Annotated in this window: 51 protein-coding genes (2 of these 51 cut by a window edge); 24 read left to right on the plus strand and 27 right to left on the minus strand. The window is 49.8% G+C overall.

The window, feature by feature from the left end; genetic code table 11:
- Together atpG and atpA are read right to left on the minus strand one after the other, a co-directional pair.
- Positions 1–481, minus strand: partial view of an ATP synthase F1 subunit gamma gene (gene atpG, locus BLQ88_RS23965; protein WP_090155224.1) — the 5' portion only. 404 nt of this gene lie to the left of the window's left edge; only the first 481 of its 885 coding nucleotides appear in the window; the start codon lies at positions 479–481; its stop codon lies beyond the left edge, outside the window.
- A gap of 90 nt (positions 482–571) precedes the next feature.
- Positions 572–2,149 (minus strand): F0F1 ATP synthase subunit alpha, encoded by a 1,578-nt coding sequence (atpA, locus tag BLQ88_RS23970; RefSeq protein WP_090155226.1) that lies wholly within the window; start codon positions 2,147–2,149, stop codon positions 572–574.
- A 289-nt stretch (positions 2,150–2,438) separates the two neighbouring features.
- Between atpA and bamJ the strand changes: the two genes are divergently transcribed.
- Together bamJ and BLQ88_RS23980 are read left to right on the plus strand one after the other, a co-directional pair.
- Positions 2,439–3,197, plus strand: coding sequence for a BamJ family beta-barrel-assembly machinery protein (bamJ, locus tag BLQ88_RS23975; protein WP_090155228.1), 759 nt, complete (start codon positions 2,439–2,441; stop codon positions 3,195–3,197).
- An 11-nt stretch (positions 3,198–3,208) separates the two neighbouring features.
- Positions 3,209–5,338, plus strand: a complete 2,130-nt coding sequence (locus BLQ88_RS23980) for a carboxy terminal-processing peptidase (protein WP_090155230.1) — start codon at positions 3,209–3,211, stop codon at positions 5,336–5,338.
- A gap of 59 nt (positions 5,339–5,397) precedes the next feature.
- Here BLQ88_RS23980 and BLQ88_RS23985 read toward each other — a convergent pair whose 3' ends face one another.
- Both BLQ88_RS23985 and BLQ88_RS36815 read right to left on the minus strand, forming a co-directional pair.
- Complete coding sequence (locus tag BLQ88_RS23985; RefSeq protein ID WP_090155233.1) at positions 5,398–5,784, minus strand: hypothetical protein; 387 nt, start codon at positions 5,782–5,784, stop codon at positions 5,398–5,400.
- Between the two features lie 94 nt (positions 5,785–5,878).
- Complete coding sequence (locus BLQ88_RS36815) at positions 5,879–6,127, minus strand: helix-turn-helix domain-containing protein (RefSeq protein ID WP_176885080.1); 249 nt, start codon at positions 6,125–6,127, stop codon at positions 5,879–5,881.
- A gap of 163 nt (positions 6,128–6,290) precedes the next feature.
- On the opposite strand from BLQ88_RS36815, the gene BLQ88_RS23995 reads away from it, so the two are divergent.
- On the plus strand, positions 6,291–7,244 hold the full coding sequence (locus BLQ88_RS23995; protein ID WP_143016916.1) for a hypothetical protein: 954 nt from the start codon (positions 6,291–6,293) through the stop codon (positions 7,242–7,244).
- A gap of 74 nt (positions 7,245–7,318) precedes the next feature.
- Positions 7,319–8,263 carry a DsbA family protein gene (locus tag BLQ88_RS24000; RefSeq protein WP_176885081.1) on the plus strand — a complete coding sequence of 315 codons (945 nt, stop codon included), beginning with the start codon at positions 7,319–7,321 and terminating at the stop codon, positions 8,261–8,263.
- A 44-nt stretch (positions 8,264–8,307) separates the two neighbouring features.
- Here the strand turns inward: BLQ88_RS24000 and BLQ88_RS24005 are convergent, their stop codons facing one another.
- The 4 genes from BLQ88_RS24005 to BLQ88_RS24020 form a co-directional block, all read right to left on the minus strand.
- Positions 8,308–9,753 carry an efflux transporter outer membrane subunit gene (locus BLQ88_RS24005; protein ID WP_090155240.1) on the minus strand — a complete coding sequence of 482 codons (1,446 nt, stop codon included), beginning with the start codon at positions 9,751–9,753 and terminating at the stop codon, positions 8,308–8,310.
- 63 nt (positions 9,754–9,816) lie between these two features.
- A complete protein-coding gene (locus tag BLQ88_RS24010) occupies positions 9,817–12,975 on the minus strand; it encodes an efflux RND transporter permease subunit (RefSeq protein ID WP_090155242.1) in 3,159 nt (1,052 codons plus the stop codon).
- A gap of 29 nt (positions 12,976–13,004) precedes the next feature.
- A complete protein-coding gene (locus BLQ88_RS24015) occupies positions 13,005–14,150 on the minus strand; it encodes an efflux RND transporter periplasmic adaptor subunit (protein WP_090155460.1) in 1,146 nt (381 codons plus the stop codon).
- Between the two features lie 191 nt (positions 14,151–14,341).
- Positions 14,342–14,761, minus strand: coding sequence for a hypothetical protein (locus BLQ88_RS24020; RefSeq protein ID WP_090155244.1), 420 nt, complete (start codon positions 14,759–14,761; stop codon positions 14,342–14,344).
- A gap of 373 nt (positions 14,762–15,134) precedes the next feature.
- Here BLQ88_RS24020 and BLQ88_RS24025 point away from each other — a divergent pair, with 373 nt between their 5' ends.
- Positions 15,135–16,178: a GNAT family N-acetyltransferase gene (locus BLQ88_RS24025; RefSeq protein ID WP_090155246.1), complete on the plus strand. Its 1,044-nt coding sequence runs from the start codon at positions 15,135–15,137 to the stop codon at positions 16,176–16,178.
- Positions 16,175–16,792: a YdeI/OmpD-associated family protein gene (locus tag BLQ88_RS24030; RefSeq protein WP_090155248.1), complete on the plus strand. Its 618-nt coding sequence runs from the start codon at positions 16,175–16,177 to the stop codon at positions 16,790–16,792. Before BLQ88_RS24025 ends, BLQ88_RS24030 begins: the two co-directional genes overlap by 4 nt.
- 49 nt (positions 16,793–16,841) lie before the next feature.
- Here the strand turns inward: BLQ88_RS24030 and BLQ88_RS24035 are convergent, their stop codons facing one another.
- From BLQ88_RS24035 to BLQ88_RS24065, 7 genes are all read right to left on the minus strand, one after another.
- Positions 16,842–17,426: an HmuY family protein gene (locus BLQ88_RS24035; protein WP_090155250.1), complete on the minus strand. Its 585-nt coding sequence runs from the start codon at positions 17,424–17,426 to the stop codon at positions 16,842–16,844.
- 70 nt (positions 17,427–17,496) lie between these two features.
- Positions 17,497–18,891: an HmuY family protein gene (locus tag BLQ88_RS24040; protein WP_090155251.1), complete on the minus strand. Its 1,395-nt coding sequence runs from the start codon at positions 18,889–18,891 to the stop codon at positions 17,497–17,499.
- A gap of 35 nt (positions 18,892–18,926) precedes the next feature.
- Positions 18,927–21,197 (minus strand): TonB-dependent receptor, encoded by a 2,271-nt coding sequence (locus BLQ88_RS24045; protein ID WP_176885082.1) that lies wholly within the window; start codon positions 21,195–21,197, stop codon positions 18,927–18,929.
- A gap of 118 nt (positions 21,198–21,315) precedes the next feature.
- Entirely contained in the window at positions 21,316–21,846 is a 531-nt protein-coding gene (locus BLQ88_RS24050) for a YceI family protein (protein WP_090155253.1), read from the minus strand.
- A gap of 23 nt (positions 21,847–21,869) precedes the next feature.
- Positions 21,870–22,208: an avidin-fold protein gene (locus BLQ88_RS24055; RefSeq protein ID WP_090155255.1), complete on the minus strand. Its 339-nt coding sequence runs from the start codon at positions 22,206–22,208 to the stop codon at positions 21,870–21,872.
- Positions 22,209–22,260: 52 nt separating this feature from the next.
- A complete protein-coding gene (locus BLQ88_RS24060) occupies positions 22,261–22,647 on the minus strand; it encodes a VOC family protein (RefSeq protein ID WP_090155256.1) in 387 nt (128 codons plus the stop codon).
- Between the two features lie 66 nt (positions 22,648–22,713).
- Positions 22,714–23,523, minus strand: coding sequence for a helix-turn-helix transcriptional regulator (locus tag BLQ88_RS24065; RefSeq protein WP_090155257.1), 810 nt, complete (start codon positions 23,521–23,523; stop codon positions 22,714–22,716).
- A gap of 195 nt (positions 23,524–23,718) precedes the next feature.
- Between BLQ88_RS24065 and BLQ88_RS24070 the strand changes: the two genes are divergently transcribed.
- Both BLQ88_RS24070 and uvrB read left to right on the plus strand, forming a co-directional pair.
- Positions 23,719–24,573: a cupin-like domain-containing protein gene (locus BLQ88_RS24070; RefSeq protein WP_090155259.1), complete on the plus strand. Its 855-nt coding sequence runs from the start codon at positions 23,719–23,721 to the stop codon at positions 24,571–24,573.
- Positions 24,574–24,671: 98 nt separating this feature from the next.
- Entirely contained in the window at positions 24,672–26,693 is a 2,022-nt protein-coding gene (gene uvrB / locus BLQ88_RS24075) for an excinuclease ABC subunit UvrB (protein WP_090155261.1), read from the plus strand.
- Here the strand turns inward: uvrB and BLQ88_RS24080 are convergent.
- Both BLQ88_RS24080 and BLQ88_RS24085 read right to left on the minus strand, forming a co-directional pair.
- Positions 26,690–26,902 carry an addiction module protein gene (locus tag BLQ88_RS24080; RefSeq protein WP_143016917.1) on the minus strand — a complete coding sequence of 71 codons (213 nt, stop codon included), beginning with the start codon at positions 26,900–26,902 and terminating at the stop codon, positions 26,690–26,692. The genes uvrB and BLQ88_RS24080 overlap by 4 nt on opposite strands.
- Positions 26,903–26,992: 90 nt before the next feature.
- Positions 26,993–27,526, minus strand: a complete 534-nt coding sequence (locus BLQ88_RS24085; protein WP_090155265.1) for a 5' nucleotidase, NT5C type — start codon at positions 27,524–27,526, stop codon at positions 26,993–26,995.
- 116 nt (positions 27,527–27,642) lie between these two features.
- Between BLQ88_RS24085 and BLQ88_RS24090 the strand changes: the two genes are divergently transcribed.
- On the plus strand, positions 27,643–28,392 hold the full coding sequence (locus BLQ88_RS24090; RefSeq protein WP_229212831.1) for a DeoR/GlpR family DNA-binding transcription regulator: 750 nt from the start codon (positions 27,643–27,645) through the stop codon (positions 28,390–28,392).
- Between the two features lie 260 nt (positions 28,393–28,652).
- Here the strand turns inward: BLQ88_RS24090 and BLQ88_RS36495 are convergent, their stop codons facing one another.
- From BLQ88_RS36495 to ileS, 5 genes are read right to left on the minus strand one after another with little or no spacing between them, the layout of a single operon-like run.
- Entirely contained in the window at positions 28,653–29,021 is a 369-nt protein-coding gene (locus tag BLQ88_RS36495) for a hypothetical protein (RefSeq protein ID WP_143016918.1), read from the minus strand.
- 15 nt (positions 29,022–29,036) lie between these two features.
- On the minus strand, positions 29,037–29,816 hold the full coding sequence (locus BLQ88_RS24100) for a 3-hydroxyacyl-CoA dehydrogenase (RefSeq protein ID WP_090155270.1): 780 nt from the start codon (positions 29,814–29,816) through the stop codon (positions 29,037–29,039).
- A 6-nt stretch (positions 29,817–29,822) separates the two neighbouring features.
- The gene (locus BLQ88_RS36820) at positions 29,823–29,981 is read right to left on the minus strand and encodes a hypothetical protein (protein WP_176885083.1); all 159 of its coding nucleotides are present in this window, start codon (positions 29,979–29,981) and stop codon (positions 29,823–29,825) included.
- Between the two features lie 25 nt (positions 29,982–30,006).
- Positions 30,007–30,450 carry a DUF6934 family protein gene (locus BLQ88_RS24105; protein WP_090155272.1) on the minus strand — a complete coding sequence of 148 codons (444 nt, stop codon included), beginning with the start codon at positions 30,448–30,450 and terminating at the stop codon, positions 30,007–30,009.
- Positions 30,451–33,879: an isoleucine--tRNA ligase gene (gene ileS / locus BLQ88_RS24110; RefSeq protein ID WP_090155274.1), complete on the minus strand. Its 3,429-nt coding sequence runs from the start codon at positions 33,877–33,879 to the stop codon at positions 30,451–30,453.
- 177 nt (positions 33,880–34,056) lie between these two features.
- Between ileS and can the strand changes: the two genes are divergently transcribed.
- Both can and BLQ88_RS24120 read left to right on the plus strand, forming a co-directional pair.
- Positions 34,057–34,686, plus strand: a complete 630-nt coding sequence (can, locus tag BLQ88_RS24115) for a carbonate dehydratase (RefSeq protein ID WP_090155276.1) — start codon at positions 34,057–34,059, stop codon at positions 34,684–34,686.
- A 202-nt stretch (positions 34,687–34,888) separates the two neighbouring features.
- Entirely contained in the window at positions 34,889–36,046 is a 1,158-nt protein-coding gene (locus BLQ88_RS24120; RefSeq protein ID WP_090155278.1) for a PepSY-associated TM helix domain-containing protein, read from the plus strand.
- Positions 36,047–36,085: 39 nt separating this feature from the next.
- On the opposite strand, the gene BLQ88_RS24125 is transcribed toward BLQ88_RS24120, so the two are convergent.
- Positions 36,086–36,913, minus strand: coding sequence for a glycoside hydrolase family 16 protein (locus tag BLQ88_RS24125; protein ID WP_090155280.1), 828 nt, complete (start codon positions 36,911–36,913; stop codon positions 36,086–36,088).
- A gap of 187 nt (positions 36,914–37,100) precedes the next feature.
- Here BLQ88_RS24125 and BLQ88_RS24130 point away from each other — a divergent pair, with 187 nt between their 5' ends.
- The 8 genes from BLQ88_RS24130 to BLQ88_RS24165 all read left to right on the plus strand — a co-directional run bounded on the left by BLQ88_RS24130 (position 37,101) and on the right by BLQ88_RS24165 (position 44,688).
- On the plus strand, positions 37,101–38,114 hold the full coding sequence (locus tag BLQ88_RS24130; RefSeq protein WP_090155463.1) for a bile acid:sodium symporter family protein: 1,014 nt from the start codon (positions 37,101–37,103) through the stop codon (positions 38,112–38,114).
- Between the two features lie 3 nt (positions 38,115–38,117).
- Entirely contained in the window at positions 38,118–38,741 is a 624-nt protein-coding gene (locus tag BLQ88_RS24135) for a DUF4230 domain-containing protein (RefSeq protein WP_090155282.1), read from the plus strand.
- A gap of 29 nt (positions 38,742–38,770) precedes the next feature.
- Positions 38,771–40,147, plus strand: coding sequence for a glutamine synthetase family protein (locus tag BLQ88_RS24140; protein WP_090155284.1), 1,377 nt, complete (start codon positions 38,771–38,773; stop codon positions 40,145–40,147).
- Between the two features lie 343 nt (positions 40,148–40,490).
- Positions 40,491–41,264, plus strand: coding sequence for a glucose 1-dehydrogenase (locus tag BLQ88_RS24145; RefSeq protein WP_090155286.1), 774 nt, complete (start codon positions 40,491–40,493; stop codon positions 41,262–41,264).
- Between the two features lie 110 nt (positions 41,265–41,374).
- On the plus strand, positions 41,375–42,760 hold the full coding sequence (locus BLQ88_RS24150) for an aldehyde dehydrogenase family protein (protein ID WP_090155288.1): 1,386 nt from the start codon (positions 41,375–41,377) through the stop codon (positions 42,758–42,760).
- 45 nt (positions 42,761–42,805) lie between these two features.
- Positions 42,806–43,396 (plus strand): Uma2 family endonuclease, encoded by a 591-nt coding sequence (locus BLQ88_RS24155; protein ID WP_090155290.1) that lies wholly within the window; start codon positions 42,806–42,808, stop codon positions 43,394–43,396.
- Positions 43,397–43,404: 8 nt separating this feature from the next.
- Positions 43,405–44,109, plus strand: a complete 705-nt coding sequence (locus BLQ88_RS24160) for a glutamine amidotransferase-related protein (protein WP_090155292.1) — start codon at positions 43,405–43,407, stop codon at positions 44,107–44,109.
- A 60-nt stretch (positions 44,110–44,169) separates the two neighbouring features.
- The gene (locus BLQ88_RS24165; protein ID WP_090155294.1) at positions 44,170–44,688 is read left to right on the plus strand and encodes a phosphoribosyltransferase family protein; all 519 of its coding nucleotides are present in this window, start codon (positions 44,170–44,172) and stop codon (positions 44,686–44,688) included.
- Here BLQ88_RS24165 and BLQ88_RS24170 read toward each other — a convergent pair whose 3' ends face one another.
- From BLQ88_RS24170 to BLQ88_RS24180, 3 genes are all read right to left on the minus strand, one after another.
- The gene (locus BLQ88_RS24170) at positions 44,689–46,146 is read right to left on the minus strand and encodes an ATP-binding protein (protein WP_090155296.1); all 1,458 of its coding nucleotides are present in this window, start codon (positions 46,144–46,146) and stop codon (positions 44,689–44,691) included.
- A gap of 90 nt (positions 46,147–46,236) precedes the next feature.
- Positions 46,237–48,444, minus strand: coding sequence for an alpha-galactosidase (locus tag BLQ88_RS24175; RefSeq protein ID WP_090155298.1), 2,208 nt, complete (start codon positions 48,442–48,444; stop codon positions 46,237–46,239).
- A gap of 94 nt (positions 48,445–48,538) precedes the next feature.
- A complete protein-coding gene (locus BLQ88_RS24180) occupies positions 48,539–50,485 on the minus strand; it encodes a KUP/HAK/KT family potassium transporter (protein WP_090155300.1) in 1,947 nt (648 codons plus the stop codon).
- A gap of 242 nt (positions 50,486–50,727) precedes the next feature.
- On the opposite strand from BLQ88_RS24180, the gene BLQ88_RS24185 reads away from it, so the two are divergent.
- Together BLQ88_RS24185 and BLQ88_RS24190 are read left to right on the plus strand one after the other, a co-directional pair.
- Positions 50,728–52,170, plus strand: coding sequence for an SGNH/GDSL hydrolase family protein (locus BLQ88_RS24185; protein WP_090155302.1), 1,443 nt, complete (start codon positions 50,728–50,730; stop codon positions 52,168–52,170).
- 74 nt (positions 52,171–52,244) lie between these two features.
- The gene (locus BLQ88_RS24190) at positions 52,245–54,068 is read left to right on the plus strand and encodes a sialate O-acetylesterase (RefSeq protein WP_090155303.1); all 1,824 of its coding nucleotides are present in this window, start codon (positions 52,245–52,247) and stop codon (positions 54,066–54,068) included.
- A gap of 17 nt (positions 54,069–54,085) precedes the next feature.
- On the opposite strand, the gene BLQ88_RS24195 is transcribed toward BLQ88_RS24190, so the two are convergent.
- Positions 54,086–55,435, minus strand: a complete 1,350-nt coding sequence (locus BLQ88_RS24195) for an Nramp family divalent metal transporter (RefSeq protein ID WP_090155305.1) — start codon at positions 55,433–55,435, stop codon at positions 54,086–54,088.
- Positions 55,436–55,589: 154 nt separating this feature from the next.
- Here BLQ88_RS24195 and BLQ88_RS24200 point away from each other — a divergent pair, with 154 nt between their 5' ends.
- The 3 genes in view from BLQ88_RS24200 to BLQ88_RS24210 are tightly spaced (at most 14 nt apart) and all read left to right on the plus strand, a layout consistent with a single transcriptional unit that may run on beyond the window.
- Positions 55,590–56,252, plus strand: a complete 663-nt coding sequence (locus BLQ88_RS24200) for a metal-dependent transcriptional regulator (protein ID WP_090155307.1) — start codon at positions 55,590–55,592, stop codon at positions 56,250–56,252.
- A gap of 14 nt (positions 56,253–56,266) precedes the next feature.
- The gene (locus tag BLQ88_RS24205) at positions 56,267–57,349 is read left to right on the plus strand and encodes an LptF/LptG family permease (RefSeq protein WP_090155309.1); all 1,083 of its coding nucleotides are present in this window, start codon (positions 56,267–56,269) and stop codon (positions 57,347–57,349) included.
- A 2-nt stretch (positions 57,350–57,351) separates the two neighbouring features.
- A protein-coding gene (locus BLQ88_RS24210) for a DMT family transporter (protein WP_090155311.1) crosses the window boundary here: on the plus strand, positions 57,352–57,671 show its 5' end (the start). The gene runs 604 nt beyond the window's last position; the window shows 320 of its 924 coding nt (coding positions 1–320); the start codon lies at positions 57,352–57,354; the stop codon falls past the right edge of the window.

Below are 57,671 nucleotides of genomic sequence, written 5' to 3' on the forward strand. Positions count from 1 at the left end.
TGATCTCTTCGGCTGCGCTCTTCACGTTTACAAAGTTCAAACGTCCGAAAAGGTCGGTGTAAGCGGTGTTTACAGTGAAGCCGCGGCGTACGAGCGTTTCCGCGCCTTTTTTGCCGATGGCAAAAATCTCTACATTCCCCTTAGCTGCCTGAGCCGCGTATTTCGACTCGATCAGCTGGAGTGTAGCTTTAATAACATTGGTGTTGAATGCTCCGCACAATCCACGGTCGGAAGTTACGACAATGACAAGCACCTTTTCTACCGCGCGAACGGCTTTCAACGGGCTGTCGGCAGCGCTTTCCGATCCTGACGAAACTGTCAGAAGCATTTCACCAAGCTTCTGTGCATACGGGCGCATTTGCAGAATGTTGTCCTGCGCGCGACGCAACTTGGCTGCCGCCACCATTTTCATGGCTTTGGTGATCTGCTGTGTGGAATTAACCGAAACGATACGGTTACGTACTTCTTTTAAGCTGGCCATTTTCTGGGTGTTTTAAGCGATCCGGTGATCCTATTATATATGTACTAGGAAAATGCCGGAACGGGTGACGCTCCGGCATTTTTACCGGTGTTAACGATATTTTACAGCAACTTCTTTAGCTACTTTCTCGATAACGTCTGTTACGCTGTTGTCCAGTTTTCCGGCACGCAAAGCAGCGAGTGCTTCTTTATTCTGGCTGGCCAATACGGTGGTGAAATCCTTTTCGAATTCTTTCACACGTGCTACGTCTACGTTATCCAGCAAACCTTTGGTGGATGCGTAAACAGTTGCTACCTGCAATTCAACAGGAACCGGCGCGTATTGTGCTTGTTTCAAAACTTCCTGGTTGCGGCGTCCCCGGTCGATCGCCAGCTTGGTAGCGGCATCGAGGTCGGAACCGAATTTCGCAAATGCTTCCAGTTCGCGGAACTGCGCCTGATCCAGTTTCAGGGTACCCGAAACTTTCTTCATCGATTTGATCTGCGCGTTACCACCCACACGTGACACCGAGATACCTACGTTGATCGCAGGACGGATACCCGAGTTGAACAGGTTGGATTCGAGGAAGATCTGACCGTCGGTGATCGAGATTACGTTCGTAGGAATGTAAGCCGAAACGTCACCAGCCTGTGTTTCGATGATCGGAAGGGCTGTCAATGAACCACCACCTTTAACTTTGCCTTTCAATGAAGGCGGAAGGTCGTTCATGTTCGCAGCGATGCTGTCATCGGAGATAATTTTCGCAGCACGTTCCAAAAGGCGGCTGTGGAGGTAGAATACGTCACCTGGGTAAGCTTCGCGGCCCGGAGGACGACGGAGCAGCAGGGACACCTCGCGGTAAGATACCGCTTGTTTCGAAAGGTCATCGTAGATTACGAGTGCAGGACGGCCGGTATCACGGAAATACTCACCAATCGCCGCGCCTGTAAACGGTGCGTAGAATTGCATTGGAGAAGGATCCGAAGCGCCGGCTGCCACGATTACCGTGTAGTCCATCGCGCCGTATCTGCGGAGCGTAGCTTCGATCGACTTGATAGTCGAAGCTTTCTGGCCGCAGGCCACGTAGATACAGAAAACGGGCTCGCCTTTTTCGTAAAATTCCCTCTGGTTAATGATTGTATCGATCGCCACCGCAGTCTTACCTGTCTGGCGGTCACCGATGATCAGCTCGCGCTGTCCGCGTCCGATGGGGATCATCGCGTCGATCGCTTTGATACCCGTTTGAAGCGGCTCGGTTACCGGCTGGCGGTAGATTACCCCCGGCGCTTTACGCTCGATAGGCATCTCGAAAAGCTCGCCGGTAATAGGTCCGTTTCCGTCGATCGGCTCAGCCAGCGTGTTTACCACACGGCCGACGATTCCGTCACCTACTTTCACGGAAGCGATTTCTTTGGTACGTTTTACAGTAGCACCTTCTTTGATGTCACTGAAATCCCCCAGCAATACGGCACCCACATTGTCCTCTTCGAGGTTCAAAGCGAGGGCTTTAAGGCCATTCTCGAAAACAAGCAGCTCACCTGCCTGTACCTGGGAAAGACCATAAATGCGGGCAACACCGTCACCAACTTGAAGGACTGTTCCTACTTCTTCGAGTTCTGCTTCTGATCTAGCGCCTGCAAGTTGTTCGCGCAGGATGGCCGAAACTTCATCCGGTCTAACAGATACCATAGTATAATTGACTTATTTAGAGTATAGTAGTAAGTTTTCTGAAAACTGCCGCAAAGGTAGAGTTTTATTTTGGTAAAAACAGAATGATTTAACTAAAACCTGTGATATAAAATTAGATTTTTCCAAGGACAGGAGCGGAAGGGCTTCGCGGGACGCAAATTAACCGTTTATCAGCTTCTAATAACATTTTTAAAACTTTTTTAGGTACTGATTGTGTTTTTGTTGTAATTGAATTCGTTAATGACACTTATATATTAAATTTTAATCTTTTCGACCGTCTTTCAGTATAATGTACAAATTAGAAAAAACCATTTTAGCAGCCCTGGCTTTTGGAGTATTGACAATCGCGGAAGGCAACGCACAGACTATCAAAAAAACAACCAAACCAGCCGCAACTGTAAAGAAATCAGCGGCAACACCTGCAAAAACATCCGCAGCTCCTGCAACGTTGAAAACCAAGGCCGACTCTTTGTCCGCGGCAATAGGTGTGAGCTTCGCCAATTCAATTGCATCGCAAGGAATCACGGACTTGAATGCCGACCTGCTTACACAGACCGTAAAAGCTGCTTTAAAGGGTGAAAAAACCGCATTTACGTCGGATGAAGCCAATATGTTCATCCAGGGTTACTTCACCAAAATGATGGAAGAGAAAGGTGCAGTGGTGCGGAAGGAAGGCGAGAAGTTTTTGGAAGAAAACAAGAAGAAGGAAGGCGTGGTAACTACCGAAAGCGGCCTTCAATACCAGATTATCAAAACAGGCGACGGCCCCAAGCCGACGGCAACGGATAAAGTAAAGACACACTACCACGGTACATTGCCCAATGGAACGGTTTTTGACAGCTCGGTCGACAGAGGCGAGCCGGTTGAATTCCCGGTCAATGGCGTGATCAAAGGATGGACCGAAGCGCTTCAGTTAATGCCTGTCGGATCGAAATGGAAGCTTTTTGTTCCATATCAGCTGGCTTACGGTGAGCGTGCGGCAGGCCCTCAGATACCGGCTTATTCAGCCCTCGTATTTGAGGTTGAATTATTGGAAATCGTAAAATAGCAAACGTGCAAATGAAAAAGTATCTTATCACTCTTATTCCGGTTGTGTTGCTGGGTTGGCAGCGGGGCCCTGTTCAGGAACGAGTGGGGGTAACGGCTCCTACGGCCTCCTCCATGGATGAAGATATCAAGCCGATTCCGGCACAATACAAAGCGGAGGAGCTGACAACGAGGATCTTATCCAGTTATCATTATAGAAAAACAAAGCTGAACGATTCTCTTTCAGTGGCGATTTTTGATAAATACATCGATGCGATCGACCACGGTAAGCTCTATTACCTGGCCTCCGACCTTGCGGATTTCGAGCAGTATAAGAACTCTTTCGACGACTATTTGCAAAAAAGAGAACTCGACGTTCCTTTCCAGATGTACAATGTGTTCAGAAAACGCTATCAGGAAAGAAGCACATACATTCAAACCCTGCTGAAAGAGCCTAAGCCGTTCGACTTCAACCAGGACGAATCCATGAACACCGACCGCGAAAAGGCGGCGTGGGCTAAAAACAGCGACGAACTCAACGATACCTGGCGGAAATACCTGAAAAGCGAGGCATTAGACCTCAAACTGTCGGGTAAAGCGGACACAGCGGTGATAAGCACCCTGCGGGACCGGTACAAAAGCCGCGACCGGGCATTGGGCCGCATTCGCACCGAGCAGGTGTTCCAGATGTTCATGAATGCGTATTCCGAATCGCTGGACCCGCATACGAGCTACATGGCGCCTACTTCGGCCGACCGTTTCAAGCAGGAAATGAGCCAGTCGCTGGAAGGTATCGGTGCATTGCTTCGCGAGGAAGATAACTATATCAAAATCGTAGAGGTAATCCCCGGTGGTCCTGCATTCAAGGGAAAACAACTTAAAAAAGAGGATAAAATCGTATCGGTAGCGCAAGGCGACGAAGGCAAGTTTGTCGATATCGTTGGCTGGTTTGTCGACGATGCGGTGAAGCTGATCAAAGGCCCGAAATCGACTGTCGTTCGCTTGCAGATCATCTCGGCAGATGCATTGCCGGGAGCGGCTCCGAAAGAATACCGTCTCGTGCGCGAAAAGATCAAACTCGAAGAGCAGCGCGCGAAAAGCGAGATCGTTTCCATTAACAATGGTAACAAGGACTATAAAATCGGTGTGATCGACATCCCGTTGTTCTACCGCGATTTCGAAGGCGCGCAGCACCGCGAGAAAGAGTTTTCAAGCACTACCCGCGACGTTCAAAAACTGATCACCGAATTGCAGACATCGAATGTAGACGGCATCGTGATCGACCTTCGTAATAATGGCGGTGGTTCTTTGACCGAAGCTGTTTCTCTGACAGGCTTGTTCATCAACCGCGGGCCGGTGGTTCAGGTAAAAGAAAGCCAGGGAGAAATCGAAGTACAGTCTGACAACGACCCTAGCATTGCCTATGACGGCCCGTTGGCTGTAATGGTAAACCGTTTCAGCGCATCGGCTTCCGAAATCTTCGCAGCTGCGATCCAGGATTATAAACGCGGCCTGATCGTTGGCGAGCAGACCTACGGAAAAGGTACCGTTCAAACCCTGATCGATTTGAACCAATGGGTTCCGAAAGAGCCGGATCAGCTCGGACAAGTGAAACTGACGGTCGCGAAGTTCTACCGCATCAATGGCAGCAGCACCCAGTTGAAAGGTGTAATGCCTGATTTGGAATTGCCTACTGCATTTAAAGTAAACGAATACGGAGAAGGCTCTCAGCCAAGCGCATTGCCCTGGGACCAAATCCCTTCTTCGCGTTACGAGGTGGCGAGCAATATCAATCCGAAGATCATTGAGCAGCTGCGTGACAAATACAAGCACCGCCTCAAAACCGACGAGGAGCTAAAAACGCTCGTGAAAACGCTGGACGATTTCAAAGAGGCACGTGAAAACAAAATCGTATCCTTGCAGGAATCGAAACGCAAAGCAGAGCGCGAAGAAGCCGAGAAAAAACGTGCCGCGATGAAGCAATTGGGCGAGGATAACGTAGACGGTGACGACGAAGAAGAAACCGACCCGAAAGCCGCCGAAGCTCCGAAGGATGTGAAGAAGAAAAAGGATATTTATCTCACAGAAACCGGCAGAATGCTCGCGGATCTGATCGTGATCTCCAAAGAGCCGAGCCTGGCGGGGACTAAGAAGAAACAATAGTATTTGCAGTAACGAATGTGAAAAAGAGCACGGATGGTGACGTCCGTGCTCTTTTTGTGTTAATGGATTTTGTCAAGTTTGTTATTGACCGCATTGATTTCGTTGAGGACGACGGGCAGCAGTCTTTTAGATTCACCTTTGTTGTACATTATCCTGACGAGCGAATCCAATTTTTGCAAATTATCGGACGAATAGACAGTCGGATCTCGAAGAGTCACATCCAGGTATCGCCATTCCTGCTTTACATCCCCGAAGGTATTTTGCGCAACGTCAACCTGGCCCGTAATGCATTCTTTCCTAAGCTTATACAGTAATTTGTTGATTGCTATAATCCGGGCTTTGTATGGACTAGGCGGCATGGTTGCTTTCCGAAGCAACATCCAAATAGTGGCAAGGGCGAGTACTACAATGCAGGCTATGCCAGCCGATACGCTTTTGAATGCCATGAGTGTGTGGGAATAAGGGTTGGATAGCAGTCTCTTTTAATGTCGCGTTCATTTATTCGATGGCGAACACGAATGATTAATCGGTGATAGGCATTTACACGGTTTGGTTTTTGCGCAAGTCTCTTGTAATGATGTAGTTGTCGTAAAATGTTTTCATTTCAAATTGGTCGCGGAAGCCTAAGTGCCTGGCGATTTTACCCGCGACCTCTTTTGAAATACGGGTCTTGCCATTTTCCAGCTTACTGACGGACTGCTGGCGAATTTGTAACAGCTGCGCGATCTCCGATTGTTTTACACCTTTCATCATGCGTACAGCCCTGATCATCTTGTAGAAATCTCTCATAAAACTACCAAGTGTGTGGAGGAAGGAATGCTGCAAAGTAGATGATTTATAGATGACGGTCAAGTTGTAAAATACAACCGACTTAGGTGTAAAGTACAACCGGTTCTTTTTTTGGGTATGGTTTGAAATCATTCTATTTGCAGCGCAACAAAATGCACATGCTATGAAGAATTCGCTTTTCCTCCGCTTCTGGGCAGCCGGCATGATACTAACCGTGGTAACTACCTGTTTAGGATGTCAGGAGGAATATGACAGATCTGAGGAGACACCACTGGGGCCACTCATTGAAAAAATCGAAACGGCCTACGTTGCGGGGTGTGAAAAGGATGAAAACGGCTATTCGTTGGAAAATGAAACAGTGGCGTCGGATGAAATACAGGAAGCTGTTCGTGCAAGATTGTTAACGTATCAGAAGTCATTTGAATCCCGATACTGGGTGCCACGAAACCTTTCAGAAGGCTATCCGGTAGGGGTGATTCCTGCAATCGATGCGTGTCCTGCCGGATCGGAAAAGGTAAAAATTTTCATGGACAATCAGGATAGCGGTAATACGACGAGCTCCGGCTGGACCGGTTCCTGGTCCATTGACGGCAATGGTAATACCGGGCACACCTTCTGTGTCGTATACGGCGGGGCGTTTAGATTTATGACATTTAACACGCCGACAGAATATCTGATGTTGAGGTTAGGGAATAACAAAACGGCATATATGGAACCGCGTGTTTGGAATGTCTACATTGACAATGAGGATAACAACAACAAGAATGCGCTCTTGGAAGGAGATTTTAGTCCGAATGTTATCAATAAAAATGGAACGAATTTCCAGTTCTGGGCGATAGCTGGCAAGAACACGCCGGGGCCTAACCAGGATTCTCAATTTCCCGATATGGGATTTAGTTATGGAGTTTTAGGGACATTTACCTCGCCTGTTGTGGGCGGGGCTGCCGGTATGGGGACTTTAAAAACAGACGATGAAAACAACAACAATGTAAATCAGCTGTATTCTGTCGATTGGTTTACCAATGCGGTGACCGGTGATTCGCATGTGCAGGGTTATGGGGTTGACAGAACAAATGATCCTGGCAATACAACATTCAACATCAGGAGAGCCAGATGAGGGTGCAATGGCTTATCAGCGGATTCGTCGCGCTGACAGGACCGTGCATTATTTGGGCTAGTTGTGGTCGTTCTGTGGATCGTCGTGTCGCAGGAGAGGCGGCGGGGCAGGTCATATACGTGGATGAAGTAGATGATTTGATTCAGAATTCACTGTACGAATATCTGTTCGCTATTTTCGACGCGAGAAGTATTGCGACTAATGAGTTGATCAACAGCAGGCTTTTGGAAATCGAAGCACGGACGCGGGGCTTAACCATCGACTCGTTACTTTCGATTGAAACGGCGAGGATCGGGAAAGTGGAAACTAAGTCAAAATATATTCGTGACAATGCATTGCACGGCGGGGTAATTGAGGAGAAAAGCCCTTTTAAGGTACATCAACCTGATAGTGAAATCGGGAAGAAAATTTTGGACAATAGCTACCGTAAATTTTTGAAGGTAAGATTTATAGAGACGCTCCGGGCAAAATATAAAACGAAGGTACTATTAGCACGCCCGCAACCGCCGGCGATCGGATTGGATGATGTGCGGATTTATGCGAGGGGAAATGAAAATTCAAAGACCTGCATTACGATAGTATCTGATTTTGATTGTTCTGCTTGCAGACGTGCATATCCGGAGTTTAGAAAGGTTTTCGAAAGGTATAGAGATCAGGTTCGGTTTGAAGCTGTTAACCTTTCTCAGAATGTTACATGGGCAATTTTACTCGCGGAATGTGCGGGCGAGCAGGGTAACTTCTGGAATGCATATGAGGCGCTTTACTCTGAAAATTACCATCGAACTGATAGAGACTCATTGATCAGAATCTTAGGGCTGAACAGGAACGAATGTATAGCATGTCTTGAATCAAGCCGCATGAACAGCAAGATTACCACAAGTATGGCTCAGCTACATTCGTGCGGCATAGAGGTTACGCCAACGGTACTGATTGATCGAAGAACTTATTATGGACCGCTTGAAAGTGGGGCAATTGGGCGATTTTTGGATGATTTGTTGCTACAAAAGCAAAACGACTAATTACAACAGGAGAAAGCACCTTCCTCCTGTTGTAGTAAAATCAATTATTCCCAGCCACCCCCAAGCGCTCTATACAACTCCACCAATGCCAGAAACTGCTCTTTCTGCACATTGGTCAGGTTCAGCTCCTCCTGCAAAACACTGCGCTGGGCGGTGATCACCTCGAGGTAGGAGGCGTATCCGGTTAAAAAGAGGTCTTGGGAAGTAGCGACGGCTTGTTGGAGCACTTCTACCTCTTGTTTTTTCAAATCACCGATCTGGCGGGTATTTTCAAGCTTTTTGAGGCTGGTACTCACTTCGCGGAAGCCGTTCAGGACCGATTTGTTGTATCCGTAAAGTGCTTCGAGACTTGCGGCTTCGGCGCGTTTCTGATTTGCTTTTAATGCTTTCCGGTTCACGAGCGGGGCAGTAAGGCCGCCTAGCGCGCTGTACGCGAGCGAGCCGGTTGAGAATAGGAGGTTGCTTTTGAATGCATTGAAACCAAGGAACGCGGTAATGTTTAAGGACGGCAGGAAAGCCAGTTGCGCAGCCTGTTGCTCGGAATAGTTGGCAAGCAAGTCGAGCTGGGCTTGCTGGACGTCGGGTCTTCGGCGCAGCATTTGAACAGGGACGCCGGCGCTGATGGATTGCGGCATTGCCTGTCCCATAGTGGTACCTCTTGGTATGGGCTGCGGGAAGCGGCCGGCGAGCAGGTTTACATTGTTTTCTATTTCAATGATCTTTTGCTGTGCTTCAAATTCGAGGCTGCGGGTGTTGAGCAGCTGGGCGGTAAGCTGGCGGACGCCGAGTTCGTTCGCGCGGCCGGCTTCTTTCTGGATTTTGATAGTTTCCACGGCGGATTCCTGCAATGCGATGTTTTTGCGGATAATGTCCAGCTCGGTATCCAGCGCCATCAGTTCGTAATAGGAACGCGCGATTTCGGCGATGAGGCCGGTAATGATCGCCTGGCGACCTTTTTCACTCGCTAAAAAGCGTGTATAGGCGGCTTTTTTCTGGCTTTTGAGCTTGCCCCAAATGTCGATCTCCCAGGAGCTGCGCAGGCCGAGGAAGTAATCAGGCATGAAAGGGTCGGGGAGGCGCCTGTCGTTGTCGAGGTTCTGGGAGAAATTGGTGTCGTAGTTACCGACGCCGTCCATGGTGTAATCGCCAAACTTGCGGCCGCCGCCGGATATGTCACCTGTTACCACAGGCAGCATGGCGCCATGCGCGATCATGATATTGCTGCGTGCCATTTCAATGCGCTGAATGGCCATTTTGAGGTCGAGATTGTTCTGCAATGCGGTGTCGATCAATGCTACCAGGTGCTGGTCGTTGAAGAAATTTTTCCATTGCAGCGAGCCGATACCCGTAGAATCGGCCTGGCCCGCAAATGTTGCCGGGGTTTTGATTTGTGCGCGTTGCTCCACGGGCTGCGTCAGCTTACACCCTGTTACAGAGATCAGGATTGCGGCGAACAGCAAGCCGGAAGCGTACTTTTTATTTCTTTTCATTAATATAAAATCTGATTTGAAAGGCCGCGCATGCCCCGCGGCCAAAACTGGATTCGAGGGGGCTTAGTGCAGCAATGCTTCTTCCTCCGCAGCCACTACCGGAGGAGGCGTCTTTTTCTTTTTAGCCATACTTGCAAATACGACGTACAATCCCGGAATGATGATCACTCCGAAGATGGTACCGATGAGCATACCGCCGGCTGCCGCCGCACCGATGGAACGGTTACCGATCGCACCGGCACCGGATGCCATTACGAGCGGGATAAGGCCCGCCACGAATGCAAAAGAGGTCATCAAAATTGGTCGCAGACGCTCCGTGGCGCCTTCCAGCACGGCTTCGATGACAGTACGGCCTTCTTTTTGACGAATAATGGCGTATTCTACGATCAGGATCGCGTTTTTACCTAACAAGCCAATCAGCATGACGAGCGAAACCTGGGCGTAGATGTTGTTTTCCAGACCCATTAATTTCAATGCAAGGAATGCCCCGAAGACACCGGTAGGAAGCGAGAGGATTACCGGCAGCGGCAGCAGGAAGCTTTCATATTGGGCCGCCAGCAGCAGGTACACGAACACGAGACAAATCCCGAAAATGAATATGGCCTGGTTTCCGGAAAGGATCTCCTCGCGCGTCATACCCGACCAGTCGTAGGTGTAGCCTTTCGGCAGGCTGGTGGCTGCTACGCGTTCGACCGCTTTAATAGCGTCACCGCTACTGTAACCCGGCGCGGCGTCACCATTGATCATCGCCGACGTATACATGTTATAGCGTGTCAGCAATTCGGGGCCGTATACCCTTTCAAGGTGGATAAATGTCGAGAATGGTACCATTTCGCCCCGGTTGTTTTTGACATACAATTTGAGAATGTCCTCGGGGTTTTTGCGGAAACTCGCGTCGGCTTGCACCATCACTTTGTACATCTGCCCGAAACGGATGAAGTTGGAGGCGTAATAGCTACCAATCATTGTTTGTAGGGTACCCATCGCGATATCTATCGAAACGCCTTTCTTGGCGGCAATGTCCGAATCGACGTGGATCATGTATTGCGGGAAGCTGGCGTCGAAGCTACTGAATGCAGCGGCGATCTCCGGCGTGGCGGCGAGGTCTTTGATAAACTTGTTGGTAACCTCGGCCGTCTTCTGCAAATCTTCATTACCGGAGCGATCTTGTACACGCAGCTCGAAGCCCGACGAGTTACCGAAACCAGGTACGGTTGGAGGCGGGAAGAACTGGATTTCGGCATCGGTAATGTGCTTCGTTTTGGCCTCCATTTCTTTGATAATATCCTGCACGGATGCTGTGCGCTGGTCCCAGGGTTTGAGGTTGATCATCGCCATACCGTACGAAGAACCCGCGGATTCGGTGAGCAAGCTGTAACCGGAAAGTGAAGAAACGGATTCGACCGGTTCGAGGCTTTCGGCTACTTTCTGAATTTGATCCAGAACCACTTCCGTTCTTTCAACCGTCGCACCTACCGGCGTAGTGACGTTGACGTTAATCACGCCCTGGTCTTCCGTAGGGATAAATCCGCTTGGGAGAATGCTGTTGATGCCAAAAGTGGCCACGCAGAAGCCGATTAGCAATGCTATGGTAATCATCCGTCGGCTTACAATGGACCCAAGCAATTTCCGGTAGCCGTTCTGCAAGCCGTCGTAGCCTTTGTTGAAGCCAGCAAAAAACCTGGTAAGCGGGTTTTTCTTCACAGGCTGCCCGTGTGTGTTTTTCAACATCAGCGCGCACAATGCGGGCGTAAGCGTAAGTGCATTGATACCCGAAATGACGATGGAAATCGCGAGGGTAATGGAGAACTGCCGGTAGAAAATCCCGACCGGCCCCGACATGAATGCAACCGGAACGAATACCGCAGACATTACCAGCGTGATCGCGATGATCGCGCCGCTCATTTCTTTCATCGATTCGATGGTCGCTTCCATGGCGTCCAAATGCTTTTCGGCCATCTTGGCGTGCACCGCCTCGACGACCACGATGGCATTATCGACCACAATACCGATCGCAAGTACCAATGCAAAAAGCGTCAGCAGGTTAATCGAGAATCCGAACATTTGCATGAATGCGAACGTACCGACCAATGCCACCGGCACCGCCAGGGCCGGGATGACTGTGGAGCGGAAGTCCTGCAAAAACAAATACACGATCAGGATTACAAGCACGAATGCTTCGATGAGCGTGCGGATTACCTCGTGAATGGAGGCGTCGAGGAAGCGGGAAACGTCGTAGGATACGAAGTAATCCATTCCGGGAGGGAATGTGGTCGTTTTCAGCTCCGCAACTTTGTCTTTGATATTCTGAATAACTTCCTGCGCATTGGAGCCCGGCCGCTGCTTGATCATGATCGAAGCCGAAGGCCGTCCGTTCGATTTGGAAGCCATATCGTATTCCAGCGTACCGAACTCGATTTTGGCAACGTCTTTCAGTTTCAGAATCGAACCGTCGGGATTCGAGCGTAGCACGATGTTTTCGTATTGCGCCGGTTCGAACAACTTACCGGTGTATTTCAACACATATTGCAGCACATTCTTTTCGCGGCCGGAACTCACGCCGGTTTTTCCGGGCGCGGCAACCACGTTCTGGTCACGGATGGCCGTAATTACTTCGTCGGCGGAGACATTGTAGCTGTTCATGCGGTCGGGTTGCAGCCATACGCGCATGGAGTAGTCTTTGCTACCCATAATCTGCGCGCGGCCCACGCCGTCGATCCGTTTCAGCTCTTTGAGGATATTGATATCGGCAAAGTTGTATACAAAATCCTCGCCGACGGTGGTGTCCGAGCTCATGATATCGAGGTACATGAGCATACTGTTCACCTCTTTTTCGGTGGTTACACCGGCTTTGATAACCTCTTCGGGAAGTTCGTCGATAACGGTCTGAACGCGGTTTTGCACGTTCACCGCCGCGAGGTCCGGGTCGACGCCCACATTGAAGGAAATATTGATCGTCGTTACACCATCATTCCCGGAAACGCTTGTCATATAAGTCATACCGGGTACCCCGTTAATCGCTTTTTCAAGCGGCACGGCCACGGCGTCGACGCACACTTCGGCGTTCGCGCCCGTGTAGGTAGCCGTTACAACCACCGAGGGCGGAACAATGTCGGGGAATTGGGAAACGGGTAGTTCCAGCACTGCCAGAACACCGAGCAGGGTAATAAATATGGAGATGACCAGCGATAAAACCGGTCGCTCAATGAATTTTTGAAACATGATCTACAATTCAGGTGATAAAAGGAATGCTACCGTGCGGTAAGCTCGATTTTTTCGGCCGACACCGTGTCGGTGGAGACGGTTTTCGGGTTGATGGTCGCGCCGTCACGCAAGGATTGCAATCCTTCGCATACAATCGTTTCGCCTGATTCCAGACCTGATTTTACTACATAAAAAGTAGACAACCGGGATTGCGGCACAAAGCTCCGCGTCTTGACCTTGTTATCTTTTCCCAATACATATACAAAGTTTTTGTCCTGAATCTCAAACGCAGCCTGCTGCGGGATGAGGATCGCGTTATCTACGGTGTTGGTCAGGCGGATCGTGCCCGTAGAGCCGTGTTTCAGCAGTTTTTCGGGATTCGAGAAGCGTGCACGGAAGGCAATGGAGCCGGTGCCCTCGTCGAATGCGCCTTCCATGGTTTCGATCATCCCTTTGTGCTTGAAGAATGAGCCGTCGGCAAGTTCCAGTTCTACTACGGCTTGCTTGGTAGCGGCTTTGTCACGTGCTTTCACATATTCCAGGTATTCGTTCTCGGATACATTGAAATACGCATACACCGTTTTGATGTCCGACAGCGTGGTCAGCAATGTGCCTTCGTCGATAAGGCTGCCCATTTTGCTCGGCAGGCGGTCGATCACACCGTCGAATGGTGCTTTGATCACGGTATGTGCCAATTGAATGGCCGCATTTGATTTCTCGGATTTCGCTTCCTCGATTTTCGCATTGGCCGCGGCCAGTTTCGCTTGTGCTACTTCCAGTTCGCTTTTGGCAACTACATTCTTGTCAACGAGCAGTTTTACACGTTTTACTTCCAGCTCGGCGCCCTTCGCATCGGCGATTGCACTTTGCAGGTTAGCCTTCGCTTTGGCCAGTTGGGCTTCGTACTCTTCATTGTTAATACGGAACAAAGTCTGTCCTTTTTTGACTTCCTTGCCTTCGTCCACATATACTTCTTCGAGGTAACCCTTCACACGGGCATATATTTCTACGTTCCGCAGGGCGTGGATGTTGCCTACGTATTCGCGGTGCAGTTCGGTTTTCTGGGGCCTTAGTTCCGTTACGGGGATCGTCGGAACAGTGTCTTTTGTCTCGGATAGGGTTTCACTTTTCGAAGCACAGCCATAAGCGAAAATGCTAACGAGCAAAAGGAGTGGCCATTTCAAATCTTTCATCATGATGCGTTTGTATAAATTGGTTGGCGGTAAATGCAGGGGAATAGGAATAGCCTTTCGGCCGCGCGGAAATACCGTGCAGCAAAAAGCATAGCGTGAATGCCCGGAATGGCCCGTATATGCGCGAATGGGCATAACGAGACTGTCCGTCAGCTACGAAAATGGGGGATTAAAGAACGCTTGCGGCGAGTTCAGAAAGGGCAAAGACGATGGAGAAAGCTGTAATAATCAGGCAGCGTAATCTCTCCGTTGTTTGCATAAAGCGGTTGTACGGTCTCCCTGACAACTCTGGAAGGCCGGGTAATTTCACATTGGGGTATTGACTGCGAAATGAGCGTCAGGAAGCGGTAGGTAGAATGCCGGCGGTTAAAAAGTTTGGAAAGCGACTCGTTCCATTTTGTCTCGTCGGCCCTGACGATCGTCTCGTTTTTGCAGATCGTATCATCGATTAACACAATATCCTTGCTGCCGGGCCGCTCCGCGATTTCGAAGGGGGAGAAGGCCTCGGTGCCCATATCAATCTTGCACGCAACGGCCCTCTGCGGCCCCAGGAGCAGCGAAACGGCAAATTGTGCGAGCCAGAAAAACAATACAAAAGTTCTTTTTGTCATGATGCTGATTAAGATCAGGTCATTGAAAAATTCATACTTTTATAATGAATTCAAGAATGATTGGAACTATTGGGACGGAATTGTGATACAATTGGGCAATAGCTCAAATATAACGTTTCAAATGTAGATTGCAAATTTTCAGGATTGTTAATGAACGTTAACAAAAAATATTTCACTGGTAATGAATGCCAAACCGCTATTTTGTGAACGTTAAGAGCGGCTTAAACAGTCGGTTTTGAACTTGTGTTTTTCCGTTTAAATCGGAAACTTGACCTTTAAAAAATCCGTGCCGGGAAGTATGTAACTTTTTTTGGAGAAAAGTGTATATTGACAAGGCAGTCGGGCTTTCGCAAAACGCTCAATATTGCTTACCATGATTGTCACACCTATTTATACCGAACATTTTGTACTGACCAAAATGACGGCCGGAGACGGTGACAAGTATTTCAGGCTGAGCAACAATGCGAATGTGATGAAATATGTGACCGGCTATTCGCTCACGCGTGAGGAGTCGGATAATATGCTCAAAAGCTTTCTGGAAGAGTACGGCATGGATACCTACCTGGGAAGATATCTCATCGAAGACAGGCATTCGGGCGAACTCATAGGGGCCGCCAAGCTGGACAGGGTAGGGTCGGCGATCGAGATCGGGTACCGGGTGATGGAGGAGTTCTGGGGAAAAGGGGTAGCTACCGAAATTGCGACAGGGCTGATCCGCTTTTCAAAAAATGTGCTGAAAGCGAGGGATGTGATCGCGTTTGTGAATGTCAACAATGCTGCCTCGATCCGCGTACTGGAAAAGGCGGGAATGACCAATACTGAATTGATCGAAGATCTTGATGAAGTCAAGTACAGGTTTAATTATTCACCAAAAAGTACCCCCTTTATGAAAAAAGCTCTCTACATTTTCCTTGGACTCGTTGCGTTGATCCTGATTGCGGCATTCATCATGCCGAAAGATTATGCGGTCGAACGTGAGATCGTCGTGAACAAACCCAAAGCGGAGGTTTTTGAATACCTCAAATCCCTGAAAAAGCAGAACGACTGGAGTGTATGGGGCCGCCGCGACCCCAACATGGTCAAAACCTTCTCGGGAACGGACGGTACCGTAGGCTTCGTATCGATGTGGGAAGGTAACGACGAGGTCGGGAAGGGCGAACAGGAAATTACCAAAATTGAGGAAGGCCGACGTATCGACACGCAGTTGCGGTTCCTCAAACCCTTCGAAAGTACCAGCGACGCCTACATGGTTACGGAAGGGATCGACTCTGCGTCCACCCGTGTTCGTTGGGGCTTTACCGGCAAAATGCCTATTCCGATGAACGTAATGCTTCCTATTATGAATATGGAGGAATCGATCGGGAAGGATTTTCAGGAAGGCTTGACGAATCTGAAAGGAATTCTCGAAAAACAATGAGTACAACCGACCCGCGCATTGACACTTACATTGTAAAATCAGCAGGTTTTGCCATTCCTATACTAGAATACCTGCGCGCCCTTGTACACGAGACATGCCCGGATGCGAAGGAAACCATGAAATGGAGCTTCCCGCATTTCGAATACAAAGGCAGTATCCTGTGCAGTATGGCGTCTTTCAAGCAGCATTGCGCATTCGGCTTCTGGCTCGAATCGCGGCTCAGCGACCCGAATAACCTGCTCGCGGTGAATGGTGAGCGTGTGGGCATGGGAAGTCTGGGTAAAATTGCCAGTATCGAAGACCTTCCGGCGGAAGAACAGCTGAAAGGTTTTATCCTCGAAGCCATGCGCCTGATCGACAGCGGCGTGAAGATGAGAAAGGATAACAAACCGCAGGAAACGAAAGAGCTCGTCATTCCGGCTTACGTTACCGAAGCGTTGGCCGATAATGCGGAAGCCCGAAAGGTTTTTGAAGGTTTCAGTTATTCCAATAAAAAGGAATATGTGGAATGGTTTGAGGAAGCCAAAACTGAGGCCACGCGGGAGAAGCGCATTGCACAGGCGCTGGAATGGATGGCAGAAGGGAAGGTACGAAACTGGAAGTATGTGAAATAAAAAAATCCCGGATCGCTCCGGGATTTTTGCATTAAGGGTTTGGGTGTGACTAAAACTTGCCGTCCTCGCCCGCAATCGTGTATCTGAAAGTGTAGTAGCTGGATTCTTCGGTAGGCACATCTTCCGGCGCGCCTTTGTAGTAGCTGATGATCTCCACCTTGGCCAGTTTGCCGCTGGCGGTTTTGACCAAAATCGTCCTCCCGGGTATCGGCAGGATCGCATGAACGCTCATATCATATTTGTACCAGCTGTTGCCGCTGCCGCCCGGAATCGCGAAACCTGCGTCTCCGTCGGTTTTGTAGCCTTCTTTGGGCGCGTCACTTACCTGGTCGAAAGGTTTTTCCAGAACAATCGCCCCGCCCTCGCCCGGGCCGCTGGTGCCGCTGTTGGTGGCAATGGTGGTTTTGCTGAATGCAATGTCCCAGTTTTTCGTCTTCGCGTCGGTGGCAGGCACTTCCTTGCCGGTAGCGAGGCTGAAATAGATGTATGACTTGGTATTCGCATTCAAATCCTTGATGACCGTGATTTCAGGCTTTGCCGGCGCCACGATCTGGGAAGCTGCTGTTTTCACCGCTGAGATCTCCGGCATTGCCGCCAGCGCGAACGTCGAAAGGATGATGGTTTTCAATAACATATAGAAATGTGTTTAAGCCAAACGGCCACCAGGTTTGCTCCGGCAGCCGTTTAGAACGAATTTTTGAACCTTAGGCTCCTTTTTTAACAAGCTTGTATTCCAATTTAGGCTTGCCGCGCTCGCCGCCGTCATCCTTGTGGAAGCTTATGAAGCGAAGTTTATAAATGTTACCTGCTGAATCTTTGATCAGGTAGAAACGATCCGTTTTAACACCGATGGTCCCTGTCGTAGCCCGCCATTTCGAACCGATCGCGTCGGCCGATTTGCTGAACGTCACCCCGGTGAGGTTCGTTTCTGCAAATGCGTCGTAAGTGGCGGCTGTGGTCAGCACTTCCGCAGCTTCCACGCCGCCCAGATTGTTGATGAACACCAGGTCGGAGAAGCCGTATGGCAGTATTACGCCCGGGCCGGCAGCGGTGAAATACATGCTGTAACCCCATTTCAGATCCCAACGGTCTTTCGCCGGTTCCACATCGACGGTCGCGCCTTTTTCGAGTGAAACAAATTCAAAGTTAAACGCGGCGTCTTTGGTGACGTCGAGTGTTTTGAATGTGGTTTCATTCACTTTGGCGTATTGCAATGTATAACCTGTGCCTTTGCGGAGAACACGGATTTTGTACAAATCAGCCAGAGGAAGGGCTGCGCCGCTACCGCCTTTGCGGTTCAGAATGTACACTTTGTTATCAGCGTCGGTAGCTGAAACAGCCGCGATCACGGTTTTGGTAATGTCGCCCGCAGCGTCGTCCACAAGCGACAGTTTACCCTGCCCCTGACCAACTGCCAGTGAATCGACAGCGAAATCCTTATCGGTAACCGCATTAATGTCCGTTTTATTGATCGCCCATGCCGAAGCGCCGTTGGTACCGTTGATGGTCACGCGGAAATCGGTACCGTTGTAAAAACCGAGATCCCAGCTGTCGCGCAGAACGGGCGTTTGCGCATTGGCGCTCAGATCGAGGAACACCGAATTGGCGGCGCTGCTACCAAGCTCGCTACCCGCAATACCGTTCAGCTGAATGCTCGTACCGTCCGAAATGATCGCTTTAAAGCTCAATTTCAATGCCGAATTAGTACCAACCAGCACCGGCGTGCCAACCGAGGCAATTTTGAAAGCAATGCTCTCGTCGCCGTCCAGCAATACACCTGTTTTTTTGCTCACTTTAAACGAAACGGACGACTGCCCGGCAGGTACCGACAATGTGATCGTATTGTTGGCCGCGGCAGGAGTGGTGGTGAACTCTGTGTCGTAAGTAAGCTGTGTCGGGGTCAACGTCACCGAAATGGGCGTCGCGGCGTCCACAGTTCGTGAAAGAACGATTTTGATTTCGGTTTCATCACCTTCAAAACCCTTTTCGGTAGCTTCGAAAGCCGCCAGGTTATCCGGTAATGGTGGTTCGTCGTCGCTGCACGCGTTGAATGTTCCCAGGAATGCAACCAGTAGTAGCGACCGGACTATTTTCTTCATAGTTTATTGGAGTTATATGAAAGGGTAATTGATTGTTAATGCTTTGTCCATTGAAAACTGAGGCCGAGGAAATACGACCGACCGAAAGACATCGGTACCGCCCCGCCCGTGCTGTGTGCCCCGCCGGTGTCGGTAGAAGTGTTTTGCAGGTTGGTGACGTCGAAAAGGTTCTTAACACCGCCCAACAGGTTCACGTATTTGCCCAGGGTTTTGCTGACCGTCAGATCGGCCATATGAAAGCCTTCTGTTTCAGCGAGGTGAATGTTGACCTGGTCGGCGCTTTCGTAAACCGGGCGTTTGCCGGAGAATTTGTAAAACAGGTTAATGCTCGCGCCGGCTTTTTTGAAAGTATAAAGCAGGTTTGCATTGATCTCGGTCGACCATACAAATTCAGGCAGCGAACCGAAATCTTCCGGCGCTTCCGAAAACTCATTGTAGCGACCGATGTAGGTAGCGCCCAGCGTAGCTTGCAGGTTTTTCCAGAATAGCTTATTGTCGAGCGAAACGCCGGTGGTTTTGAACAAATGGATATTCAGATAGGTCGTCTGCGTCCGGTCGTTAGGGTCGATACCGGTGTCGATCAGGTCGTGAAATACATTATAAAACCCGCCGAGCGTAGAGCTGACGCGGAGGCCTTCACGACTAACCGCCTGCCACACAAGGAACGAGTTGAAGCTGTTGGAATACTCGGCTTTCAGGTTGACATTCCCGTTGATAGAATGTGATGCGTCGTGAAAATCGAAGTAAAGTTCGCGCAATGCAGGTGAGCGGAACCCGCGTGCGTATCCGAAGCGGAAGTCCAGTGATTTGCTCAAAGTCAATTTTCCATTGAGCGACGGAATCACCGGCGGCGCGTCGTACACCGAGTTTTTCAGGAAACGCAAACCCGGCGTCAGCTTGAAAAACTGCCCGAAACGGATTTCCGGGGCAACGAACAATGCATATTCATTAATGGTAGGGGAGCCGTTGATCCGTGCGCCGGAGGCATTGTTGTTGGAAAAATCGACGCCACCTAATATTGAAAGGTGGTCGCCGGCTTTGTAAAAGGCTGTTCCCCGGAAGAATGCGGTGGTAAAAATGGATTTGTCCTGCGAGCCGGGTTCGAGGGAGAGCGTACGGCGGTCGTTGATATCGACATTAGTACTCAGGGTTCTGCGGGAATAGTCGGTGTAGGAGCCTACGGCGGTGATGTGCAGCTTGTCGTTAGGTCTAATTTCGGACTGTACCTGATGGAACCAGCGTTTCGTGATATAATCCTGGTCTCCCGCCTCGCCGGTATACTCGTTCCGGTTACCGAGGTATTTGATCGTTTCATCCGTGCCGTTGAAGCGGTACCAGACATTCCAGCGCTTGCCTGTAAACCGAGTGCCGGCGGTATAAAGCATCTGATCCTTAGGCATCCATGCCTTTGCGCGGCCTGTGGAAGCGCCCTGCCAGCCGCCGAAATTGTTTCTGGTCACATTGCCATTGAACTGCAAATGCTCGTTCTGCCAGGTAAGGCCGAGGCCCTGGTTATGCGTGCCTTTTTTGGTCAATGCGTCGTATTCGTCGCCGGCAGTTTCTTCCTGTATCCGCGCATTCACCGTGAGCGAAGCGCCATCGTGCCCTTTTTTGGTAATGATATTAATGACTCCTGCCAAAGCGTCGGTACCGTACATGACCGACATCGGGCCTTCGACGATTTCGATGCGCTCGATGGTGTTGATATCGATCTGCCCCAAACTTTCGCGCGTGCCGCCGCGGTCGACCATCGGTATGCCGTCGAGGAGGATTTTGACGCCTTGCCCCGACATGCCCATGAGCTGAATATCGCTGGTACCAAGTGTTAAATCATTCGAAAACCGTATTCCGAGCTCGGTATTGAGGATTGTCTGCAAGTTTGTCGCGCCGCGAAGCCGAATACGCTCGCTGTCGATCGTGCGTACCTGGTACACGGAGTTTCGCAGCGATTGCGGTTCGGATTGACCTGTAATTACGACCTCATTCAGCGCCAACGGTGTTTCGGAGAGCTTTATATCTTCGATTTTAAGCGATTCCCCCGCCTTAACGGTGATTTTTACCTGCGCATCTTCACTTCCTATCGTCCTGACGACCAATGCATAGTCGCCCGAAGGCGCCGAGAGTGCAAAAAGCCCCTCTGATGAAGTCTGCGTGCCGTGAACTGTATTTTGAAGAAAAATGGTAGCGTCTGAAACGGGTTTGCCACTTTTGGACAATACCCTTCCCTCCACAGTGCCGTTACCTTCCTGCGCCAGCAGGCGGCTGATTACCAGCAATATCAAAGAGATGGTAAAATAATATCTCACGGAGGATTTATTTAGACTAATTATAATCGCAAAGGAAAATATTATTTAGACTAATTACAATCACAGTGAAATATTTTTTGTGAGTAAAGAAGAATGTACAAAGCATCACTCTTTGGAACTACTTAATGGTGGCTTGCAGATTGACCGTCACTACGTCTTTCAGCTTCCAGTCTTTTTCGCCGATTTTGTAGTCGAGGCGGTTGACATCGAAGGTGCTGGTGAGCGAATAGGTGCCGTCGGCGTTCTTTTTGGCGTCGAATGGGAGCGTTACGGTTTTGGAAACGTCGCGCATAGTTAATGTGCCCGTGGCTTGGTACTTGTCGCCTTTCTTTTCGACTTTGGAGGATTTGAAATGGATATCGGGATATTTCTCGACCCAGAAATACTTGTCGCTTTTCAAATCCTTATCCCGGGAATTGTTGTTGGTTTTGAAGGTGCTTGCCGCGATTTTAACATCAAACGAGGCATTTTCCGGGTTTTTCTCATTAAAAACTGCCTCGCCGCGCGGCGCATCGAATGTGCCATTACAAGTGCCGAGGATGAATTTGACACTGAATTTCGTAGAACCTGAGACGATTTTGGAAGTCTGTGCCGACACCTGGCCGGCTAATGCGACAAAGAGGATGCACGATGTTAGTAGGAAGCGCATTTCAGTTTTAGTTTGGATGAATATCAGAGTTCTTCCAGCAACGACTCGCCTTCGGAACAGTCGCCGGAAGTCCATTGCCACTTTTCATGCATACGGATTTTGCCGTTCGGAAGTTGCTCGGGTGTCGATTTGCAAATGCCCGTCGTGATCTCGCCCCGGTCGTTCACCTGATGGTACCGCATGTCCAGATTCCCCTGCTCGTCCACGAGCGCGATCAGGTGCCCGCTGCGAATGCGCCCGCCTTTATACGTGGACGTGACGATGTTGCCCGTTTGCTGATAGACGAATTGCATGGACAGATCCACCTCGCCGTTTTCGGAATTAGACAATGGGACGAAAACCTTGTTGTTGTAATTGATCATAGCAAAATGCGGTCTTAATGCACTAAATATAGGCATTAAGACCGCATTCTGATCAAAGTACCGAGGTAATCCACCACGTATTACCGCATGGATCGGACACGCCGCAGCTCCGGCCGTAATCCTGGTCTGCAGGCGGCATGACGCTCGTTCCGCCCGCGTCGAGTGCCTTTTGATAACTGTCGTCGGCGTTTTCTACGTATACAAACAGGTTTGCAGGCTGCGCGGGCCATTCAGGTCGTGAATCACAGAACATAATGACGCTGCCGCTAATCGAAACTTCGGAATGTTTGATCATGTCCGGCGCATCTTCCTGGTAATGCGTCGTGGAAATGGTGCCGTCGAACACTTTGGTAGTAAATTCTTTAAAGCGTGCTGCGCCGTCCAGCATCAGGTAAGGGATCACAGCCTGGTGGCCGTTCGGAATTTTTACGTTGCTCATGATTTTTGTTTTTGGTTTAAACAAAAGTAGCCGGGCTGCCGGCCGTGAAATTGGAAAAAAACGACATCATGCATCGCGGTAACCCATGCCTTCCGCATTGCCGGAAAAATAGGTTTTGGGATGCTCGCCCGAGAATGCCTTGAAATCGTGGATGAAATGCGACTGATCGTAATACCCGCATTCATAAGCGATCTCGGTGAGCGATTTTTCTTTGTTACCATATTCATTGAGAGCGGAATGGAACCGGATAATGCGGCTGAACAGCTTCGGTGTGAAGCCGGAGAATGCCAGAAATTTCCGTTCAAATTGCCTCGTCGACAGAAAACTTTGTGCCGCAAGGTCCGGGATTTTGGCCAGGCCATTGGAACGGATCACACTGCTGATTACCGAAAAAACCGCCGGCTCGTGCACCTCGTGGCTGTGAATGCGTTTTCTGAGAAATTCCGAAATAATATGAATGCGCTCCGAATGATCGGCGGCGAGCATGACGCGCTCTTCGAGCTCGGTACCTGCATTGCCCAGGAAAGTGTTGAGGTCGGGCATTTGATTGCGTAGTTCCGTCGTCGGGATACCAAAAAGCGCCGGAATGGCGAAAGGGTAGAGGTATACGCCCAGGATGCCGAAATCCTCATCGATGCGAAACCGCCGGAAGGATTGCATGGGTCCCTGAATGCCCGACAGGAAGGAAAGCTCCGACTGGTCGGTTTTCAGGATTTCGTCGAAGCGGCCTTTGAAATGAAATACCATTTCCGCGCAGCCGTCGGCCATAGTCCGGTGAAAATAAGGTTCGCTGTCGGCCAGATTGTGTTCCAGCACCCAGAAGAAACGGACATACCGGGCGAGGTCTGCCGACGGAAGTATCGTGAAATATTTCATGTGCTAACCTATTTAGTCTATCTGTTTTAAGGATATACTTTTATTATATTCTGCGAAATTTATATTTTTGAAATCTCTTTAATACATTTGACCGGATATTTTGGCCGGTTTGAAACCCTGGCGGTTATCCTCCCGTTATAGTTGAAAATGTAACGGTATTCCATAAATAGTCGATTACCTACTCAGTTTCTTCCTATGAAATTAGTGCCAATAGAAAAGCGCACCGGACTTACGCGCGAAGAATTCATCGAAAATTACTTAAAACCAAGTCGCCCGGTGGTGTTTACCGACCTGGCAAAAGATTGGCCTGCGGTTCAGAAATGGACTTTTGACTGGCTTCGGGAAAACCATGGTAACCTGGATGTTCCGTTGGTCGACAACCACATTCACGACGCCGACAAATATTTCCAGATCGCCAAGACCATGAAGTTCGGCGATTACCTGAGCCTGATCGAAAAAGGACCGACCGACCTTCGTATTTTCCTTTTCGATATTTTCAAAAAGATTCCCGAGCTGGCGGACGATATCCGTTTCCCGACGATCATGGACGGCTTTTTGAAGTCTTACAAATTTGTATTTTTCGGAGGGGAAGGCTCTATCACGAACCTGCATTACGACATGGATTGCTCGAATGTGTTCCTCACGCAGTTCCAAACCCGCAAGCAGGTGATCCTGTTCTCTCCCGAGGAAAGCCGCCGTTTGTACCATCACCCATTCACGGTGATGAGCAAAGTGAACCCGATCGACCCGGATTATGAGAAATTCCCGGCCTTGGAAGGCGCAACGGGTTACGAAACGATCCTTCATCATGGTGAAACGATCTTCATTCCTTCGCTCTGGTGGCATTATATCCGTTATGTAGACGGTGGTTTCAGCCTTGCATTGCGCGCGAACAACTCGATTTTCACGGCTGTCCGTGGCGGAATGAACCTCGTGCGACACACCTTCGTAGATAAGAGCATGACCAAGCTCCTCGGCCTCGACTGGCAGCATTGGAAAGAGAAGAAGGCGGTGGAGAAAGCGCAGGAATTGCTGCAAAAGCAGGCATAAGAAATAGCATCGGATCCGTATTCCGCAGCAGGGACGCATTTCAAAGAAACTAATTTATCTTTGGAATGCGTTTCCTTTTTATTGCTTCTCAACTTCCTATGAATTTCGAACTCACGTCAGAATACCAGCCGACGGGCGATCAGCCGGTGGCCATCAATCAACTTGTACAAGGAATCGAAAACGGAGAACCTGCCCAGACTTTGCTCGGGGTGACGGGTTCCGGAAAGACATTTACGGTAGCTAACGTAGTGTCGCAGGTTAACAAGCCGACGCTTGTTTTGAGCCACAACAAGACCCTGGCGGCGCAGCTGTACGGCGAGTTCAAGCAGTTTTTCCCCACTAATGCCGTCGAGTATTTCATCAGTTACTACGACTATTACCAGCCGGAAGCATTCATTTCCAGCACCAATACTTACATTGAAAAGGACCTGATGATCAATCAGGAGATCGAAAAGCTGCGTTTGCACACGGTTTCTTCGCTGATGAGCGGGCGCCGGGATGTGATCGTGGTGGCCTCGGTGTCCTGTATTTATGGTGCGGGTAACCCTTTGGAATACAAAAAAAGCATTGTAAGCGCCAAGCTGGGCGATATCGTGAGCCGAAACCAGTTTCTGTTCAGACTGGTGGAGATACTTTACAGCCGCACCGAAGTGGAATTCAACCGCGGTACCTTCCGTGTGAAGGGCGATACCGTCGATGTGTTTCCGGGTTATGCGGATTTCGCTTACCGGTTTATCTTTTTCGGGGACGAAATCGAGGATATCCAGCGGATCGAACCGGAAACGGGTAAGAAGCTTTCATCGGAAAAAGCCATCGCCATATTCCCCGCGAACCTGTTTGTGACAGGGCGTGATGTGCTGAACCAATCCATTAAAGAGATACAGGACGACCTGCAAATGCAGATCAAATATTTCATCGCGGAAGGAAGGCTTGCCGAAGCCGAGCGTGTGAAGGAGCGCACCGAGTTCGATATGGAAATGATGCGCGAACTGGGGTATTGTTCAGGTATCGAGAACTATTCGAGGTATTTTGATAGAAGGATGCCAGGCCAGCGGCCGTTTTGCCTGCTCGACTATTTTCCCGAGGATTTCCTGATGGTAGTCGACGAAAGTCACGTGACGATGCCGCAGATCCGCGCGATGTGGGGCGGCGACCGCTCGCGCAAGGAGGCATTGGTCGAATACGGTTTCCGCTTGCCGTCGGCATTGGACAACCGGCCATTGACATTCCAGGAGTTTGAGGATATGACGCCGCAAACCATTTTCGTGAGCGCGACGCCTGCGGATTATGAATTGCGGAAGTCGGAAGGTGTTGTGGTTGAGCAGATTATACGTCCTACCGGCTTGCTGGACCCTGAAATCGAAGTACGGCCAAGCCTGAACCAGATCGACGACTTGCTGGAAGAAATTACCGAGCGCATTAAGCTCGGCGACCGCATTCTGGTAACGACTTTGACCAAACGCATGGCTGAGGAGCTCAGCAAATACCTTGACAGGGTAGGCATCAAATGCCGCTACATTCACTCGGAAGTGAAGGCGCTCGACCGGGTAGAAATCCTCCGCGAGCTTCGTTTGGGTATTTTCGATGTGTTGGTAGGCGTAAACCTCCTCCGCGAGGGCCTCGACTTACCCGAGGTATCATTGGTAGCCATTATGGACGCCGACAAGGAAGGTTTCCTCCGTGATACCCGTTCCATGATCCAGACCATTGGCCGCGCAGCGCGTAACGATCGCGGAAAGGTGATTATGTACGCCGATACCATGACCGGTTCCATGCAGTTGGCGATTGACGAAACCAACCGTCGCCGGAGCATTCAAATGGATTATAACCTGGAAAACGGCATTACGCCGAGGACCGTCCGCAAATCCAAAGAGGCCATTATGGAGCAAACTTCCGTGGCCGATTCCAAAGTCCGCAAGGTGTATGTGGAGCCCGAAGAGGTCCGCATTGCCGCCGATCCGGTCGTTCAATACATGGGCAAAACCGATTTGCAAAAGCTCGTCGCCGAAACCCAGCGCAAAATGGAAGCCGCCGCGAAGGACCTCGACTTTTTGGAGGCTGCAAGGCTGCGGGATGAGTTGCTGCAATTGAAAGCGCGGGTGCAGGAGCAGGCTAGCTAAAAAAACTTTTTTGGATTGCGACTTGTGTTCCAGGGACGTGCTGCTAACTTACCGTCGTCGAACGCAGCTAACCTTTTGCGCAGTTCATCCAGTCCTTCGGAAGAAAGCTCAAAATCTTTTTGCGAAGCACCAGAAGGCGTGTTGTCAACCTCTTCCAGGTTTTTGACGAGTGCTTCCACTTGATCCAAAGAAAGTTGCTGCGTGTTCATAAGACGGTTGTTAAGCTTCAAGATAATTACTGGAACTACATAAAGTTACATAAAATACCCCAAATGACCCGTTGGTTGATTAGCCGGTAATCAGACCAGTTCCGATGCCAACAATTCCAATACTTCCTCCCAATTATTCACCCGCGTATGCCGCTCGACGCCACGGTTATGCCCTGCGGTGAATAAAATAGGTTTGCCTTTGTGAAAATCGAGGTTTTTGAAATGGTCGTCGATGAGGTAATCGGTGTTGATGACGCTTTTATCTCCGCAGAAAATGATATTTCTCCACGTAATAGTCGGGAAATGCTCGGCCAGCCAGTCGTATTTTTCGGGGAGTGAGTTGGGGAACTCCATGGCTGCGGAGACGATATATACCTCGTAATTTTCCTGCAATTTGATAATGGCTTCCTGCGCGCCAGGAATCAGCGGGGCGTAACGGAAGAAGCCGGGTTTGTAGAGCAGGCTGCGCGCGGCAAGCGGATCGGGAAAAGCCTGGTCCTCGGGGATGCCGTGCATAGCCTCTTTGGTGACGGTCACGCCAAATGCTTCTGCGTAATGGTTGATCCAGTTAGCTTCAATGTCGACGATGACATTGTCCATATCCACTGCAATCGATTTTTTCATGAGGATGATAAATTAGTATTTGCAATTATTTGCAACAAATGTAAGTCTATTGTGCAATATTTTGCAATATTAAATTTAAAATGTTTGTTAAATTTGCAAACATAATCGGGATACCTATGTTAAAAGAAGAACGTTTCCAGATCATACTGGATCAGTTGGGGCATGAGCAGAAAGTCTATCTGGGGCATCTGAGCACGCTTTTGAATGTGTCGGAGGATACTGTCAGGAGGGATATCAAGGAGCTGGCCGATCAGGGTTTGCTCAAATCGGTGCGTGGAGGCGCGGTGCCGCATTCGCCGGGGCCGCACCATTTCCGCGACCGGATGACCTACGATAATGAGCAGAAGCAAATTATCGCCAAAAAAACATTACAATTTCTCAAAGACGGTCAGGTCGTCATTTTTGACGGAGGTACTTCGGCATTATTGATAGCGCAAATGCTGCCCAAAGACCTGAAACTGACCGTTATCACGAACAGTTTTCCCATCGCGTCCATTCTGGAAGAGCACGAGCATGTGGATGTACTTTTTGCGGGCGGACGTCTGTTGAAGGATTCTTTTGTGACAATAGGGAATGATTGCATTCAATTTTTCAAAAAATTCAGGGCTGATATTTGCCTCCTGGGCATTTGCAGCATTCACACCGAGCTGGGCGTCACAGGCCCGGATTTCGAAGAAAGCGAAGTAAAACGCACGATGATCGAATCGTCCAGGGAGGTAATCGCATTGGCTACGACCGAAAAGCTGGGTACCGCGGAGGCCTATTACGTTTGTCCTACCGAGCGGTTATCGATGATTATTACCGATAAAGAGACTGGGAACGGCGAGTTTGATATTTACAAAAATCTGGGAATCAGTATGGTCTGATTCCCAGATAATTATTTCTTGATCGTTTCTTCAATTTTGAAAGAAGTATCGTCAATGCTTTTCGAGTCCTGATTAATAGCATTCGAAAACCCGAGCATAAACGAAATTGCCAACCGCAGAAGCCATTTCCGCTGAAAGAAAATTGATCGTCTGATTCCCATTTTCCATTTGATTAAAATGAAACGTAAAGGCCGGGCATAGCACAGCCTGGACGCGCCCTGGCGCATCATTACAAGCGTCCGCGAAATGCGAATGCCCGATTATGAATGGGAAATGGAATGGTCGTCGGAGGCGAGTGTGCGACTCCGGAAATGCTGATTTTGGATTTGAACGCGGTTCAGCGGCCGGTCAGCGCTTAACGCCGGTCGTTTGGTAACAACATCGCTGAGTTTAATGGAAAGGCAGGAAAAGCGGAGGTACTGTTCTCGTTTGAAATGAGCAAAGCGAGCGTATTGGTTATCAGAAGGCCTGAAATGTTCGAAGTGAAGAGCCTTCCCGCTGCTGTAACTGTGACCTGCTGAAACTTGCTCAATTCTGAAACGATCTGCCGGGCTGGCTTCACGAAAATGCAGGACACTGACGGACAGCACCGTCAGGAATAACCACTTTAAAAAGTAATGTCCTTTCATAATCGCCGGGTTTTACTATCTCGGAGCCATCCTGATCGCGCCGTCCAAACGGATTACTTCACCGTTCAGCATCGGATTTTCAACGATGGATTTTGCAAGTAACGCATATTCGGAGGGTTTTCCGAGTCTGGATGGAAATGGAATTTGCTGTCCCAATGAAATGCGTGCTTCTTCGGGCAGTCCCATCAACAATGGTGTTTCAAAAAGCCCTGGTGCAATGGCCATTACCCGGATGCCGGATTTTGCCAGATCGCGCGCCACAGGCAACGTCATACTCACAATGCCGCCTTTGCTCGCCGCGTAAGCGACCTGGCCCATCTGCCCGTCATAGGCCGCAACCGACGCTGTATTGATGATCACGCCACGTTCGCCTTCCGCATTCGGCTCGTTGTTTTCCATAGCAAATGCCGCCAGCCGCATTACATTGAATGTACCAATGAGGTTAATGCGAATGGTTTTTTCAAAAAGCTCAAAAGAATGGGGTCCATAGAGGCCGTCTGCCTTACCTACGATCTTGCGCGCAGGAGCGATGCCAGCGCAATTGACGACGATTTGAATGCTACCGAAGGTTTGCAATGCAGTGTCCAGCGCATTTTGTACCTCGCTTTCGCTGGTAACGTCGGTTTTGATGAATTTGATTTGAGTAGGAAATTCGCTTTCAAGCGCTTGTCCCGCAGCTTCATTCTGATCAAGAATAGCAACTTTTGCCCCCTGATTTACAAATAACCGCGCCGTCGCTTCGCCAAGGCCGGAAGCGCCACCGGTGATGAGGGCAGTGGAGGTTTGGAGTTGCATAAGGGGTTATTTCCTTAGCAGATGTTCGGGTGCCGGGTATTTTTCGAGGGTCTTACGAGCCCTTTCTGTCTTCTCCAATACGATTTTGGGTATGGGAAGATTATCCAGTTTCGGATCGTAAGTGATATTGTCGGTTTTGCCTGACCTTTTATCTAAAACTTTCATTTTCAGGATCGCTGTTTTGATAAAGTTAAAGCTTTTTCTCTATTAAAAAACCTTCAAAACGGGTATTACGTTCAAATATAACCCACTCTCCTTCTAGAAGACCACTAATTATCAAATCAGACTGTGTGGGATCGTAAATCTTCGAAATGGCGATTTGATATAGCCGGGTTCTTGCGGGTGTACTTCCCTCGAAATAGATTTTTTTGCCGGGCTTTGAACCAAGAAATTGATGTATAGTGGTGATTACTGTAACGAGTATTTCCGGCATGTCGCCATTGTCCGTAACAGATAAATCATCATAGCCGCCTGTCTCTGTGTTATAGTCGAGAAGCGCTAAATTGTAGGTATCAATCGTTAAAGGCGTAAAGAAAACAACCTTTTCGAAAACACCCCGCTTCCCTTCACTTTGGAACTGGAAGCGGGTGTTTTCTTCATTGCTTGTCGTTAGATATGCCTCGAACTGCTTCATCTACACCACCTCAATCTTCACCTTCAGCAAAAACTCATCCATCTCGATCTCCGTTGCTTCCCCATTCAGGTCGCCGACGAGGTCGAGGTCCAGGGCTTGTACTTCCTGGCAGATGTAGTCTTTGTTGGCGGTTACTGCGCTGGCGAGCAGGCCGTCGTTGTTTTGTAATGTGATGCGAATTTTGTCAGTTACTTCGAAACCGCTGTCCTTACGCAAATTCTGTACGCGGTTCACGAAATCGCGGGCGATGCCTTCGAGGCGCAGGTCTTCGGTTACGGTGATGTCGAGGGCTACGGTAAGGCCGTTTTCACTCGCTACGAGCCATCCTGGTACGTCTTCGGCTATGATTTCAACGTCCGTCAGTGCGATTTCGATCGGACCGCTGGCTGCTGTTAATGTAATGGCGCTGCTGGCCTCAATTTCGAGGATCTGCGTTTCGTCCATGGCGGAAATGGCTGCGGCTACCTCCTTCATTTTCGGGCCGAATTTTGGACCCAGGGTTTTGAAGTTAGGTTTGATCTTCTTTTTCAAAATACCGCTGTCGTCGTGTACGAACTCGATGTTTTTTACATTCACCTCAGAAAGGATAATGTAAGCCACCTGCTCGATCTGACGTTTTGTTTTCTCGCTCAGAACCGGGATCAGGATTTTCGACAATGGCTGACGAACTTTCAGCTTATGCCCCTTCCGGATCGAGTGTACAAGAGAACTAATGCGCTGCGCGAGGTCCATTGCTTCTTCCAGATCGGTATCCACCACTTCGGCTTCGATTTTGGGCCAGAAAGTCAAGTGAACCGAATCGTATTTGAAAGCCGCATTGTGCTGGATCGAAGCTTCGCGGTCGCTGTCTGTCAGGTTTTTGTATAACCATTCGCCAAAGAACGGAGCAATAGGCGACATGAGCTGCGAAACGGTTACCAAGCAATGGTGCAATGTCTCGTAAGCAGCTGCTTTGTCGTCCGTCAAACCAGCTCCCTGCTCGGCTGATGGATTCCAGAAACGGCGGCGGTTGAGGCGAATGTACCAGTTCGAAAGCTGGTCGGTCACGAAATCCTGCACCAGGCGGCCTGCCTTCGTCGGATTATAATCGTCGAATTGCTCACCTACTTCTTTGATCAATGTATTCAGTTTCGACAAAATCCAGCGGTCGAGCTCGGTGCGTTTTTCGATAGGTACCGAATTCGCTTCGTGGAACTCGTAACCATCGAGATTGGCATACAATGCGAAGAAATTGTAAGTATTCACAAGCGTACCGAAGAATTTTCGCTGCACTTCGCCGATACCGTCGATGTTGAATTTCAGGTTATCCCAAGGCTCCGCATTGGTGATCATGTACCAGCGCGTGGCATCCGGGCCGTATTGTGCCAATGTCGCAAACGGGTCCACAGCATTGCCGAGGCGTTTCGACATTTTGTTACCATTCTTGTCGAGTACCAAGCCAGTCGAAACCACATTTTTAAATGCTACCGAATCGAACAGCATGCCCGCAATAGCGTGCAATGTGAAGAACCAGCCACGGGTTTGGTCTACACCTTCCGAAATAAAGTCGGCAGGATAGGCCTGGTTGAATATCTCTTGATTTTCGAACGGGTAGTGCCATTGTGCATACGGCATCGCACCCGAGTCGAACCATACGTCGATCAGGTCCGGTTCACGGTGCATGATATGGCCGGTTTTCCCTACCAGCACAACATCATCCACATACGGACGGTGCAGGTCATAGTCGCCGTGTTCGAGTTTTTGCAGGTAATCCGAATTGTGCAATGCCTGCTCGCGGGTGAGATGGCCCGAGATAATGGCTTCTTCAAGCAAGTCTTTCAGCTCTTCGATAGATCCGACGCACACTTCATCCCCATAATCGTTCCGCCAGATCGGCAGCGGCGTGCCCCAGTAGCGCGAGCGCGAGAGGTTCCAGTCGACGAGGTTTTCGAGCCAGTTACCAAAGCGACCGGTACCAGTGCTTTCGGGTTTCCAGTTTATGCTCTTGTTCAATTCCACCAACCGGTCTTTCACCGCTGTCGTGCGGATAAACCAGCTATCGAGCGGGTAATAAAGCACCGGCTTGTCGGTACGCCAGCAATGCGGGTACGGGTGCTCGTATTTTTCTACTTTAAATGCTTTGCCTTCTTCCTTCAATTTGATGGCGATTAGCACGTCGGTAGGGCGGAATTCCGGATCGTCCTGCTCCGCCTGCGAGTAATATTCAGGTTTTACGAAACGGCCTGCGTAATCGGTAATTTCTTTCACAAAACGGCCCTGACGGTCGACGATAGGCACTTCTTTGCCATTCTCGTCCTTCACCATAATAGCCGGGATGCCGTTCGCCTGCGCTACCCGGAAGTCGTCCGCGCCGAAAGTAGGAGAGGTATGCACCACGCCGGTACCGTCTTCGGTGGTTACGAAATCGCCGAGGATGACGCGGAATGCGGGTGTCTCGGGCTGGATGTACGGCAATAGCTGCTCGTACTCGATGCCTTCGAGGTCTTTGCCTTTGAATTCATTCAAAACAGTCCACGGAAGCACCTTTTTATCGCTGGCCGCATAGCCTTCGAAATCGCCGTTATGGCCTTTTTCGGAGAAATATTTACTTACCAGATCCTGTGCGAGCACCACCTGCACCGGCTCGTGCGTGTAAGGATTGAAAGTTTTAACCAATACATAATCAATATTAGCACCGACGGTCAATGCGGAGTTCGCAGGCAGCGTCCAGGGTGTAGTGGTCCAGGCAAGAATGCGGATGTCCTCGGTAGCCGAACCAGCCAATACCGGCCATTTTTCGGCATCCTTCACCTTGAACATCGCCACAATGGTTGTGTCCTTCACGTCTTTGTACGTGCCCGGCATGTTCAGCTCGTGCGATGAAAGGCCTGTTCCGGCAGCCGGTGAATAGGGCTGAATGGTGTAGCCTTTGTATAGCAAACCTTTGTCGTATAGCTTTTTAAGCAGGTTCCAGAGGCTTTCGATGTATTCACTTTTGTAGGTAATGTAAGGATCGTCGAGGTCGACCCAGTAACCCATTTTCTCGGTCAGGTCATTCCACTGGTCGGTGAATTTCATGACCGTCTGGCGGCATTTCTCGTTATAATCCGCTACCGAAATCTTCTTGCCGATATCGTCCTTGATAATGCCCAATTCCTTCTCTACTTGCAGCTCCACCGGCAATCCGTGCGTGTCCCAGCCGCCTTTACGCTTCACCTGGAAGCCTTGCAGCGTTTTATACCGACAGAAAATATCCTTGATCGCCCGGGCCATGACGTGGTGAATGCCCGGTGTGCCGTTCGCTGATGGAGGACCTTCAAAAAAGGTAAAAGTGGGAGCGCCTTCGCGGGTTTCTACCGACGCTTCAAAGATCTTTTTGTCTTTCCAGAATTTCAGTACTTCGTCCCCTATTTGCGGGTAACTCAGATTTTTATATTCGTTGTATTTCATATTAGTTGTAGCGTCGGGCACTTACCCTGGCCGGTCAATGTAAATAGCACTATTTATAACCCTCTGCGGATTTTAAGAGTGCAAAATTACGGATTTTTTTCCGCTAAAAGGATGTAGGCTTTTGAATGAATCTGAGAGAGATTGTATTATTTTGGTACTTCAACCATCAATCACAAAATGGAACTCATTAACCGTCTGTTAACCGCCAACAAATCCTGGGCAGCCCGGCAGCTCGAAGTTGACGAAGCGTATTTTGACACTCTGGCCAAGGATCAGAAGCCCGATTTCCTCTGGATCGGATGTTCCGACAGCCGCGTACCCGCCGAGGACCTCACCGGCTCGCAGCCGGGCGAAATGTTTGTGCACCGGAATGTGGCCAACCTCGTGGTGCATACCGATATGAACATGCTCAGCGTATTGCAATATGCCGTGGAAGTGCTGAAAGTGAGGCATATCCTCGTGGTTGGGCACTACCAATGCGGCGGCGTGAAGGCGTCGATGATGCATAAGGACCTGGGGCTGATCAACCGCTGGCTGCATAATATCAAGGATGTGTACGATAAAAATGCGACCGAACTCGACGCGATCGAGGAGGAGAAAAAGCGCTTCGACCGGCTTGTGGAGCTGAACGTGATCCAACAGGTCCATAACCTCGCGCAAACGAGCATTGTACAAGGCGCATGGCACCAGGGCCAGGAACTGCATTTGCACGGTTGGGTGTTCGGCCTGCACGACGGGCAGCTCAAAACCCTCGCCCACATGCCGCCGACGACCAAAGTGGAAGGTATTTATCGGTATGATTTTTAACATACTGGTTGTTTAGCAGAGTCTTTCTTAGGGGAGAAAGGAGGATGGAGGAAGGGGAGGAAGGATTTTTTTCTTCCACACTCCACACTCCATCCTCCCTTTCGTCCTTAGTCCCTTTCCTCCCTCCTTTTGGTCGTTCACATTGTTCGCGTTATCTTAGCAGTCTTAATTGAGTCTAAATAAGGTAAATAGGGGCGAATCGATGAAAAAACTGATTGGAAAACTGCACTTATATCTCGGGCTTGTCTCGGGTATTATGGTGTTTATCATTTCCGTCACGGGGTGTATCCTGGCGTTTGAGCAGGAAATCAAAAGCATTACGCAGCCCTACATGTTTGTGAAAGGTCCTACCGGTGGGAAAGTGCTGCCGCCATCGGAGCTCGCCGAAATTGCCAAAAAAGCATTACCGGGCAAAGTGGCCAAAGGGGTGCTTTACGATACGCCCGACCGCAATGCGCAGGTCGGTTTTTACAATCTTGATCCCGAATATTATTACGTCGCCTATATCAATCAATACACCGGGAAAGTTGAGCATATCTGGAACGAGGACGACGATTTCTTCCATTTCATCCTGCACGGGCATTATTACCTGTGGTTACCTGAGAAAATCGGTCAGCCGGTTACAGCCTCCGCGACGCTGGTTTTCTTTTTCATGATGATCAGCGGGATGGTGCTTTGGTGGCCTAAGAACAAATCGGCTGCGAAACAGCGCTTTTCGATCAAATGGAATGCTGCCTGGCGACGTAAAAACTACGATCTGCACAATGTGCTTGGCTTTTACATTATGTCGATCGGCGTGATTTTGGCGGTTACCGGGCTGGTTTGGGGCTTTCAATGGTTTTCGCAGGGGCTATACACGGCTACCGGCGGCCAGGGCTCGGATATGTACTACAATCCGACTTCCGACACGGTTTCCACCGCACAGATAACTAACGCGATGCAGGCTGTGGACAAGGCCTGGAATCAATTGCAAAAGGAATACCCCCGATATTCAAGCCTTAATATCTCTTTCCCGACCGAAAAAGCGGAGTCGATTTACTCTTACGTCAACTTCCGCGAAGGCACGTATTACAATGTAGATTATAACTATTTCGACCAGTATTCACTCAAAAGAATCAATGCCACCGGACCCTATTCCGGCAAATACAGCAAGGCCGATTTTGCACAAAAACTGCGCCGGATGAATTACGACATCCACACCGGCGCCATTCTTGGTCTGCCCGGGAAAATCCTCGTTTTCTTCGCCAGCCTCATTTGTGCTTCATTGCCCATTACCGGTTTCGTGATCTGGTGGGGCAGAAGAAAAAAGGCACCGAAAAAGGTTAGAAAGAGTTCCCCGGTCCTGGCGACCCCGCAATAAGCCACCGATCTGATTTTTCGACCGCCGACCGCCGACGGGTTATTGTTTTTGATAAATCCGCACATAATCCACTTCAAAGCGGGCAGGAAAATCTGTTTTCGACAAATCACCGCCATTGTCGCCGCCTAATGCCATGCCGAGCAGAATGTAATGCGGCTGCTTGAATGGCGTGATGTCTTTGTTTTTGGCATTAATGGCCTTCGCCTGATCCTGCGAGGCCATCAGCATATCGTCCACATAAATTTTAATGGAATCCGCGTCCCAATCCATCCGCCAGACGTGGAATTTCGATGACCATTCCGGGTCGTTGAAAGTGGAAATCTGTTTTTTATTGGTATTCCAAATGGGCTTGTAACGCTCGTTGGAGCCCCAGGCGAGGTTGGCGAGCAGCATTCCCCTGTAAAACTCCATAATGTCGATCTCACCATTATCCGGCCACTCGCCCTTATCGCCGAGCGTCCAGAATGCCGGCCAGATGCCCGAGCGTGTATCGATTTTGGCGCGCATTTCGAAACGGCCGTACTGAAAACTCTTTTTGCCGCGGGTAATGATGCTGGCCGAGGTGTATTCGGCGTATTCGCGGCTTTCTTTCCAGTTACTGCTGCCAGGCTTGTAATTCGGGTTCTTTACGCGCTCTTTTTTGGCCTCGATGATCAGGTAACCGCCTTTGCAATAGGCATTATCGCCCTGGTACCATTGGTCTTCGTGGTTTCGGGTAAAACCCTTTTCCGGCTGCCACACATTCGGGTCGGGGGCGCCGTCGTAGTCAAATTCGTCGGCCCAGACGAGCTTATACTGCGCCATGGCGGGTGCTAGCGTGATGAGCGCCATCATGATGGTGAGCAGGAGTTTGTAGGAAGTAGCCATGTGTGGTCATTTAATGTTCATTGTAATACCTGGGAAAGTGAGGGCAGCCGTTCATTTACCCGGAATGGCAATTTGAAAAGAAATGACACTATTAATCCATGCGCCGGGTTTTATTTCTGACAGTTTTCCTTTTACTTGTAAACAACAGTTCCGCGGCCGCTTCCGCTGGCCGGCGTCGATTTTCAATATGCGTAAATTCATTGATACTGCTAAAAAGGCCGGTCTGGACGGTTTTATGCTCGCATTGCTCAGCATGATCCTGTTCGCCTGGCTCTGGCCCGCGCCGGGTATGCAGGATAGCCCATTGCATCTTTCGACGGTTTCAACTTATGCCGTTTCTGTCATATTCTTCTTTTACGGACTGCGCCTCAGCCCCGAAAAACTGAAAGCCGGGCTCGTAAACTGGCGCCTGCACGTGATGGTGCATGTCTCAACATTTGTACTTTTTCCTGTCCTGGCATTAACATTCAGGCCGCTTTTCAACGACGGCGAAGGCCAAACAATGTGGCTTGCGATCTTCTTCCTTACCGTTCTGCCTTCGACGGTTTCGTCATCGGTCGTGATGGTATCCATCGCGCGCGGCAATATTCCGGCGGCGATCTTCAATGCGAGCATTTCCAGCCTGATCGGCGTTTTTATCACGCCATTATGGATGGGGCTCGTGCTGGACGCTGGAACCGAGCATTTCGATCTGCTGTCGGTAGTCGGAAAGCTGGCATTGCAAGTACTACTTCCGGTATTCGCCGGGATTGCGCTCAATCGTCGCTGGGGGCATTTCGCGGAGGCTAACAAGAAGTACATTCGTTATTTCGACCAGTCATCGATTTTGCTGATCGTTTACACTTCTTTTTGCGAATCATTCGGGGAGCACCTCTTCGATTCGCTTGGAATAAAAGAAATTGTATTTTTAGGGATAGGAATGCTCGCGCTGTTTTTCGGGATCTATTTCCTGCTGACGTTCATCAGCGGCCTGTTGCATTTTACCCGGCAGGATAAAGTCACTGCCGTGTTTTGTGGTTCCAAAAAGTCGCTGGTACAGGGGGCCGTAATGTCAAAAGTGCTGTTTGCCGGCCCGGAAGCGGGTCTGATGCTCCTGCCGATCATGCTCTATCACGCATTGCAACTGATCGCTGCGAGCATTATCGCCCAGCGCATGGCAAGGGAGCCGGAAGTAGCGGAGGATTTTGTACTTAAAAAATAATGTATGCGACTGATATCGTGGCTCGTGCGGCTGGTAGTGCTGATTTTACTTTTGGCGGGCATCAATGCATTGTGGTCGGGGTTTAAAACCGGTTCCTGGATGCCCGAATGGCTCGGTGGCGAAGATGAGGTGGAAACAATGCATACCGTGGTTTTGCAGGAAATCAGTTCGATGGGCAAGCTTGAAGTGGTGAAATACAACTTCAAGGATGTAGTAGAGCAGGAAATTGTAAAAATGTGGCTGCCAAATGCAAAGGCGATCCTGATCGTGCAGGGAGAAGCGATTGGCTGTGTGGATTTGGCTCAAATTAAAATGGAAGACATTACCTCCGACACCGAAACGCTGGTGATCAACATGCCTGAGCCGGAATTGTGTGTTTTTAAAATAGATCACAGTAAATCAAAGGTTTACAATACCGAATATGCATTCACCGATGAGGCGAAACTGGTGCAGGAAGCTTATAAGCAGGCTGAAAAGCAAATCCAGAAATCGGCCCTCGACATGGGTATTCTGGATCAAACGAAGGAGAATGCCCGTAAAATACTGACACCAATGCTTGAAAAAGCTTCCGGTAAAAAAGTGGTGCTCAAATTTCCGATGAATGCCAAAGTAGAGAAGTTGCGATAATATTAAACTGCGCTAAACCACCCTTTCTGATGAGTAATAAAGGATTTCTGACGCTGGATGAACTTTCGGGCAAGATTGGGGGAGGGGAGATCGAAACCATTGTTGTTGCATTCACCGATCACTACGGCCGGCTCATGGGTAAGCGCGTCGACGCCGACTTTTTCCTGGATTCGGTTGCCAAATCGGGTACGCACGGCTGCAACTACCTGCTTACTACCGACATAGCAATGGACCCGGTACCGGGCTATCAATATGCCAACTGGGAGCTCGGCTACGGTGATTTTCACCTGGTACCCGACTTTTCCACATTACGCATCGCCGACTGGCTCGAAAAAACCGCATTGGTAATCTGCGACGTACATAATGACAAGTCGCACCAGCTGGAATCCATCGCGCCAAGGTCATTATTAAGAAAGCAACTTAACGCGCTGGGCGGTGATGGCCTCGAATGTTTCGCCGCATCGGAACTCGAATATTACCTGCTCGAAAACAGCTACAAACAGGCATTTCAGCAGAATTACCAAAACCTCAATCCGGCAGGATATTACCTCGAAGACTACCACATTATGCAAGGCACGCGCAACGAGAAGTTTACCTCGGCCGTCCGCAGGCATTTGAAAAACTCGGGTATTCCCATTGAAACTTCGAAAGGCGAATGGGGCCTGGGGCAGCATGAATTGAATGTGAAATACGCCGACGTGCTTTCCATGGCCGATAACCACGTCGTGTATAAGCAATGTTTGAAAGAGGTAGCCGACGCCATGGGCCTCTCGGTAACCTTTATGGCCAAGTTCGCGACCGACCAGGCAGGTTCGAGCAGCCATATCCACATGAGTTTGTGGAAAGACGGCAAGAATATTTTCGATGGCGATCAGCAGTTCGGCCCGGTGAGGGGCTCCGATATTTTCCGCTGGTTTCTCGGCGGCTGGATCAAACACGTGCCCGATGTGATGCCCTTTTACGCCCCGACGGTCAATTCTTACAAGCGTTTCGTCGACGGTTCCTGGGCGCCGACGCGCCTCGCGTGGAGTTACGATAACCGGACCGCCGGTTTCCGAGTGGTAGGCAGTGGCGCGAGTTTGCGGATCGAATGCCGCATACCGGGTGCGGATTGCAATCCTTACCTCGCATTCGCCGCATCGCTCGCTTCCGGTCTCGACGGTATCCGTAATCGCATCGAGCCGCCGGAATGTTTCGTGGGCGACATTTACGCAGCCGCGCATTTGCCGCGCGTGCCTTATACGCTCGCGGAATCCATCGCATTGTTCGAAAACAGCCCGTTTGCGAAAGAAGCATTCGGCCCGGAAGTCGTGGAGCATTATGTGCATTTTTTCAAAACCGAGCAGCACGCTTATGATACCTCTGTGACGGATTGGGAGCGGAAGCGGTATTTTGAACAGATATGAGGCAGGGTTTTGGTGGTTAGGTGGAGGCCCTGCCGGGGCTCCATAACACGTGGAACCAGGCCGTTGTGCTATAAACAGGACGCCTCTCCGAGGCAAATTATACGGAGGCTGCTGAAAAATTAAGGGTAGTTTAGTAAATGAAGCTGTTCGAGGACTGGCCGCAGAGCGGCTCCCTGTTTATAGAAATGAATTGCATAAGGATTGTACTGGCTCCATCGGAGCCTCCTGCGATGCAATAATATGAACTAGTGGCTTGTAAATGACTATTTACTAAAATGTTTCGGTCGGTTTTCGACTTCAATAGACTCAATTACTATTTTCTAAATATTAACCCAATCAAACGATGCGCTTAGAAAACAAAGTCGCGCTTATTACTGGTGGGAGCGGCGGTATTGGCCGTGAAACCGCTATTTTATTTGCCAAAGAAGGAGCTAAAATCGTTGTAACCGACGTGAACGAAGCGGGTGGCCAGGAAACTGCCGATGAAATTGTAAGAAACGGCGGGGAAGCTTATTTTCTACGTTCGGATGTTTCGAAAGCGGCTGACTGCGAAGCGGCTGTCGCATTCGCGGAGGAGAAATTCGGCAAGCTGAACATCCTTTTCAACAATGCCGGTATCATGCACAGCGACGACGATAATGCTGTGACCACCGAAGAGGCTATCTGGGACCTGACGATGAATATCAATGCAAAAGGCGTTTTCCTGGGCTGCAAATATGGCATACCGGCATTGCAGCGCGCAGGCGGAGGTTCGATCATTAATACGGCTTCGTTTGTGGCAATTTTAGGCGCAGCTACGCCGCAGGTAGCCTATACTGCCAGCAAGGGTGCCGTTCTCGCGCTTACACGTGAGCTCGCGGTCATCCACGCACGCGAGAACATCCGTGTGAATGCATTATGCCCGGGCCCGCTGCGCACGGAGCTGCTGATGAAATTTTTAAATACCGAAGAAAAGAAACAGCGCCGCCTCGTACACATCCCGATGGGCCGCTTCGGCGAAGCCAAAGAAATGGCCTACGCCGCATTGTTCCTCGCTTCCGACGAGGCGTCCTTCGTAACCGGCACCGACTTCCTCGTCGACGGCGGTATCACTTCGGCTTATGTAACTCCTATTTAAATGGGAGGAAGGGAGGATGGAGTAAAGGGAGGAAAGGGATTTTGTCCTGTGTGACACACCTTTCCTCCCTTCTTCCCTTTCCCCCTTCCTCCCTATACTCCTTTTTCACAATGACTCAAAAAACAATAAGCCCGATCGACGGCTCCGTGTATGTGGAGCGCGAATTGGCGAATGCGGCGGCTGTGGAGCATGCTTTGGAAAAAGCGGTAGCGGCCCAAAAAGAATGGAAAAAGACAACGTTGGCCGAACGTGAGGCAATTTGCCGGAAGGCGGTTGAATACTTTCTGAATAATGCGGACGAAATCGGGCTGGAACTGACCTGGCAAATGGGCCGGCCGGTACGCTACACGGCAAATGAGATCCGCCGGGGTTTTCAGGAGCGGGCAAACTATATGATTTCGGTAGCTGAAAAGGCGCTGGCGGATGTGGAGGTCGATGAAATTCCGGGTTTTAAACGGTTTGTGAAAAGAGATCCGCTGGGCGTAGTGTTCGTGGTAGCGCCGTGGAACTACCCTTACCTGACGTCGGTGAACTCGGTGATACCGGCCATTATGTCGGGTAATGCGGTGATTTTGAAGCATGCACAGCAGACGGCGCTTTGTGCGGAGCGTTATGCGGCTGCATTCGAATATGCAGGTTTACCCGAAGGTGTATTTCAGTATTTGCATTTGAGCCATGACCAGGTAGCACAGGTGATCGGCGACGCGCGTGTGGATTATGTCGCATTTACCGGTTCGGTGGAAGGCGGTCACGCGGTGCAGAAGGCCATTAACGCAAGATTTATCGTCGGCGGACTCGAACTCGGAGGCAAAGACCCCGCATACGTGCGTGCGGATGCGAACCTGGCCGACGCCGTTGAAAACCTGGTAGACGGCTCTTTCTTCAATTCAGGCCAGTCGTGCTGCGGCATCGAGCGCATTTACGTGCACCGGGATGTGTATGACGAATTTATCAAAGGTTTTGAAGAACTGACCAAAACGTATGTCCTCGGTGATCCGCTTGATCCCGAGACTACATTAGGACCGATGGTGAGGACTTCGGCAGCTGCTTTTGCCCAAAAACAAATCGACGATGCCGTTGCACAAGGCGCCAATGCATTGATCGACCCCGCATTGTTCCCGGCGCATCAATCGGGCACGCCGTACCTCGCCCCGCAAGTCCTGGTGAATGTAAGCCATTCCATGGAAATTATGACTGAGGAAACTTTCGCCCCGGTAGTAGGCATTATGCCCGTTTCCAGCGACGAGGAGGCCATTCAATTAATGAACGACAGCCAATACGGCCTTACCGCCTCCATCTGGACTTCGGACATTGACGCCGCATTGCAAATCGGCGAGCAGGTAGAAACCGGCACCTGGTTCATGAACCGCTGCGACTACCTCGATCCTGCATTAGCCTGGACAGGCGTGAAGAATTCCGGACGCGGCTGCACGCTTTCCGTGGTAGGTTACGAGGCGCTCACACGGCCTAAGTCATTTCATTTGAAAATAGGGTAACTGGGTGTGAAAGGTTATATTTAATTCAAAACATACAATCTGAACATGAAAAGCATCGACACACTTGACTTGAATGGAACTTACAGCTATGCAGACTACCTGAAATGGCAATTTGAAGAACGCCTTGAATTGATCAAAGGCAAGATATTCAAAATGTCGCCTGCGCCTGCTGTGCGGCATCAGCAGATATCCATGCGGCTTTCGTCAGAAATATGGCATTTGCTTAAAAACAGAGACTGCCAGGTGTTTGCAGCGCCATTTGATGTGCGGCTTCCAAGATTTGACATTCAATCTGACAAGGAAATTTTTACCGTCGTGCAGCCAGACGTTTGCGTCGTCTGCGACCCGACCAAGATCGATGAAAAAGGCTGTGTCGGGGCGCCGGACTGGATAATTGAAATACTTTCTCCCGGAAACACCCGGAAGGAAATGGATAACAAGTTCGACGTGTACGAAGAATCCGGCGTGAAAGAATATTGGCTTGTAGAACCCAATGACGAGGTAATATTTATATATCTGCTGGATGAACAAGGTAAGTTCTTCGGTACTAAACCCGCAACGGTTGGGCAGACTCTGACGTCAGTGAAGTTGCCAGACTTTACGATTGATTTAAACCAGCTTTTCGATAAAAAGTAATTAAGAGTATGACAAAAGTCGGATTGCTGGAATGTGACCATGTGCGGGAGGAACTGCTGCCGATCGCGGGGGATTACCGGGAGATGTTCCCGGCATTGTTCTCGAAAGTCGCGCCGGAGTGGGAGTTTATGTTTTATGATGTTTGCAATGGCCATTTCCCCGCTTCGGCGGACGAATGCGAGGTTTATGTTTGCACCGGTTCCAAGTTTTCGGTTTACGATGATGAGCCGTGGATCGGGCGGTTGAAGGAATTTGTGAAGGAAATCCGCGATTCAGGGAAAAAATATATCGGTGTATGTTTCGGACACCAGATGCTGGCGGAGGCATTGGGCGGTAAAGTGCAGAAATCGGCTGTGGGATGGTGCGTAGGCGTGCATAATTTCCAGATTCTGAACCATGAAGAATGGATGACGCCGTCGCGACAATCGGTGAACCTGCTGATGATGTGCCAGGACCAGGTGATGGAAATGCCGCCGGACAGTACGCTGCTTGCCGAGACGCAGGATTGCCCGGTCGGGATGTTCCGGGTCGGTGAGAATATGATGGGTATACAGGCGCATCCCGAGTTCCCGAAACCCTATGAGAAGGCATTAATGGAAATCCGCACGGATCGAATCGGGCAGGCTAAGGTAGAAATGGGCATTGTGAGTCTGGAATTGCCTTTGCATGAGCTCACTTTTGCGAATTGGTTAAAGAATTTCGCCGGGCTATGAAGTGGCATGATGGTTTGCTATTTTTACCGCTGCTAAGATTTTAACTTACCAATACCCGCAATGACCGAGAACAGCACGGTATCCAGGCGTCAGATTTTAAGTGCCCACCAGACAGGCCAGAAAATACGCCGGATCGCTTTTGAAATATACGAGCAGAATTTGAAGGAAAAGAGCATTATCATCGCCGGTATCGCCGGGGAGGGTTTTGCATTTGCTAAAAGACTGACGGCCGAACTCACCCAAATCTCGCCGCTCGACGTCCGGCTGATCGAGCTTCGGTTTGACAAAAACGTTCACCAGCAAAGCGCTATCCTCTTTGATCGCGAACTGAATGTAGAAAACCAGGTCGTGATCATCGCGGACGACGTACTCAATACTGGCCGCACGCTTGCATTTGCGCTCGAACCGTTCCTGAAAGTGCCCATGAAAAAGGTACAGGTAGCGGTAATCGTCGACCGAAGCCATCACAAATTCCCCATCCACGCCGATTACGTAGGCTATTCACTGAGTACCACACTTACCGAGCATGTGGAAGTGGTGTTGAGCAGGGCGGAGGAAGAGGGGGTTTATTTGAAATAATCACAATTTGCCGCGTATTTCGAGCGTATTCACGCCTACTACATACGCATAAATGGAGGAAGGGACGAAATTGAGCACAATGCCGTTCTTCTCGATCGTCCCTTCCTTATCTATCGTCGTGACGAGGGCTGACTTTAAATTGTTCTTTTCGCAGAATTGCAGAAGGCTTTTCAATTCTTCAGGCCTCTCGTAGTACCTGTTGCTCCATTTCACTTCCACGGCCCACGCGGGTTTCAGCGATTTATTGTCCAAACCGATCATATCCACTTCTCCCTGCGTCTTGCCGGAAGTCCAGCGGGCATACCAGGGCGTAAACCAATACCGGTGAATCCATTGCGAAAAGATGGCCGTCTCGACCATGCTTCCAAATGAATCGTCGGTAGCTTCAAGGGGCGCAAACAATGCGCTGCGCAAAGAGGGATTGGTGAGAAAAACCTTGTAGAAATTGGCCCGCTGGAATTTTTTAGCGGTATCATCAACCCGGTGGATAACCCGCACAAGAAATGCGGCTTCCAGGTATTCCAGGTATTTTTTCAACAGGTTTTTGTCGATACCACTGCTTTTGGAAAGGACGTCCAGCGAGACTTCATTGCCGCTATGATAGGCGAGTGTGGTGAAGAATGCATTCAGTTCCTGCACATCCTGTATGCCGTAAAGGCTGGGTAGGTCGCGGAGGAGTACTTTGTCGACGATGTCGCTTTTGATGTACCTGCCGGGGTTCGCCTGGATGGTTTCCGAAAATATCACTTCGGGATAACCACCAAAATTGATGTAGTCGATGAAATGCCTGTTGATTTCGGTTAAATGGCTGCTGGTAAAGAACTTATTAATATTGCCATTCCAGGCAATGGAGGAAGGGCGTATCAGGTGATCGAGTTTCTTTGATTGGATGTATTCATGAAAAGTCAAGGGAGGTAGCATGAATTCCGTGAACCGGCCCGCGCCGCTTTCATTGCTTTTGAGCCTTAGTGCAGCCGCGGCAGAGCCGGAAACGACGATTTTGGTGTGAGGGTAACTGTCCACCATCACTTTCAAATGCACTTCCCAATCTTTGAGATACTGAATTTCGTCGAAGAACAAATACCAGTCACTGAGATCGTCGCTCGCGACCGCCTTGCGTACGAGCGAGAACAACTGTTCCAACCCCATGTATAAATAAATGGGATTGTCAATGCTGATAAAGGCAATCTTTTTAGGATCGACACCATCACTCAGTAACTTCTGAACGCTATGATGCATCATGACCGTTTTACCGACCCTTCTGGGGCCCATTAGCACTACCGCCCTTTTGACGCTGGTTTCAGCCACCAACTGATGAAATAGCCCGAAATATAGCCGGGGTTGCATTTCGTGGTATTCAGGATCGATATTGCCAGAAACCCACCAGGGGTTTTCGAACCGGAGCCGACTTAGTACCAGCTCTTCGGATATGGGAGGAAGTTTTAGCTTTTTTGCCATAGCTTTACAAAAATGTCAATTTAATGTAGATTAATCTATATTAAATTAATATATTTGTAAATATAAGAAAAAAATGAAGTTTTTTGTTTCTTATTTCACCTCCAAAACTTCCAAAATCACACTCCCCCGCCGTGCATTCACTACCGGATTAAACCCGGCTGTCATCAAAAAATCTCCCGAGTAAACCTGATCTTCCTTAACGGGCGATTTTGAATCCGGATAGAGGTTAAGCTCCTTCACTTTATACTTTTTACCCGCATCCAGGCCCTGTAAACGAACGGCAATATCCGAGCCGGCGCCATTGCGGTTGCTTACTAGGTAGGAAAATACAATGGCGCGATCCCTGTTTTTAGTCGCGAAAAGCAGCGACGCAAAGTCGTTCTTCTTCGGATCGACGAGGCGGTAGAGGTCACCATGCCACACCACCTCTTTGATCGCATTGTAAGTAGCGACGGACTGTCGGGCGAATTGCAGGTCTTTTTCATTCAGATGACTTACCACAATGTCGTAGCCAAGCTTGCCCATCATAGCAACGTCGGTGCGGAATTTGAGCGGTTGCTTGCCCCAGTCGGTCACGTGGGCGCTTTGCGCGAGGGCAGGGAAGAAGTAGGAGTATTCCCACTGCATGAAAACGCGTTCGAGCGGGTCGGTGTTGTCGCTCGGCCAGAACTCGGTAAAATACTTTAATGCCTCGTAATCGACCCGGCCGCCGCCGCCGGAGCAGAGCATCATCGGAACTTTCGGGTATTTGGCGCGGAGCTTTTCGAGTACTTTATAAAGGCCTTTCACGTAGTCGACATACAGCTGTGACTGCTTTTGCTTGCTCTTTTCGAGGTAAGCGGAATGCGCATTGAACGTGATCGCATTACAGTCCCATTTAATGTAAGCAATGTCCGAATTTCCGGTAAAAAGTTTGTCCAGAATACCGAAGACGAAATTTTGTACTTCGGGATTCGATAGGTCGAGCGGGAGCTGGTTGCGCATGTAATGCTCCGGGCGCTGAGGCTGGCGGATCACCCAGTCGGGGTGTTTTTCGTAGAGTTCACTTTTAGGGTTCACCATTTCCGGTTCTACCCAGATCCCGAATTTGATACCGGCATTTTTGGCTTCTTTCACGAGGTAACCGATGCCGTGCGGCAGTTTTTTGATGTTCTCCTGCCAGTCGCCAAGGCCCGCGCGATCGTCGTTGCGGGGGTATTTATTTGCAAACCAGCCATCGTCGAGCAGGAACAGGTCCACGCCCAGCTTCTTGCCGTCTTTGAACAGCCCTGACAGTTTTTCTTCATTAAAATCGAAATACGTGGCTTCCCAGTTGTTCAGGAGCGTGAGTCGCGAGCCTTCGCCATCGAGAATGCGGTATTTACGGGCCCAGTTGTGCAGGTTACGGCTTGCTTCGCCCTTTCCGTTTTCGGAGAATGTGTAAATGAATGAAGGTGTTTTGAAATCCTTGCCGGATGCCAGCGGATATTCGGACGCGTAATTGTTAATACCGGCTATCAAACGGAGATTATGGTAAGAATCTACCTCGAAATCCATCCGGAAGTTGCCCGACCAAGCTAATGTACCCAGCAGCACTTTTCCTTCGGTTTCAGTCGCCGGTTTATCGAACGAAAGCTGAAAACTTGGTGGTTGGAAAAGGTTCGCGCGGGTGCCCAGCTTGGAATCCAGCACGCGGATACCGGCCGTGAGCTGTTCTTCCTCGGGGTTCATTTCACGCGCCCAGGTGCCGTTGTAATGCGTGAGGTAGAAGTCTTTGCCTGGGAAATAGAGGTTTGCAGAAGCATATTTGTTTAAGGTAATCTCGCCCTTTTCGGTGCTTTTGATCACGCTCCATTGTTCTACCACATTTTCCCGCGCGTAGGTTTTGTAAAACAACGTCACCTCTGTGGCATACACGGGATCTTTCAGCTGAATGCTCGTAACCGCCACATTGTCGCCTTCACGCGTGGTTTGGTGGTTTACATAAATAAGGTCGGTTGATTTGTTGCCGTCCGCATGCGTGACCTGTAATGCGGGTTCTGAAATGCTCCATGAGCCCGCGGGCGTGTAGGCAGAGTTGTAAATGCCTGCATTGCCGTCGCGCTGGCGGTTTTGGGTACTTACGAGATCATATTCGGCGGCTTGTGCCAGCTTTTTACCAAAGTAAATGATCGACAAATGCTTGTCCTGATCTGTTTGAAGTACCAGCGCATTCTGTGCGGTTTCGATGGGAATGGTAACCTTGTTCTGGGCTGTGGCGTGCATGGAATGCAGGAGCAACAGCAGCAACGAAATGGCAATATGCCGGAGAAGATTCATTGGAACAGCAAAGGGAATAGTTGGAAATAAAAAAGGATCGATCCGGGCAATGTTACTTGACAAGATCGATCCTTCCAAAGTTTAGAAGCTGAAATCAGTGGAAAACGCGGCGCAGTTTCACGTTCTCGACCGGCCGGATAATGAGCGGTACCTTCTCGATTTTTACGGAACTGCTGTCGAGGCCGAACCATTTATCCTCCGGTGTGGTGAAGTCTTTTACGAAGAAATAGGTTTTCATCACGAGCTGTTCCAGGAATGGAAGGTCGTTTTCAAACGAAAGGAACCTTTCCAGCACGACAAACCGGAAATCCCCGGTAATGTTCTGTTTGCTCAATGATTCATACCGGCTGGTAATATCCACTTCTTTATTCAAAACCATATCCTCGACTACCTTGCGGAAGAACATATTGATCCGCTGATCGACGCGGAAACCGAGCCGGAAGTTGATTTTGATCACATTATCATGATTGTCTTCGTCGGATAATACCTTGTATTCCATCGTGTAAGGGTCGTCCATAATGTCGACGTGGATGAACCAGTACACATCCGCACGTTTCGGCCGTTTCTGGAAGATCGAGTAAATGACTTTCGTTTCTATTTCCGTCGCACGCGAGGCATTGGTCATAAAAACGAGGTGCGTCGTGTATTTTGGAATACTGATATCGCGGCTCAGTTCGTGCAATGCCGGTAGGTACTTTTCCAGCTTGGTGTATTCGGTGAGACGGAGTTTAATGTAGAATGCTTTGAGCCAAACGGCCATCAGTCCCGCAACGATTGTGCCGACCATGATCGTGAACCATCCTCCGTGCGTGAATTTGAGCAGGTTGGCGCCCAGGAACATCCCTTCGATAAACAGGTACAGCAGCATGAAAACGATCACAATCCAGAGGTTCACCCGTTTGACATACAAATAATAGGAGAACAGGATCGTGGTCATGATCATCGTGAGCGTGATAGCGAGGCCATAAGCCGCTTCCATGTTCGACGATTTTTGGAAAAACAGCACCACACCGCAGCAGCCCAGCCAGAGGAGCCAGTTAATGCTCGGGACGTAGAGCTGTCCTTTCTGGTCGCTCGGGTAAATGAGGCGTACTTTCGGCCAGAAATTGAGACGGATAGCTTCGGAAATTAATGTAAATGAGCCGGTAATAACGGCCTGGCTGGCGATGATGGCCGCCAATGTCGCGATCACGACGCCGGGCAGGAGCCACCATTCGGGCATGATTTCGTAGAATGGCTTGCGCGCATCGAGCAGGTTGCCCATTTCGGTGATGAGCCACGCGCCCTGGCCGAAATAGTTGAGTATCAAACATATTTTAACAAAGATCCAGCTGATCCGGATGTTCTCTCTACCGCAATGCCCGAGATCGGAATACAATGCCTCCGCACCTGTCGTACAGAGGAACACCGCGCCGAGCATCCAGAAGCCGCCGGGATGTTTGGTCAGCAAATCATATCCGTACATCGGATTGAGCGCTTTCAGGATTTCGGGGTGGTCTTTGATCTGGTTCAAGCCGAGTACGCCCAGCATGACGAACCACGTCACCATCAACGGACCGAACGCGCGCCCTACTACCTTGGTACCGAATGCCTGGATGACAAAAATCATCGTCAGAATGGCGATGACGATCGGAACCGTCTGAATATTAGGATACAGCAATTGTAAACCTTCCACCGCGGATGATACCGAAATGGGCGGCGTAATGACGCCGTCGGCCAGCAGGGTACTTCCGCCGATCACCGCGGGCACCGTGAGCCACTTTGCGTGCTTGCGTACGAGCGCGTAAAGCGCGAAAATCCCGCCCTCGCCGCGGTTATCGGCCCGAAGGATGAGGATTACGTATTTAATGGTGGTTTGGAGCGTGAGCGTCCAGAAGATACAGGAAATCGCCCCGTAGATAATTTCTTCGGTGATGGGCTCATTCATGATAATCGCCTGCATTACATAGAGCGGCGACGTGCCGATATCGCCGTATATAATGCCGAACGCCACCAGAAGCCCGGCGGCCGTTACCTTGTCAACTTTGTGTTTTGATTCCATCCACCTTTTTGTAAAACGGCGAAAGTTAGGAAACGGCGGAGAAAAACGTTCCCGAAAGCACATTAAAATTTTAAGTTCAATAACCGTAGTTATAGGAATAATTACATATATTCTTGATTAAATAATTTTATATATCTTAGCGACGGTGATTGACTAACGGGCCTCTATTACTAAACCCGCATTCCCCACCAAGGCAACGTTCCGAAACTTCTCGATCATTTCTCACTTTAATCATTAAATTGATGAAGAAGTACGTGTTTTCGGGCGTTGCCTGCCTTTTTTTGTCGTTGATGAGCTGTGCGCAAGATGCGCCGAAGAGCTCGCCCCCCATTGACCCTGTCGATCAGCAGGACGATCCACCCGTGGTTCCTACTGCTACCGAAGAACCGGAACGGACGTTGCCGTCACAACTCCCAACCATTTCCGATCCGATGTTTATGACCGGAACCACCCCTTACGAGTCGAAATACGACGCCGGAAAATGGTTTTTGCGACCGCTTGAGAAGCCATACCTTGGAACCATAACGAAAAGCGGGAACGATCCTGCGATGATTTCCTTTGGTGGCGGGCTTACGGCAGGAGTAAGTAACGGTGGACTAAACAGGGAAGGGCAACAATTCGCTTATCCCAATCTGGTCGCCCGGCAAATGGGCGTTGCCAATTTCAAAACGCCATTACTCGATGAGAAGGAAGCGAACGGCACAGGTATTTTCTTGTATGGTGAGCCGAATGGCGATTTTCCCCGTTGGCTCGAGGTGACTAACAAGTTGGCACATTTGGAACCAGGTGAGCCGGTAAAAATGACCCCATTCCCCGGATTGATTCACAATTTTGCTTTTCCGAATGGTGGAACAATCGGGGCCAGCTATCCCTATTGTCCTTCCTGCAAGCCGCAAGCCTATTCGTCACGGTTTAGTGATTACAAGATCACGAAAGACACTACGCTTCTGAAATCCATTCAACGCAAACAACAATACGACTTTGTGATCATGGAAGATTTTTATGATGCTTTTGTGAACTGGATAGTCAATCAGCCCCGCCTGGATGATCGGTTTTCGCTGGCCAATTACGCGAGCGTCCCTACATACGCGATGGATGCGATGGTTAACAAGGGGCAGAAAGGCGTGGTGTTTACAATCCCGCATTTCAAGCACCTTGGATTTATGAACTGGTACGATATTGAGGTTTTGAAAAAAATGGCACCCTCGATAGCGATGGTTTACTGGATAACAGGCAATGCCGCTGTCGCGAACCATACACAGGAATTCTATTTGAAACCAACCAAATACACAGAGGGAGTATTTGGAACGGCGGAAAAGGGGAAGCCAATTCAGGGACAGATAACCGACATGGATATCATCGACCAGGGAGAAGCCTGGTTTGCCGATCCCGAGCGGGTCGTTAATCCGAGTGTCCGAAAGTTTGCCGAGAAGTATGGTCTCGCACTCGTAGACCTGCACGCAGTGTATCAGAAGATTCACGACGGAACATATCTCACGGAGGATGGACTAAAGATCGACGGGTCGTTGAAAGGCAATTTTTTCTCGTGCGACGGGACTTATCCCACCCCCCTGGGACAGGCGGTTATTGCCAATGAAGTCATAAAGGCAATTAACCTTAAATACGATGCCCGGATTTCGCTGATCAACGTTAGCGAATTCATCAGAATCATCTCTTCAAAGTAAGCAATATCAGGTACTCAGAGCTTTCCCGGACAACTTCCGGGATAGACTTCTGTGTGCCTTAACCACACATTGTTATGAAAAATATCGGACTTACAATTTTTGCGGTGCTTTCATTAGTTCTACAAGCTGTACATGCACAGTATCTTAGTCTATCCTACCCCAAATACAATTCAGTTCTTCAACGGGATGGTGCAAACCAGGCAGTGATTACCATTGCTGGTCAGTTGGTTTGGGGAACTGGGCAAAACGGAGCCATTACACCGGGTACCACAATCAGTTATAAGATAAAGACATTGAGCGTAAACCCCAATGTGCAGGGGCCAACGGTCAATCTGTCGATGGCGTCAAACGGTGTGTTTTACACCACAACCACATTGGCCAAGGGCTGGTATCTGGTGGAGGTTATGTTGAATGGTGTTGTATACGCATCTTCCAAAGTAGGCGTTGGCGATGTTTTTGTGATTGCCGGACAGTCTAATGCGCAAGGCATTGGCGGTCAGTTCGAGCCGATGGGAGGATGGAAATTACCGGCAACGGCAGGATTTCCGGAATGGATTGTAGGGATTAATGAAAACTATAATTGTACCAAAAACCTGCTGGATAATTTCGGAGAAATGTTTCCGCTCACAGATGTCGCAAAGCAGTACAATTGGCTTGGTCCGACTGGAAATAATGCTTGGTGCTACGCAATGCTGGGCAAGAAATTGTCTGATGCGAATGGTGGAATGCCGGTGGCCTTCTTCAACACCGCGTCAGGTGGTAGTACAATCACGCAATGGTACCTGGGAGCGCAGGGACTCGCTGCGCCGAACCCCTATACCGGGGGAACTCAGTTTTGCCTGGGTTATAAGGGTGGTTCAATGAACCCGGCCGATTATTATGGGCAGCCATATACACCCTTACGCTCTACGCTGAATTGCTATGCGTCGCTGTTCGGTGTGAGAGCGGTGCTTTGGCACCAGGGTGAAGCTGACTCGGATGCGAATGTCCCCGTAAATTATAAAGCAAGCAGCGCGGCTGACTATCAGACCAAGTTGCAATTTGTGATCAATAAGTCGAGAACCGATTTCGGCGCTACGATTAACCCGAACATTCTCAGTTGGGTAGTTTCAAAAGCAACCATCAGTAAGTATGGTCCATTGAATAACGCGGTTCGGACGGGACAAGGATCTGTGGTTGGCGGATCGACAACCGGCGGGCCTGATACAGACTACGTCGTTGGAGGTGGCGGAGTGATTGCAGGTATTCCGTATAGAAGGGATAGTACGCATTTCGAAGAAAATTACAGCGGTGCGCTCACCTGGCTTGCGGGTAAATGGTTTGACGCCATCGGTAATAATGGTAACAAGATTTCAGCTGGCTTTGTACCACAGCTTACCTATGCGAGTAACGGAAACAAGCGATATCTGATAGCTCCTGCGGGCTACTCCGAGTATCGCTGGGGTTTTAACATCAACAGTCCGATAGCGGGTGCAAGCACCAATACATTTACAACTGAAAATTGCTACTCAGGTATCAAATGCTTTATCAGGGACAGCAAAGGAAACTGGCACATGTCGGCAACGACCTGGGTGCATTGCTACGCGTCCAACCGGATTGCGGCGGAGATGGACGCGCCTGTTGTAAATGCAGACGAATTACTGGCATTAACAGCTTTTCCTAATCCTTTTCAAGAGGAATTTCAGATTGAATTCGATGTAAAGGAAGATGCTAGTCACGTGAGGCTTGAACTTGTGGACGAGAGCGGCACGGTGCTGAAAACCCTGGTTGATAACCCGCATGCAAAGGGTCGATGGAAATACCATTCAGGTAAGCTGGGGCCGGAAACACAAATACTGCTTTGCCGTTTGAAAGTGAACGAATTGTATACAGTTAAAAGGCTTCTTAAAGGAAATTGATTACGTTGTGGGTGGCGTTAAACAAACGTCCCCCACAACAAATACCCATTCAACCCAATAATAATCAGCGCAATCACCCAGCTAATCGCCGTCAGCGGCCGCGAGTTCGCGAAGCGGCCCATGATGTTGCTGTTTGAAGTGAAAAATACCAGTGGTACCACCGCAAAGCTCAGTTGCAGCGATAAAATCACCTGGCTGAGCACCAGCAGTTCGGCTGTTCCTCGTTCGCCGTACAAATAGGAGACGATGAGTGCAGGAATAATGGCGATGCCGCGCGTGAGCAACCGGCGTACCCAGGGTTTGAGGCGGATGTTGAGGAAGCCTTCCATCACGATTTGCCCCGCGAGCGTACCTGTGAGCGTGGAGCTCTGGCCCGATGCGAGCAATGCCAATGCGAAGAATATGCCTGCGAGGCTTACGCCCAGCACGGGATCGAGGAGGTGGTAGGCGTCGGTAATGTCGGCGATTTCAAAATGGCCGTTGGCGTGGAATGCAGAGGCGGCCAGAATGAGGATGGAACCGTTGATGAAGAATGCCAGTGCCAACGAAACGGTCGAGTCGATGGTGGCGAAACGGATGGCGGAGCGTTTGCCTTCTTCGTCTTTTTTGAAATTACGGGTTTGTACAATGCTGGAATGCAGGTAGAGGTTATGCGGCATCACGGTGGCACCGAGGATACCGATCGCGATGTAGAGCATTCCGGGGTCGGTCACGATTTGTTTTTTAGGCAAAAGTCCGCCTACTATACCGGCTACCGAAGGCTGCGAAACGATCATTTCATACAAAAAGCTCAGCAGGATAATGCTCATCAGCCCCGCGACGATGCTTTCGATAATGCGGAATCCTTTTTGTTGGAAATACAAAACAATGAGGACATCGAATGCCGTGAACAGGACGCCAATAGGTAATGGCAGGCCGAAAAGGAGGTTTAATGCAATGGCGGAACCGATCACTTCGGCGAGGTCGGTGGCGGCGATGGCGATTTCTGAAAGCAGCCACAGGATAAATGATACCGGACGGGAGTAGTAATCTCTGCAAGCTTGCGCAAGGTCGCGGCCGGATGCGATGCCGAGTTTGAGGGACAAATGCTGCAAAAGCATCGCGAAAAGATTCGAGATCAGGATCACGGACAGCAGCGTGTAGCCAAACCGCGAGCCGCCTTCAATGTCGGTCGCCCAGTTGCCCGGATCGATGTAGCCGACGGCCACCATCAGGCCCGGGCCGGTAAATGCGGCCAATTTTTTCCAGAAACCGGCTCCTTCGGGCACGGAAATAGAGGAGTGAACTTCGGACAGCGATCGGAGCTGGCCGCTGTCGTCCGGCGTTTTTTCTTGCAAAGACTTATTTATTTTCAAATCGTCAATCATTTCCTTACTCTCCGAAATAAACAATTTAGTTCTCTGAAAACAAAGATAAGGAAATTCTGAATATATTTTTAGGTTAGTCTAAATTTTTTAATTTACAGATAGTAAGTCGTACTTTTGCCGGATATTAAAGATTGGTAACCGGGGCATACAGGGCATGCAGAATTCTTTCACAGAAGAAAATTACTTAAAGATCATCCACGCACTTTCCGGGCGCGACGGGGTAGAGGTGAGCACGAATGCGCTCGCGGAGAGCACGTCAACGCGTGCGGCGTCGGTGACAGACATGCTGCGCAAGCTCGCAGAGAAGGGATTGATCCATTATAAAAAATACCAGGGCGTAACGCTCACGGAAAGCGGGGAGAAAGTGGCGATCAAGGTGATCCGCAAGCACCGCCTTTGGGAGGTTTTCCTGGTGGAGAAGCTGGGTTTCGGCTGGGATGAGGTACACGACATTGCGGAGGAACTGGAACACATTCCCTCGGAAGTGCTGGTGGAAAAGCTCGACGCATTTCTGGGCCATCCGAAGTTCGATCCGCACGGCGACCCTATTCCCGATGCCAAAGGAAACCTCACCGAACCCGATTACCTGATCCTCACCGACGTGCAGGTTAGTGAAAAAGTGTTAATGATGGGGGTGCTCGACCATGCACCTTCTTTCCTGCAACATCTTGATCGGTCGGGGATTACGCTTGGTGCGGTAATTGAAGTGAAGGAAATTAACGAATACGACAAGTCGGCGTCCGTACAGATTAACGGCGGCCCGACGTTGTTTATCAGTCTCGAAGTGTCCAAAAACCTGCTGGTACAGCGCCGATGAGACCATAACCAGCCATGAACTTCAAAATCCTCGATCGGTACCTGATCAAAAACTTCCTGATTACCTACGTGTTCGTGGCGTTCGTCATCGTACTCATTATCTGTATGATCGACTACACCGAAAAGGTGGACGACTTCCTCGACAAAAAAGCGCCGCTCCGGGAGATTATTATCGATTATTACCTCAACCTGATTCCCTACTGGATCAATTACATCAGTCCGCTGATGGTGTTTATCGCCACGGTGTTCTTCACCTCGCGCATTGCCGCGCGGACGGAGATTATCGCGATGCTCAGCAGCGGGATTAGTTTCACGCGCATGCTGATGCCTTACATGGCCGGGGCGGTAGTTTTGGGGATACTGACATTCATTCAGGTAGGCTGGGTTTTGCCCAAAGCCAACAAGATCCGCAATGGTTTTGAAAAAACTTATGTAAAAAACGAGTTCTATTTCAGTGGGCATAATGTGCATATTACCATCGCGCCCGATGTGTACGCGTACCTGGAAAGCTACAATACGACCACGCAGACGGGTAACAAATTCACAATGGAGACGATCAAAGGCACCAAGCTACTCCAAAAGTTCTACGCCGAAAAGATCGTCTGGCAACCGAAAAAGAAGAAATGGACGCTGCAAAATTACCAGGTACGCACGCTCGACAGCCTCGGCGAACGCCTGAGTCGCGGTAAGGAGATCGATACGACCATTAACCTCTCTCCCAAAGACTTCGAAAGCGACTATAACCTTTTCGAAACCTTTACGTTACCGGAGCTCAATGCTTATATCGACCTGCTCAAAAGCCGCGGTGCTGATGGTTTGGAAGTGTACCTGATTGAAAAATATACCCGTTTTACCCAACCATTCGCAATCCTGATCCTGACGGCGATCGGGGTGATCGTTTCGGCTCGCAAGAGCCGGCGCGGGGTGGGCTGGCAGATTGCGCTGGGTTTTATGCTCGCATTCATTTACATCCTGTTCTTTCTGTTGTCGAAAGGCGTCGCCGAGGCGGGTACGATCAACACGCTTTTTGCCGTGTGGCTGCCGAATATCGTGTTTGCGGGGATCGGAGTGCTGCTTTATAAAACATTACCGAGGTAAACATGCTGTCGTCTACGTCCGTCCGCTCTTACCTGCATTTGCATTTTCTGGTGATGATCTGGGGTTTCACGGCCATTGTGGGGCTGATGGTGAGCATCTCGCCGGTTGCATTAGTTTTGTACCGGACGCTGTTCGCCGCCATCGGGCTAGGCATTGTAATATTATCATTCAAAAAGAGCTTCGCCGCGGCCGGCCGCGATCTGGTGAAAATGCTGGGCGTGGGTTTTGTGCTTTCAGGGCATTGGATGCTGTTTTTTGCGTCGGCAAGGGTTTCTACGGCTTCGGTTTGTCTGGCCGGAATGGCCACGACCTCGCTCTGGAC

The sequence above is a fragment of the Dyadobacter soli genome, from assembly GCF_900101885.1.
GTDB lineage: Bacteria > Bacteroidota > Bacteroidia > Cytophagales > Spirosomataceae > Dyadobacter > Dyadobacter soli.

Excerpts from the sequence above, each read along its gene's own strand:
- atpA (WP_090155226.1), bottom strand. The coding sequence starts at position 2,149 with ATGGTATCTGTTAGACCGGATGAAGTTTCGGCCATCCTGCGCGAACAA.
- bamJ (WP_090155228.1), top strand. The coding sequence starts at position 2,439 with ATGTACAAATTAGAAAAAACCATTTTAGCAGCCCTGGCTTTTGGAGTA.
- BLQ88_RS23980 (WP_090155230.1), top strand. The coding sequence starts at position 3,209 with ATGAAAAAGTATCTTATCACTCTTATTCCGGTTGTGTTGCTGGGTTGG.
- BLQ88_RS23985 (WP_090155233.1), bottom strand. The coding sequence starts at position 5,784 with ATGGCATTCAAAAGCGTATCGGCTGGCATAGCCTGCATTGTAGTACTC.
- BLQ88_RS36815 (WP_176885080.1), bottom strand. The coding sequence starts at position 6,127 with ATGAGAGATTTCTACAAGATGATCAGGGCTGTACGCATGATGAAAGGT.
- BLQ88_RS23995 (WP_143016916.1), top strand. The coding sequence starts at position 6,291 with ATGAAGAATTCGCTTTTCCTCCGCTTCTGGGCAGCCGGCATGATACTA.
- BLQ88_RS24005 (WP_090155240.1), bottom strand. The coding sequence starts at position 9,753 with ATGAAAAGAAATAAAAAGTACGCTTCCGGCTTGCTGTTCGCCGCAATC.
- BLQ88_RS24010 (WP_090155242.1), bottom strand. The coding sequence starts at position 12,975 with ATGTTTCAAAAATTCATTGAGCGACCGGTTTTATCGCTGGTCATCTCC.
- BLQ88_RS24015 (WP_090155460.1), bottom strand. The coding sequence starts at position 14,150 with ATGAAAGATTTGAAATGGCCACTCCTTTTGCTCGTTAGCATTTTCGCT.
- BLQ88_RS24020 (WP_090155244.1), bottom strand. The coding sequence starts at position 14,761 with ATGACAAAAAGAACTTTTGTATTGTTTTTCTGGCTCGCACAATTTGCC.
- BLQ88_RS24025 (WP_090155246.1), top strand. The coding sequence starts at position 15,135 with ATGATTGTCACACCTATTTATACCGAACATTTTGTACTGACCAAAATG.
- BLQ88_RS24030 (WP_090155248.1), top strand. The coding sequence starts at position 16,175 with ATGAGTACAACCGACCCGCGCATTGACACTTACATTGTAAAATCAGCA.
- BLQ88_RS24035 (WP_090155250.1), bottom strand. The coding sequence starts at position 17,426 with ATGTTATTGAAAACCATCATCCTTTCGACGTTCGCGCTGGCGGCAATG.
- BLQ88_RS24040 (WP_090155251.1), bottom strand. The coding sequence starts at position 18,891 with ATGAAGAAAATAGTCCGGTCGCTACTACTGGTTGCATTCCTGGGAACA.
- BLQ88_RS24050 (WP_090155253.1), bottom strand. The coding sequence starts at position 21,846 with ATGCGCTTCCTACTAACATCGTGCATCCTCTTTGTCGCATTAGCCGGC.
- BLQ88_RS24055 (WP_090155255.1), bottom strand. The coding sequence starts at position 22,208 with ATGATCAATTACAACAACAAGGTTTTCGTCCCATTGTCTAATTCCGAA.
- BLQ88_RS24060 (WP_090155256.1), bottom strand. The coding sequence starts at position 22,647 with ATGAGCAACGTAAAAATTCCGAACGGCCACCAGGCTGTGATCCCTTAC.
- BLQ88_RS24065 (WP_090155257.1), bottom strand. The coding sequence starts at position 23,523 with ATGAAATATTTCACGATACTTCCGTCGGCAGACCTCGCCCGGTATGTC.
- BLQ88_RS24070 (WP_090155259.1), top strand. The coding sequence starts at position 23,719 with ATGAAATTAGTGCCAATAGAAAAGCGCACCGGACTTACGCGCGAAGAA.
- uvrB (WP_090155261.1), top strand. The coding sequence starts at position 24,672 with ATGAATTTCGAACTCACGTCAGAATACCAGCCGACGGGCGATCAGCCG.
- BLQ88_RS24080 (WP_143016917.1), bottom strand. The coding sequence starts at position 26,902 with ATGAACACGCAGCAACTTTCTTTGGATCAAGTGGAAGCACTCGTCAAA.
- BLQ88_RS24085 (WP_090155265.1), bottom strand. The coding sequence starts at position 27,526 with ATGAAAAAATCGATTGCAGTGGATATGGACAATGTCATCGTCGACATT.
- BLQ88_RS24090 (WP_229212831.1), top strand. The coding sequence starts at position 27,643 with ATGTTAAAAGAAGAACGTTTCCAGATCATACTGGATCAGTTGGGGCAT.
- BLQ88_RS36495 (WP_143016918.1), bottom strand. The coding sequence starts at position 29,021 with ATGAAAGGACATTACTTTTTAAAGTGGTTATTCCTGACGGTGCTGTCC.
- BLQ88_RS24100 (WP_090155270.1), bottom strand. The coding sequence starts at position 29,816 with ATGCAACTCCAAACCTCCACTGCCCTCATCACCGGTGGCGCTTCCGGC.
- BLQ88_RS36820 (WP_176885083.1), bottom strand. The coding sequence starts at position 29,981 with ATGAAAGTTTTAGATAAAAGGTCAGGCAAAACCGACAATATCACTTAC.
- BLQ88_RS24105 (WP_090155272.1), bottom strand. The coding sequence starts at position 30,450 with ATGAAGCAGTTCGAGGCATATCTAACGACAAGCAATGAAGAAAACACC.
- ileS (WP_090155274.1), bottom strand. The coding sequence starts at position 33,879 with ATGAAATACAACGAATATAAAAATCTGAGTTACCCGCAAATAGGGGAC.
- can (WP_090155276.1), top strand. The coding sequence starts at position 34,057 with ATGGAACTCATTAACCGTCTGTTAACCGCCAACAAATCCTGGGCAGCC.
- BLQ88_RS24120 (WP_090155278.1), top strand. The coding sequence starts at position 34,889 with ATGAAAAAACTGATTGGAAAACTGCACTTATATCTCGGGCTTGTCTCG.
- BLQ88_RS24125 (WP_090155280.1), bottom strand. The coding sequence starts at position 36,913 with ATGGCTACTTCCTACAAACTCCTGCTCACCATCATGATGGCGCTCATC.
- BLQ88_RS24130 (WP_090155463.1), top strand. The coding sequence starts at position 37,101 with ATGCGTAAATTCATTGATACTGCTAAAAAGGCCGGTCTGGACGGTTTT.
- BLQ88_RS24135 (WP_090155282.1), top strand. The coding sequence starts at position 38,118 with ATGCGACTGATATCGTGGCTCGTGCGGCTGGTAGTGCTGATTTTACTT.
- BLQ88_RS24140 (WP_090155284.1), top strand. The coding sequence starts at position 38,771 with ATGAGTAATAAAGGATTTCTGACGCTGGATGAACTTTCGGGCAAGATT.
- BLQ88_RS24145 (WP_090155286.1), top strand. The coding sequence starts at position 40,491 with ATGCGCTTAGAAAACAAAGTCGCGCTTATTACTGGTGGGAGCGGCGGT.
- BLQ88_RS24150 (WP_090155288.1), top strand. The coding sequence starts at position 41,375 with ATGACTCAAAAAACAATAAGCCCGATCGACGGCTCCGTGTATGTGGAG.
- BLQ88_RS24155 (WP_090155290.1), top strand. The coding sequence starts at position 42,806 with ATGAAAAGCATCGACACACTTGACTTGAATGGAACTTACAGCTATGCA.
- BLQ88_RS24160 (WP_090155292.1), top strand. The coding sequence starts at position 43,405 with ATGACAAAAGTCGGATTGCTGGAATGTGACCATGTGCGGGAGGAACTG.
- BLQ88_RS24165 (WP_090155294.1), top strand. The coding sequence starts at position 44,170 with ATGACCGAGAACAGCACGGTATCCAGGCGTCAGATTTTAAGTGCCCAC.
- BLQ88_RS24170 (WP_090155296.1), bottom strand. The coding sequence starts at position 46,146 with ATGGCAAAAAAGCTAAAACTTCCTCCCATATCCGAAGAGCTGGTACTA.
- BLQ88_RS24175 (WP_090155298.1), bottom strand. The coding sequence starts at position 48,444 with ATGAATCTTCTCCGGCATATTGCCATTTCGTTGCTGCTGTTGCTCCTG.
- BLQ88_RS24180 (WP_090155300.1), bottom strand. The coding sequence starts at position 50,485 with ATGGAATCAAAACACAAAGTTGACAAGGTAACGGCCGCCGGGCTTCTG.
- BLQ88_RS24185 (WP_090155302.1), top strand. The coding sequence starts at position 50,728 with ATGAAGAAGTACGTGTTTTCGGGCGTTGCCTGCCTTTTTTTGTCGTTG.
- BLQ88_RS24190 (WP_090155303.1), top strand. The coding sequence starts at position 52,245 with ATGAAAAATATCGGACTTACAATTTTTGCGGTGCTTTCATTAGTTCTA.
- BLQ88_RS24195 (WP_090155305.1), bottom strand. The coding sequence starts at position 55,435 with ATGATTGACGATTTGAAAATAAATAAGTCTTTGCAAGAAAAAACGCCG.
- BLQ88_RS24200 (WP_090155307.1), top strand. The coding sequence starts at position 55,590 with ATGCAGAATTCTTTCACAGAAGAAAATTACTTAAAGATCATCCACGCA.
- BLQ88_RS24205 (WP_090155309.1), top strand. The coding sequence starts at position 56,267 with ATGAACTTCAAAATCCTCGATCGGTACCTGATCAAAAACTTCCTGATT.